The sequence below is a fragment of the Cupriavidus sp. LA-1 genome, assembly GCF_055385985.1.
Window position 1 is genome coordinate 1 of record NZ_AP031390.1, and the last position, 57,671, is coordinate 57,671.

The 57,671-nt window shown below is 60.9% G+C and carries 48 protein-coding genes and 4 pseudogenes; 28 read left to right on the plus strand and 24 right to left on the minus strand.

The annotated features are described in order from the left end of the window. Window positions 1–537: 537 nt before the first annotated feature. Window positions 538–1,689: a His-Xaa-Ser system radical SAM maturase HxsC gene (gene hxsC, locus ACZ5MJ_RS34220; protein WP_464227513.1), complete on the minus strand. Its 1,152-nt coding sequence runs from the start codon at window positions 1,687–1,689 to the stop codon at window positions 538–540. Next, window positions 1,683–3,011: a His-Xaa-Ser system radical SAM maturase HxsB gene (gene hxsB, locus ACZ5MJ_RS34225; protein WP_464227514.1), complete on the minus strand. Its 1,329-nt coding sequence runs from the start codon at window positions 3,009–3,011 to the stop codon at window positions 1,683–1,685. Before hxsB ends, hxsC begins: the two co-directional genes overlap by 7 nt. 73 nt (window positions 3,012–3,084) lie before the next feature. Here hxsB and ACZ5MJ_RS34230 point away from each other — a divergent pair, with 73 nt between their 5' ends. After that, a complete protein-coding gene (locus tag ACZ5MJ_RS34230) occupies window positions 3,085–4,071 on the plus strand; it encodes an IS5 family transposase (RefSeq protein ID WP_464222743.1) in 987 nt (328 codons plus the stop codon). Between the two features lie 123 nt (window positions 4,072–4,194). On the opposite strand, the gene ACZ5MJ_RS34235 is transcribed toward ACZ5MJ_RS34230, so the two are convergent. Beyond that, window positions 4,195–4,353: a hypothetical protein gene (locus ACZ5MJ_RS34235; protein WP_464227274.1), complete on the minus strand. Its 159-nt coding sequence runs from the start codon at window positions 4,351–4,353 to the stop codon at window positions 4,195–4,197. Beyond that, window positions 4,350–4,745 carry a His-Xaa-Ser system protein HxsD gene (hxsD, locus tag ACZ5MJ_RS34240; RefSeq protein ID WP_464227276.1) on the minus strand — a complete coding sequence of 132 codons (396 nt, stop codon included), beginning with the start codon at window positions 4,743–4,745 and terminating at the stop codon, window positions 4,350–4,352. Before hxsD ends, ACZ5MJ_RS34235 begins: the two co-directional genes overlap by 4 nt. Window positions 4,746–4,774: 29 nt before the next feature. On the opposite strand from hxsD, the gene ACZ5MJ_RS34245 reads away from it, so the two are divergent. Further along, window positions 4,775–5,769, plus strand: a protein-coding gene (locus tag ACZ5MJ_RS34245; protein ID WP_464225665.1) for an IS630 family transposase whose coding sequence is annotated in 2 segments (ribosomal slippage) — window positions 4,775–5,240 and window positions 5,240–5,769 — 996 coding nt in all. Because the reading frame shifts where the segments join, the coding sequence is not laid out codon by codon here. 20 nt (window positions 5,770–5,789) lie between these two features. Here ACZ5MJ_RS34245 and hxsA2 read toward each other — a convergent pair. From hxsA2 to ACZ5MJ_RS34265, 4 genes and pseudogenes are all read right to left on the minus strand, one after another. Next, window positions 5,790–6,071 carry a His-Xaa-Ser repeat protein HxsA2 gene (gene hxsA2 / locus ACZ5MJ_RS34250; protein WP_464227277.1) on the minus strand — a complete coding sequence of 94 codons (282 nt, stop codon included), beginning with the start codon at window positions 6,069–6,071 and terminating at the stop codon, window positions 5,790–5,792. Between the two features lie 936 nt (window positions 6,072–7,007). Next, a pseudogene (locus tag ACZ5MJ_RS34255) lies at window positions 7,008–7,484 on the minus strand (Tn3 family transposase); the annotation flags it as partial. 109 nt (window positions 7,485–7,593) lie between these two features. After that, window positions 7,594–8,832, minus strand: coding sequence for a hypothetical protein (locus ACZ5MJ_RS34260; RefSeq protein ID WP_464227278.1), 1,239 nt, complete (start codon window positions 8,830–8,832; stop codon window positions 7,594–7,596). Window positions 8,833–9,759: 927 nt separating this feature from the next. Continuing rightward, the gene (locus tag ACZ5MJ_RS34265; protein WP_464227279.1) at window positions 9,760–10,650 is read right to left on the minus strand and encodes a hypothetical protein; all 891 of its coding nucleotides are present in this window, start codon (window positions 10,648–10,650) and stop codon (window positions 9,760–9,762) included. A 1,329-nt stretch (window positions 10,651–11,979) separates the two neighbouring features. Here ACZ5MJ_RS34265 and ACZ5MJ_RS34270 point away from each other — a divergent pair. The 3 genes and pseudogenes from ACZ5MJ_RS34270 to ACZ5MJ_RS34280 form a co-directional block, all read left to right on the plus strand. Further along, complete coding sequence (locus ACZ5MJ_RS34270) at window positions 11,980–13,227, plus strand: hypothetical protein (RefSeq protein ID WP_464227280.1); 1,248 nt, start codon at window positions 11,980–11,982, stop codon at window positions 13,225–13,227. 438 nt (window positions 13,228–13,665) lie between these two features. Then, entirely contained in the window at window positions 13,666–14,574 is a 909-nt protein-coding gene (locus ACZ5MJ_RS34275; RefSeq protein ID WP_464227281.1) for a glycoside hydrolase family 25 protein, read from the plus strand. Window positions 14,575–14,675: 101 nt separating this feature from the next. Beyond that, window positions 14,676–14,813 (plus strand): annotated as a pseudogene (locus ACZ5MJ_RS34280) (response regulator); the annotation flags it as partial. Between the two features lie 186 nt (window positions 14,814–14,999). Here ACZ5MJ_RS34280 and ACZ5MJ_RS34285 read toward each other — a convergent pair. The 3 genes from ACZ5MJ_RS34285 to ACZ5MJ_RS34295 all read right to left on the minus strand — a co-directional run bounded on the left by ACZ5MJ_RS34285 (window position 15,000) and on the right by ACZ5MJ_RS34295 (window position 17,010). Next, window positions 15,000–15,980 (minus strand): phospholipase D-like domain-containing protein, encoded by a 981-nt coding sequence (locus ACZ5MJ_RS34285; protein ID WP_464227282.1) that lies wholly within the window; start codon window positions 15,978–15,980, stop codon window positions 15,000–15,002. After that, the gene (locus tag ACZ5MJ_RS34290) at window positions 15,977–16,234 is read right to left on the minus strand and encodes a hypothetical protein (protein ID WP_464227283.1); all 258 of its coding nucleotides are present in this window, start codon (window positions 16,232–16,234) and stop codon (window positions 15,977–15,979) included. The genes ACZ5MJ_RS34285 and ACZ5MJ_RS34290 overlap by 4 nt, the downstream gene beginning before the upstream one ends. A 434-nt stretch (window positions 16,235–16,668) precedes the next feature. Then, window positions 16,669–17,010, minus strand: coding sequence for a hypothetical protein (locus ACZ5MJ_RS34295; RefSeq protein ID WP_464227284.1), 342 nt, complete (start codon window positions 17,008–17,010; stop codon window positions 16,669–16,671). Between the two features lie 425 nt (window positions 17,011–17,435). Here ACZ5MJ_RS34295 and ACZ5MJ_RS34300 point away from each other — a divergent pair, with 425 nt between their 5' ends. The 7 genes from ACZ5MJ_RS34300 to hmpA all read left to right on the plus strand — a co-directional run bounded on the left by ACZ5MJ_RS34300 (window position 17,436) and on the right by hmpA (window position 26,642). Further along, the gene (locus ACZ5MJ_RS34300) at window positions 17,436–18,989 is read left to right on the plus strand and encodes a TULIP family P47-like protein (RefSeq protein ID WP_464227285.1); all 1,554 of its coding nucleotides are present in this window, start codon (window positions 17,436–17,438) and stop codon (window positions 18,987–18,989) included. Between the two features lie 64 nt (window positions 18,990–19,053). Continuing rightward, window positions 19,054–20,604 (plus strand): TULIP family P47-like protein, encoded by a 1,551-nt coding sequence (locus ACZ5MJ_RS34305; protein ID WP_464227286.1) that lies wholly within the window; start codon window positions 19,054–19,056, stop codon window positions 20,602–20,604. 16 nt (window positions 20,605–20,620) lie between these two features. Next, window positions 20,621–22,114, plus strand: coding sequence for a TULIP family P47-like protein (locus tag ACZ5MJ_RS34310; protein WP_464227287.1), 1,494 nt, complete (start codon window positions 20,621–20,623; stop codon window positions 22,112–22,114). Window positions 22,115–22,405: 291 nt separating this feature from the next. After that, window positions 22,406–23,008 (plus strand): plasmid pRiA4b ORF-3 family protein, encoded by a 603-nt coding sequence (locus tag ACZ5MJ_RS34315; protein WP_464227515.1) that lies wholly within the window; start codon window positions 22,406–22,408, stop codon window positions 23,006–23,008. A 682-nt stretch (window positions 23,009–23,690) separates the two neighbouring features. Beyond that, window positions 23,691–24,152, plus strand: a complete 462-nt coding sequence (locus tag ACZ5MJ_RS34320) for an excisionase family DNA-binding protein (RefSeq protein WP_039014334.1) — start codon at window positions 23,691–23,693, stop codon at window positions 24,150–24,152. Window positions 24,153–24,154: 2 nt separating this feature from the next. After that, window positions 24,155–24,727 (plus strand): PIN domain-containing protein, encoded by a 573-nt coding sequence (locus ACZ5MJ_RS34325; RefSeq protein WP_464227288.1) that lies wholly within the window; start codon window positions 24,155–24,157, stop codon window positions 24,725–24,727. A 697-nt stretch (window positions 24,728–25,424) separates the two neighbouring features. Further along, window positions 25,425–26,642, plus strand: a complete 1,218-nt coding sequence (gene hmpA, locus ACZ5MJ_RS34330; protein ID WP_464227516.1) for an NO-inducible flavohemoprotein — start codon at window positions 25,425–25,427, stop codon at window positions 26,640–26,642. A gap of 1,259 nt (window positions 26,643–27,901) precedes the next feature. Here hmpA and ACZ5MJ_RS34335 read toward each other — a convergent pair. Both ACZ5MJ_RS34335 and ACZ5MJ_RS34340 read right to left on the minus strand, forming a co-directional pair. Continuing rightward, window positions 27,902–28,150: a hypothetical protein gene (locus ACZ5MJ_RS34335; RefSeq protein ID WP_464227289.1), complete on the minus strand. Its 249-nt coding sequence runs from the start codon at window positions 28,148–28,150 to the stop codon at window positions 27,902–27,904. Next, window positions 28,147–28,998 carry a site-specific integrase gene (locus ACZ5MJ_RS34340; RefSeq protein ID WP_464227290.1) on the minus strand — a complete coding sequence of 284 codons (852 nt, stop codon included), beginning with the start codon at window positions 28,996–28,998 and terminating at the stop codon, window positions 28,147–28,149. The genes ACZ5MJ_RS34335 and ACZ5MJ_RS34340 overlap by 4 nt, the downstream gene beginning before the upstream one ends. Before the next feature lie 44 nt (window positions 28,999–29,042). Here ACZ5MJ_RS34340 and ACZ5MJ_RS34345 point away from each other — a divergent pair. Both ACZ5MJ_RS34345 and ACZ5MJ_RS34350 read left to right on the plus strand, forming a co-directional pair. Continuing rightward, window positions 29,043–29,237 (plus strand): annotated as a pseudogene (locus ACZ5MJ_RS34345) (thioredoxin domain-containing protein); the annotation flags it as partial. A gap of 200 nt (window positions 29,238–29,437) precedes the next feature. Then, complete coding sequence (locus ACZ5MJ_RS34350) at window positions 29,438–30,187, plus strand: MgtC/SapB family protein (RefSeq protein WP_464227291.1); 750 nt, start codon at window positions 29,438–29,440, stop codon at window positions 30,185–30,187. 985 nt (window positions 30,188–31,172) lie between these two features. Here the strand turns inward: ACZ5MJ_RS34350 and ACZ5MJ_RS34355 are convergent. Both ACZ5MJ_RS34355 and ACZ5MJ_RS34360 read right to left on the minus strand, forming a co-directional pair. Beyond that, window positions 31,173–31,778, minus strand: coding sequence for a glycine-rich domain-containing protein (locus ACZ5MJ_RS34355; RefSeq protein ID WP_464227292.1), 606 nt, complete (start codon window positions 31,776–31,778; stop codon window positions 31,173–31,175). A gap of 47 nt (window positions 31,779–31,825) precedes the next feature. Beyond that, on the minus strand, window positions 31,826–35,134 hold the full coding sequence (locus ACZ5MJ_RS34360) for a bifunctional diguanylate cyclase/phosphodiesterase (RefSeq protein ID WP_464227518.1): 3,309 nt from the start codon (window positions 35,132–35,134) through the stop codon (window positions 31,826–31,828). 610 nt (window positions 35,135–35,744) lie between these two features. Between ACZ5MJ_RS34360 and ACZ5MJ_RS34365 the strand changes: the two genes are divergently transcribed. From ACZ5MJ_RS34365 to ACZ5MJ_RS34380, 4 genes are all read left to right on the plus strand, one after another. Next, entirely contained in the window at window positions 35,745–36,047 is a 303-nt protein-coding gene (locus tag ACZ5MJ_RS34365; RefSeq protein ID WP_464227293.1) for a hypothetical protein, read from the plus strand. Between the two features lie 217 nt (window positions 36,048–36,264). Continuing rightward, entirely contained in the window at window positions 36,265–36,588 is a 324-nt protein-coding gene (locus ACZ5MJ_RS34370) for a hypothetical protein (protein ID WP_464227294.1), read from the plus strand. Window positions 36,589–36,692: 104 nt separating this feature from the next. Next, the gene (locus ACZ5MJ_RS34375; RefSeq protein WP_464227295.1) at window positions 36,693–37,034 is read left to right on the plus strand and encodes a hypothetical protein; all 342 of its coding nucleotides are present in this window, start codon (window positions 36,693–36,695) and stop codon (window positions 37,032–37,034) included. A 617-nt stretch (window positions 37,035–37,651) separates the two neighbouring features. Continuing rightward, complete coding sequence (locus ACZ5MJ_RS34380) at window positions 37,652–38,722, plus strand: helix-turn-helix domain-containing protein (protein ID WP_464227296.1); 1,071 nt, start codon at window positions 37,652–37,654, stop codon at window positions 38,720–38,722. A 282-nt stretch (window positions 38,723–39,004) separates the two neighbouring features. On the opposite strand, the pseudogene ACZ5MJ_RS34385 reads toward ACZ5MJ_RS34380, so the two are convergent. Together ACZ5MJ_RS34385 and ACZ5MJ_RS34390 are read right to left on the minus strand one after the other, a co-directional pair. Then, window positions 39,005–40,113 (minus strand): annotated as a pseudogene (locus ACZ5MJ_RS34385) (Rieske 2Fe-2S domain-containing protein). 283 nt (window positions 40,114–40,396) lie between these two features. Continuing rightward, entirely contained in the window at window positions 40,397–40,912 is a 516-nt protein-coding gene (locus ACZ5MJ_RS34390) for a hypothetical protein (RefSeq protein WP_464227297.1), read from the minus strand. 137 nt (window positions 40,913–41,049) lie between these two features. On the opposite strand from ACZ5MJ_RS34390, the gene ACZ5MJ_RS34395 reads away from it, so the two are divergent. Beyond that, the gene (locus ACZ5MJ_RS34395; protein ID WP_464227298.1) at window positions 41,050–42,186 is read left to right on the plus strand and encodes an IS110 family RNA-guided transposase; all 1,137 of its coding nucleotides are present in this window, start codon (window positions 41,050–41,052) and stop codon (window positions 42,184–42,186) included. A 309-nt stretch (window positions 42,187–42,495) separates the two neighbouring features. Here the strand turns inward: ACZ5MJ_RS34395 and ACZ5MJ_RS34400 are convergent, their stop codons facing one another. After that, on the minus strand, window positions 42,496–42,783 hold the full coding sequence (locus ACZ5MJ_RS34400; protein ID WP_464227299.1) for a hypothetical protein: 288 nt from the start codon (window positions 42,781–42,783) through the stop codon (window positions 42,496–42,498). A 328-nt stretch (window positions 42,784–43,111) separates the two neighbouring features. Between ACZ5MJ_RS34400 and ACZ5MJ_RS34405 the strand changes: the two genes are divergently transcribed. Beyond that, entirely contained in the window at window positions 43,112–44,182 is a 1,071-nt protein-coding gene (locus ACZ5MJ_RS34405) for an alpha/beta fold hydrolase (protein WP_464227301.1), read from the plus strand. A 97-nt stretch (window positions 44,183–44,279) separates the two neighbouring features. Beyond that, entirely contained in the window at window positions 44,280–44,639 is a 360-nt protein-coding gene (locus ACZ5MJ_RS34410; protein ID WP_464227302.1) for a DUF2917 domain-containing protein, read from the plus strand. A gap of 317 nt (window positions 44,640–44,956) precedes the next feature. Here the strand turns inward: ACZ5MJ_RS34410 and ACZ5MJ_RS34415 are convergent, their stop codons facing one another. From ACZ5MJ_RS34415 to ACZ5MJ_RS34430, 4 genes are all read right to left on the minus strand, one after another. Then, on the minus strand, window positions 44,957–45,598 hold the full coding sequence (locus ACZ5MJ_RS34415) for a LysE family translocator (RefSeq protein ID WP_464227303.1): 642 nt from the start codon (window positions 45,596–45,598) through the stop codon (window positions 44,957–44,959). An 88-nt stretch (window positions 45,599–45,686) separates the two neighbouring features. After that, window positions 45,687–46,460: a helix-turn-helix transcriptional regulator gene (locus ACZ5MJ_RS34420; protein ID WP_464227304.1), complete on the minus strand. Its 774-nt coding sequence runs from the start codon at window positions 46,458–46,460 to the stop codon at window positions 45,687–45,689. 458 nt (window positions 46,461–46,918) lie between these two features. Then, window positions 46,919–47,485 carry a DUF6036 family nucleotidyltransferase gene (locus ACZ5MJ_RS34425; RefSeq protein ID WP_464227305.1) on the minus strand — a complete coding sequence of 189 codons (567 nt, stop codon included), beginning with the start codon at window positions 47,483–47,485 and terminating at the stop codon, window positions 46,919–46,921. Further along, window positions 47,482–48,147, minus strand: coding sequence for a helix-turn-helix transcriptional regulator (locus ACZ5MJ_RS34430; RefSeq protein WP_464227306.1), 666 nt, complete (start codon window positions 48,145–48,147; stop codon window positions 47,482–47,484). The genes ACZ5MJ_RS34425 and ACZ5MJ_RS34430 overlap by 4 nt, the downstream gene beginning before the upstream one ends. A 404-nt stretch (window positions 48,148–48,551) precedes the next feature. On the opposite strand from ACZ5MJ_RS34430, the gene ACZ5MJ_RS34435 reads away from it, so the two are divergent. Next, window positions 48,552–49,568 carry a LysR substrate-binding domain-containing protein gene (locus ACZ5MJ_RS34435; RefSeq protein ID WP_464227307.1) on the plus strand — a complete coding sequence of 339 codons (1,017 nt, stop codon included), beginning with the start codon at window positions 48,552–48,554 and terminating at the stop codon, window positions 49,566–49,568. Here ACZ5MJ_RS34435 and ACZ5MJ_RS34440 read toward each other — a convergent pair. Together ACZ5MJ_RS34440 and ACZ5MJ_RS34445 are read right to left on the minus strand one after the other, a co-directional pair. After that, the gene (locus ACZ5MJ_RS34440) at window positions 49,509–50,063 is read right to left on the minus strand and encodes a 4-hydroxylaminobenzoate lyase (RefSeq protein ID WP_464227308.1); all 555 of its coding nucleotides are present in this window, start codon (window positions 50,061–50,063) and stop codon (window positions 49,509–49,511) included. The two genes, ACZ5MJ_RS34435 and ACZ5MJ_RS34440, sit on opposite strands and share 60 nt — an antisense overlap. 122 nt (window positions 50,064–50,185) lie before the next feature. Then, window positions 50,186–51,043 carry a helix-turn-helix domain-containing protein gene (locus ACZ5MJ_RS34445; RefSeq protein ID WP_464227309.1) on the minus strand — a complete coding sequence of 286 codons (858 nt, stop codon included), beginning with the start codon at window positions 51,041–51,043 and terminating at the stop codon, window positions 50,186–50,188. A 396-nt stretch (window positions 51,044–51,439) separates the two neighbouring features. On the opposite strand from ACZ5MJ_RS34445, the gene ACZ5MJ_RS34450 reads away from it, so the two are divergent. From ACZ5MJ_RS34450 to ACZ5MJ_RS34475, 6 genes are all read left to right on the plus strand, one after another. Further along, window positions 51,440–52,147: a nitroreductase gene (locus tag ACZ5MJ_RS34450; protein ID WP_464227310.1), complete on the plus strand. Its 708-nt coding sequence runs from the start codon at window positions 51,440–51,442 to the stop codon at window positions 52,145–52,147. Window positions 52,148–52,256: 109 nt separating this feature from the next. Continuing rightward, the gene (locus ACZ5MJ_RS34455; protein ID WP_464227312.1) at window positions 52,257–53,570 is read left to right on the plus strand and encodes a Rieske 2Fe-2S domain-containing protein; all 1,314 of its coding nucleotides are present in this window, start codon (window positions 52,257–52,259) and stop codon (window positions 53,568–53,570) included. 83 nt (window positions 53,571–53,653) lie between these two features. After that, window positions 53,654–55,090, plus strand: coding sequence for a glutamine synthetase family protein (locus ACZ5MJ_RS34460; RefSeq protein ID WP_464227313.1), 1,437 nt, complete (start codon window positions 53,654–53,656; stop codon window positions 55,088–55,090). Window positions 55,091–55,111: 21 nt separating this feature from the next. Beyond that, entirely contained in the window at window positions 55,112–55,435 is a 324-nt protein-coding gene (locus tag ACZ5MJ_RS34465; RefSeq protein WP_464227314.1) for a 2Fe-2S iron-sulfur cluster-binding protein, read from the plus strand. Window positions 55,436–55,438: 3 nt separating this feature from the next. Beyond that, a complete protein-coding gene (locus ACZ5MJ_RS34470) occupies window positions 55,439–56,674 on the plus strand; it encodes an NAD(P)/FAD-dependent oxidoreductase (protein ID WP_464227315.1) in 1,236 nt (411 codons plus the stop codon). Window positions 56,675–56,770: 96 nt separating this feature from the next. Further along, complete coding sequence (locus tag ACZ5MJ_RS34475) at window positions 56,771–57,499, plus strand: GntR family transcriptional regulator (RefSeq protein WP_078196420.1); 729 nt, start codon at window positions 56,771–56,773, stop codon at window positions 57,497–57,499. Window positions 57,500–57,671 lie beyond the last annotated feature (172 nt).

Below are 57,671 nucleotides of genomic sequence, written 5' to 3' on the forward strand. Positions count from 1 at the left end.
GATGTCGACCGTCCGCACCGGCCGGCTACCACCGTTGCGCTTCCGTCAACTCTGGCAAGCAACGGTTTGCCTCAGCGCACGGGGCCGGGGTGAACGTGAGGCCGGCAGCGCCGGGGATGCGGCCATAAGGCACGATAACGGGGCCTTGTCGCGCGTCAGCAAGCAGAGGCGGTGCATGCAGACTCGGTCGCCGAACGCCAGGCGCACGCCGCGACATCAGCTGAGACTAGACGCCGCTGGCCGGCACCTGGCGGAACTGCGAACCCAATTCTCGGCGGAACTCGAGTGCGCGAGAGAACAGGTGGCCATCGTGCAGGAACACGCCGAGGCCAGCGAACGTTATGCGCTGCGCGAACTGGACCAGGAAAGCACCTTGCTTCGCCCCGCTTGGATGACCCGAACTCGCCGAGTCGCATGGGGGGGGCCATAGGTCCGCATTCTCACACCGCGCAACTGATCGCATAAAAACCGCGTTCTTTATTACTTTTGGGCTTATGTATCATTTCCGGCCTTATCCCGGCATGACCTCTTGTAGTGCTAAACAAACGGGATAATGGACTTGCTGTATCCATGCAGGATACCTGACGAGAAGAAGCCGCCGCACTCAGTTTTTCTTGTGCACAGCGCACATTCCGGCGCGTACTCGTTCTTCCAGTCAGAGATGGACTTAACGTAGCAGGGCTCCACATCCGGGTTCACGAGGCAGAGCGGATGATTGTAAACAGACGTCTTGAGTCCGTAATCCGTCAAAATCTTAACGGCCTTGCTGAGCTCTGCCTTGTATTCAATCGGGTCAATCCAAAGCGCATCCAGGTTCGCGCGTGTAAAGCCCGTCATTTCCAGGGCCATCAACGCGACATGGTCGACGAACAGCAGGTTACGCGCGATGAACTCGGCTAGCCCGGGCAGCCCCTGGCAGGTCTGCTTGTGAAGCACTACCCGAATCTCGACCTTCTGATTCAGACGCTTGAGGTTGAGGATGCCTCGGATAGTCTCATCGAACGCTCCCTTGGCCTGAACCACATAGTCATGCCGCGCCGGGTCATCGGAATAGACAGGAATGCCAACCATCATGTCCGGATGCTGAACCGCCGCATATTTCTCAGCAAAACCCGCATCGGAAAACGTTCGGCCGTTCGAAAGAATATGCAACGAGGTATTTGGCAACCAGTTCTTGATGTGGCGAAGTAGCCCAATGAATCCATCGCCAAACAATGTCGGCTCGCCTCCGGTGATACCCAACGAGCGCGTCTCCCGCGGCATGAGTCGAATGGAGTCCATCGCTTCTTGCAACAGCCAACTGTCGTCTACCCGCTTCGGCGGCTGGGAGCACATGAGGCAGTAATTATTGCACTGCTCCGTCAGCAAGAGGCTATTGTGGTTCGAATTGGCGCGGAACAGCGACCGGACACGGCCATCACAGGTGAGGCTGATGACGTCTCCCTCATCCAGGTAGCTGAACTCGTCACCTAACAGAGTGCAAGTTACCCCTTCCTCGAGGCCTTCCGGCCGGGCGTTAAAAGCCAGATAGTGCCGGAAGCCCAAGGGTATCGTCCCCTCGGACTTGGCCAGGAAGGCCTTCCGTTCTCGCAGTGGCAGGGGCAGTTCCCGATTTGTGCAAAGGCTGAGCAGCTGGCGCGGCGATACCTGTTCCTCCAGCCTGATGACCCGTCCTGAGAGAGTTAGCATCGATTCACCCACCGCATAAAGATTTCCTTCGCTTCTTCGTCGTTGCGCATGACGTCCAACAGGTACTTAGTCACACCCATCATGCGCTTGCAGAACTCCGATTCGGGCTTCCGGCCGAGGACATCACCGTACATCCCGTGATGGAACACCGGGTCCGCTCCGCACCACGGCTCAAAAGCACAGTCGCTGCACATGGGCGCGGAGGCCGTGAAGGAGTCCTCCAGCGCGTTCAGCAGTGCGTCCGCCGTGAAGATTTGTTCGTAAGTGTTTTGGTGAACGTTGCCAAGTCGGAACGTCGTGTCCCCCATCTCCCGGAGCATCCGGCTCTCATCCGACGCATACACGTCACCATCGTAGTTGAAAACCACCGCGGCAATGCCGGCACCGGCAGGGTTCATCAAATCGACAAATCCAGGGTCGCCGGAGGTCAGCATCTTGGTCAAGATGAGACAGGAGTAGTACTCGGTAAAGTGGACCCCAGCCTTATTGAGTTCCAGGATGTAGGCCATGCCTTCCTTGTAGAACTGCAGCCAGCGTTCGGCGTTGTAGGCTTGGAAGCTTTTGGACTTCAGCGCGAAACCGTATGGGGAAAGATGTCGCAGAAAAATGCCGTCGAAGCCGTGTTTGACGTACTCATCAATGATGTTCTTGACACGGTCAAGGCTGGCCGGAGAGGTGGTCATCAACGCCGAAACGGAGTCATAGCCCACAATGTCCCGAGCGCGCTTGAGGCCCGATACGAATCGCGCGTGGCTGTCCCGGCCAGGGCGAGGACGGTTCTTGTTGTGCAAGTCCTCTGGACCGTCGAGGGAAGAGGATAGGTAGATTTTGTGGTCCCGGCAGAACTCCAGGATTTCATCGGTGGCGAGTGCCAGGGTCGTCGTGATGACGAACTGAAGGTCGCGGCCTTCGGCCTGGCCACGCTGCTCTGCTGTTTCTACGACGTATCGAATCAGCTCAAAATTGAGGAGCGGCTCACCCCCTTGAAATTCAATCTTGATGGCGGGGTTCGGCGACCGGAAGACAAGGTCCAGTGCCTTGTCTGCTGTCTCCCATGTCATGTCAAAGGCTGCTTTATTCTCAGACTGGCGAGACACTTGACAGTACTGGCAGCTATGGTCACATCGCAGGGATACTACGAACAGATGCAGGTTCGTAAAATTGGACAGCTTGCTGAACTTGGTCCTGGTCTTAAGCGCCAGAAGCTCAAGACTGGCCCTGTCCCCCTCTTCTCGCAAAAAATGCCGGGAGCGTAAGGTAATGTAATCAGGGTCTGTCGGCGCTAGGCGGTGCGCAATCAAGTCTTCTAGGGAAAGACTGATTTAATCAGCGCGGCAGTCATCGTTGACTGGCGTGCAAGCGTTGTCATGTGCATGCCCACGATATGAGTCGGAGATGAAGCGACAGATCAGTTTTGCGGAAGCCGAGAGCCACGGCAAGAAGCGGGTGACGCGACGCGAGCGCTTCCTGACGGAGATGGAGAGTTTGGTGCCGTGGTCGCGCCTGATTGAGGCGGTCGAGCCGTACTACCCCAAGGGAAAACGTGGACGGCCGCCGATCGGTCTGGAGCGGATGCTGCGCATCTACTTCCTCCAGCAGTGGTACGGGCTGTCGGACGAGGCGCTGGAAGACGCGCTGTACGACAGCATGGCGATGCGGGCATTTGCCGGGATCGACTTGGCGGTCGAAGCGGTGCCAGACGCGACCACGCTGCTGAAGTTTCGCCGCCTGCTCGTCGAGCATGAACTGACGCGAAAGCTGTTTGACGAGATCGGCATCATGCTGTGCGAGCGGGGGCTGATGATGAAGGAAGGCACGATTGTGGATGCCACCATCATCGAGGCGCCACCATCGACCAAGAACAAGGAGAAGAGCCGCGACCCGGAGATGCACCAGACCAAGAAGGGTAATGAATGGCACTTTGGCATGAAGGCGCATCTCGGCGTGGATGCGACTTCGGGGCTGGTGCACAGCGTGGTGGGCACGGCGGCCAACGAGTCGGATGTGTCGCAGGCGCATGCCTTGCTGCATGGCTACGAAGAGCACGCGTTTGGCGACGCGGGCTACACGGGCGTGGACAAGCGCAAGGAGATGCAAGGCAAGTCCGTGAAGTGGCACGTGGCCGTCAAGCGCGGCAAGATTAAGGCAATGCGTGACGGTGCGGTCAAGGACTTGCTGATCGCTGTCGAGCGGGCCAAGGCCCAGATTCGGGCGCGGGTCGAGCATCCGTTCCACGTCATCAAGAATCTGTTTGGTCATCGCAAGGTTCGCTACAAGGGCCTGGTCAAGAACACGGCACAGTTGTTCAGCCTGTTTGGTCTGGCGAATCTGGTGCTCGGCAGGAAGCTGTTGTTGGCCTCACAGGGGAGCAATCCGTCCTGAGCGCGCAAAGCGCGCCAGAAATGGTGCCAAACGAGAGAAAAATGGCTTGAATCGGCCCATCTCTCCCGCGTTGCGAAAACCGAAATCCTTGGCTTGTGCAACATCAAGCGCAAACCTCATTGATCAGCGATTCCCTAGCTTCTGGCGGGACAAGAACGTGAATTCGCCAACAGCGTTGGTGAGTATCACCTCTTCGTCACCGAGCGTCTCGAACCGTAGCGGCAGTAGCTCATACTTGCCGGCGTCACCCACATACCTTTCGAGCGGTTGGAACTTGCTCATTCTTGAAGCCCTGTGCGTGCAAAAGCGTAGGCGAGTATCAGATTGCGAGCGGGTTCCGTTTCTTCTTTGATTTGCAATCGCAGTTGCTGGTCAAGCAACTCCCGCTTGAAGTTTGCCAATATTTCTTCCAACGGCGTCTTGATGCCCAACACGAGCTCAATCTCACAGACCAGCTTACCTTCGTTCTGGGAAATCAAGATGGTCAATCGGTCGATAAAACGATAAGCCGCTTTTTGTACGGCCTCCAGTCGGTAAACAGCCGGGTCCAACTCTAAGCGTGTTGACATAATGCCCTCAAAAACCGGCCCCCAAAAGGGAGCCGGCCGTACTATCGTGGGATTATTGAGATTTACAAAAAACATGACAACGGATTCAGGGCTGGCGCGTTTCATCTCTAACGGGTTGATTGGAGATACGCGCCGTGTCGAAGAAGCCGTTAGACGATGCAACGAAGAAGCGCTTGCGAGCTGGTCGGATGCTGTTGGCTGGCAAGCGACCAGCCGAGGTGGCATTGGCCGTGGGGGTAGCCCGACAAACGGTGTACACGTGGAAAGCTCTGCTCGATGAAGGCGGAATTGATGCGCTACGGGCTGTGCCAGGTCGAGGCCGCCCAGCCAAGCTCGAGCCGGAGCAATTGGCCGAATTGCGCGGGGCGTTGCTGCAAAGCCCGACTGCGCATGGCTTTGGGACCGAGCTATGGACACTCAAGCGCGTCGGCTCGCTCATCAAGCGGACGTATGGCGTCGAGTTCAGCCAAACGCAGATCTGGCGCATTCTTGGGGCGTTGGGTTTCAGCGCGCAAAAGCCAGATCGTCGCGCGATCGAGCGAGACGAAGACGCGGTGCGCCACTGGAAGCGCCACACTTGGCCTGCGCTTAAAAAAAAGCCCAGCGCGAAGGCCGATTGATTGTCTTTATCGACGAGACTGGCATCAGCGAGCGGCCCACGCGTGTGCGCACCTGGGCGCCGAAGGGGCAAACACCCATCATCCAGTTTCATTTCAACTGGAACCATGTGTCGGCGATCGCCGGCCTGAGTCGCACCAACTACCTGTTTCGGCTGTACGAAGGCAGCGTCAAGAAAGAACAGGTGGTCGAGTTTCTTAAGGCGCTCAAAGCGCATCTGAAGCAGCCGTTGCTGATCATCTGGGATGGGGCCAGGCCCCATCGCGCCGCAATGGTCCGCGAATATCTGGATTCTCTCGAGGGACATATTCATATGACCTTCCTGCCACCGTACTGCCCTGAGCTCAACCCAGTTGAGTACCTGTGGGCATGGCTCAAGCGTCACGCGATTGCGAACTTCTGCCCCGACAACCTCAACGAGTTGCATACCGTCGCCCGCAACAAGCTCAAAAGCGCTCAACACCGGCCTTCGATCATCGCCGCGTGCTGGGTTCAGGCAACGTTGTGGTGATGTCATGATTTACGGAAAGATCAATAATAACGGCTCGAGTAGTGCGAAGAATGCGAACGATGGGAAGCGTGCGACTCATGCCATGCCATGAGCTTACCGCTTACCGTGGCACGTTTCAGAACGAAATTGAAAGCATCGCCTTTAGCGTCCTGAACGGAGAGTTTTTCCGTTGGTTTAGCGCCGGTAGGCTTAACGACATCCGACGGCAACGTTGGCGCAACGGTAGGCGCCTGTATGGCCGACGCGTTCTGCGTAGCAAAACCGGCGGCAACAACGGCGAAAGCTTTGAGGAACCCCTTCATATCGACCTCCCTTGTTGGATCTTCAAGCCTAGACCAGTCGTCATGTCAAGGCAATTGACACTTTCTAACAAGTTACTCTTTCCAATCGCCCGCTCCCTCGCACGGTGGCCTATTCAACGGGCGCACGAGCGCGGTCCCTCGCGTATATGAGAGGTGAAGCGGGGGCAGGTAATCCCAAGCCCCCCTTAGTGAGGGGATATGGCAAACGTGTCAGGTCCCGGGGCTCGAATTCTGACGGCGCGCGCCCGGAAGCGTCATCACCTGATTGTGGTATTCCGACCCGTGCCGATGGCTCACCGCGCTCCGTCCGGTCAGCACTCGTCGGTTTGCATAAATTTGTTCCAGCTGTTCGCCCGCCGGCAAGCCGATTGAAGGGCGACGGTAACAGTTTTGCTTCAGGAGGCACCGCAAAAAATTGTTCCTCCGGCCAACACTTTAAGCAATTTTGTGCCTTCGCCCAGCGCATCGGTCAGTCGTCGACCTGGATCTTGCCGACGGGGCAAGGCGACCCGATGGAGGGGATTCGGCTGTGCAAAGCGATGACGGTCGCTGCCAGGTGCGCCGCGCTAGCTAGCCGAATCACGCCGGGGTGCCGCGCCTGCCGCCGGCGCGCGCTCTCCAGCGCGTCAGCAGGTGTGCCCGTGGGGGTTGGGAACAAAATTCTGCAAAAACCAGGAACAAATTTCTGCAAACCAACGCCAACGACACCGTATCCTCCGAGCAAGTCGACTTATTTGACATAACGTCAGTACTGAGAAAAATTGCTGGTTACGGGGAGGTTATGTTGAATGGGGGAGGGCCGGAACGTCTGTCGGCGCCGCCGGCACCTCAGTCGGCCGTCGACGCGCAGGGCGCTCTAGACGGCAGCAAAGTCGAAATGGGCGGCGGCATACATGAGGAGTGGCCGGGATTCGAAAAAAATCCGCCACATCTTCGCTAAGCCGCTGATTTGAATACGAAATCGATCGATGGGTCGAGTGGCGGCACGCGCCGCTGCAGGTCGAGCAGGTAATCGCCGAACCGGTTGATGTGCTCGCGCCGGTAAGGCGACAACGCCTTGAGGACGTCGGCATTCACCGGATGCCCGCGCTCCTGCAATTCCTTGAGCTTGCGCGACATCCACTGAACGTTGTGGAGGATGACCATGTTGGCAACCAGCTGGTTGTACTTGATCACCTTGCGCTGCTCGTGCCGCAGATTTTCGGCGATGACGCCGTCGCCGCCAAACATCAACCACTGCGCGAAGTCATTGAATTGCTCGCTCTTGTTGGTCGCGGCATGAATCGTGCGCCGGAGCTCCGGGTCGCTCAGGTATTTCAGCAAGAACAGCGTGCGGATAACGCGACCCAGTTCCCGGAACGCGAAGTAAAGCTTATTCTTCGTGCTCTCCGAACCCAGTCGACGTAGGATGGTCGGCCGGCCGTATGCGTTCCGCTAATCGGGCCCGGAGCTACAGAGCAATGGAACTGCTCGGCTAGAGCATTGCACATTTGGCGCGGATGGGCGCGGCGCCTCGCGCTCCCTAGCCAATTGCGGCCTGGGCCAGTCGAGGCCTGAGCGCGTTGACCAAGGCATTTGCAGTCGCCAGAAACCAGTCCAACTGCGCATCCTCGCCGATTCCGGCGACACGTCCATCAGTGAGCTCGACGAGAAGACGGCCCACAACGTTCCCGTCCTGCTCGGCCGTGTGGCGCACCTCGAATCGCAGCGAATGCCCAACTTCCGATTCCAAGGCGGCTTGGTCCTCAATGAGCCGCTGCAGCGCATCGCGACCTTCCGCGCCAACGAACTTGAGCATGAGCCCCAGGTTCCCATTCGCTTCCCGATAGGCCACCAGCGGCGCGACCGGCCCGGGCAACTCCATGCGCACCCAGTTGTTGCCGCCATGACGCGGCGGCATTTGGTCCGGATGGTCGAAGTGGGCGTCGGCGATAAACCGGTTCCAGAAGGCGCGATTTGCCGCCCGATTGCTGGTTGATTCCGACTCGACGTGCTCTCCGTCGTGTTCACGGCTGGCCATCCTCGCCGGCACGTCGCCCCGCTCGATGGAAGCAGGCACGCCCTCGCTGGACACGAGCACTCTGTGTTGTACTACCTCGGTTTTAAAGGGGACCGCCGGCACCAGCAACGTACGCCCGCTCAGGTCGCGATACACCCTCAATTCGAGCAGCGCCAGATGGGAAAGCAGGCCACTCTGGTCCGCCACCAGCCGCCGCAGCGATTGCAGGTCGCTGCGAATGCCATCCCCTGCGATGGCTAGCAGGAATTCGCCCCGACGCAAGGATGCAGACACCGCGTCGACAAAGGCGGCTTCCTGCAAGTCCGGGTGACGCGCCTTGGCCAGTGCGAACATCGGGTTGACCCCGCTCAAGCCTCGGCCGTGCTTGAGCCTGGCCTCAAGGTCGGAGTAGCTCCACTCCGACAGCAGCGAAGCGTACTCGAATAGCTGGGCGATGACTTCCCGGCGCGCCTCCGGATTACGCCAGAGCTTGCATTCGATGAGCACCAGCCGACCCGTGGCCGACACACCGAGCAGGTCGAGATAAACCGTCGATGTGCCATAGCGCAGCGGTAGTTCCCGGCACAGGGGAACAAAACTCTCGCCGTGCCCGAACATCTCGGGCATCGGCAGCAACTGAGGGTGGCGAAACAGCGTTTCCTGCAACCAGCGTTCGCTATGCCCCTCGCCACTGGCGAGGGCGACGCGCTCAAAGGAAGTCGGGTAAGGCTCAGTGGCGTCGTCAAGGAGGAAGGCAGTCATGCGGATGAGTTGCAGAAGACCTACAGATAAGAGCGGCGCGGCCGCAACGATCCGGCTAGGTCGCCCGCGCCGTACTGCATGGTGTTCGGCACTTTCAGGCGATTTGCATGCGGGATGAAAGCCAATGGCCCTGCCGGTCGACGCCTATGTGCCGCAACGGGTGCAGGCTATCACAGACTCACCGATGCATGAGCAGAGCCTCGGCGATGCGCAACGCTCAGAATGGATGGCCAGTGGCACGGCCTTCCACCGCCGGGCCTTGGAGTTTGGGCGCCATCGCGCCTAAAGAACCCATATCAGGGGCGACACGTGTCGCCATCCGCTGGATGTTAAACACCAACCAGGGTTGGAAGCCACGGGGCGAGGGTCGGCACTCCCACCAGCATGCGGCCCTGGTCGCTCGCGGCCCATCGCCAAAGGTAAACCCTTGGGAAATGATCAATGAGGCCGGCGGGCAACGATGCAGGTAATCCCGACCTCGGTTTTCATAATGTGAGAGAGGAAGGCCGATTCAGCAAGGTATCTTCCATGTTTCGCGCCTTTCCTGGTGCACTTTGCGCTCTCAGGACGGATTGCTCCCCAGGGAGGCGAACAACTGCTGCCGGTGTCGGAGCTGAAGCCGGATTCGAGCCGATCAGCCTCTTCTTAACTCATGGCTTCCGGCCAGGAATCTCCGGGCCAGGAATCTATAGGTAAGTAAGTGAAATGGTGAAGTGTTCCATGGACCAGGGACCGAGCTGTTGGGGTGTTAGCACAGACAGTAGTTCAGCCTCCGACCACCTCCCACGCGGCTTGTCAACGACGGTATTAGCCGGGCACCGAAGATCGGCTATTCGAGCCATCTGCCTTAGCACACAGGCTGAACCTCTATGGTCGCGGCCGGCGGGCCCCACCAATCGTGGAAACCCCGCCAGGTGCTTTGGCCTGTTATTGAGAGGTCGGCGGCACGCTCCCCAACTGGACCGGCGCGGCCTGCGTGGCCTGCACCGCTTGAGGGGATTTTGCAGCTTGTTCCGGCTGTGCGGCTTGCAAAGGCTGAATTTTAGGGTTGAGTTGCACGAGCTTACTCATTAGCTGATCGCCCCGGATTAACATGATTTCAACACGTTGACCAGCGTGGGCCTCAATGATCTTCGGAAGGGTCTGCGCATCCGGCACTTCCTGTCCAGCGACTGCCCTAATAATGTCGTCCTTCAGGATGTCAGCCTCGAACGCAGGACTCCGATTCACAATTGCCGTGAGGCGAACACCCTTGTTCGACTGGAGTCTTGCTCGCTCTTCTGCGGTCAGATCGCGTCCATACGCCCCGAAGACATAGTTAGGTCGCGGCGCCCAGAAGGTGGCAAATTGTGAATATCGCCGCATGGAAGTCGGTACGTAACTGGTCGACGAGCCGACGGCCGTGGATGTAATAGTGCCTACTCCGGGGGCCCGGGTGGCGGCGTATCCAAACGTCGGCGTGGATACCGCTTTGACGCCACGTTCTGTTTCCTCATACTTGTAGTAGACGAGGACCCTCGTGGCGCCCACCTTGCGCGCCTGATCGAGCACGAGGTCCCTGGGGAATTCTCCCCCACTGAATGAGGAATACCCGAGCAGCGCATAGCCGTTGCCAACCATGGCTTGGTTGTCACTATCCATGTTTGTGCCCGGCGTTACCTGAGGCGGTTCGCTGAACACCCTTATCCCAGTCGCTCGCGCTCGTTCTGGCCCGCCCGACTTGTCGACGTAGTATTTGTCAAAGGGGTTCTGTGGGGGGACGAAGGCGCAGCCCGCTACCAGTCCGGTTACCGCGAGCGCAATCAGATATCGCTTCATTGCTCACTCCCTGCTGTTTCCGATGCGTTGGTGTATCGCCCGCCGTGGCTCCAGCGAGCCATAAAAGCGTAATCGACACCCCCGATCAAATCACGACGAAAGAAGAATGAGGGACGCCCGGGCCCACGCTCGAAGGCGTAGTGCAATAACACAAATGAGTTAGTGCGTTTGCCGGGGGGTATCCCATATCTCGAAGCCCAAAGAAGACCGCCAACCAGAAGGTTGGCGGTCAAGGGTCCTGATGGTCGGTCGACATGGATCGAGAATGGCCTCGCATGCTCTGGTTCAAGCGGTGCGTCGCCTGGGAACCAATGACGGGCGTAAGGATGTCGCCGCACACCATCAATACGATGGGTGCTCAGATTGCCTCCATCGCTAACCTGAAAAGCCCGCATGGAGGCCAGCATGAGGCGGGACAACGGCGACGGCGTTCATCCGGCCGGCACGGAAACTCGCGATAACCGTTGTTATCGCGAGTTTCGGTCCCGCCCCACGCCGGGTCGCCGTGCGCACGCCTGAGCGTAGCCGGATCCCATGGCGAGCATGGCTGGACGGCCAGGCAGGGGCCCGGCGCCCGCCGTGCTCAGGCCGCCAGCTCCAGGCTGCCCGCAGCCGCCTGCTCGACCAGCGCTATGGCGAAGCGGATCTGGCAGGCTTGTCGATCCGTCAATCAAGCACGCCGGCACTCGGCGCAACCGCAACGCGTACCAAACATTAGGGGGGTGGATATGACTAGACGCAATCCTTATCATCGTGCGCGTCACACAGCTGACCAGATGGGGAGAGGCTATGCGGATGCGCTTGGCGAAGTCATGTGGGTTACTGGTTGGCTTGATACTGGGAGCAAACGCCTTCGCGTCGACGCACGTCTTCGTTCCGGTGCGACCCGACGGAGTAAAGCGTGATGCAACAGCTGCGCTAGATTGGCTCCGCACTGGCAGTGACGACGATGGCTATGTGCGGGTCGTGGCAAGCATCGATTTGGACGCGCCCTGCCTACCCGTCGGGTACTCAGGCTGGGCCTCGACGATTGGCCAAGAGAAAATCCAGCTTGCAGTATCTATGAAGTTGTCTGGGCTTTCCTCGCCGCTCGCTGATAAGGAGGTCCCCATCGCTCTGGTGGACGGTAGGGATAATCCGGGCGGCTGTATTGAGTTGAACGCACCTCCTATTACTATCGTTCCCACGGCCCGCCTCAAACGGCTTGACCCCGCTGCGACCAATTCCATCTCGGTTGAGGTAAAGGCTCGAACTACGTCCGATGCTGAGTTGAACCTCGTTTCGTCCGCCCAAGCGGGACTTACTCTCGCCTCTTTATTTGCGAGTCCCGTGGCTGCCGCCAGCATTGCTGGAGCCTCCAAACTCCTCGCCGAGCCAGCTATTGGTAAGGCGGAAAGGTATATGAAGGAAAAGATGCAAGGTAAGGTTCCGGCGCAAGCGTCCCACACCTTCACCATTCGAGAGACCGGGCAACCGGTCACCGAAGTCGTCTTTCCCGTTCACTTGGGCGAGTACGGCTGGAGCACGAATAAGGGGAGTAGTGAGGCGGATGCTATTCCGCTCATTCAAAAGGAAAAGCGCCAATCGAAGGAGGACCCGGTCTTCCGAGTGAAATTGTCTTTCTTTTACACTCGCTCCCTGTTTCCATTAACCTACAAGACAGACGGAACGCCAATCGGCGCCGACATACAAGATTCCGAGATTTTGGCTTATCCATCTGAAGACGGGGTTCCGAGCGTTTTTCAGTGGTTAAGTGGGAATAATCCAAAAGAGCCGAGCCTGCTTCCCCTTTTTGCATCGGCAGCAAACGCACAAGATTTTAGGACTCATTGCGCCAAGGCTTTGGAGATCCTAGACAAGAAGGGCTTGAGCCTTCTCGACAGAAGTCTGGCCTTGCGAAGCTTTATCAATGTGGCAAGGGGCGGTACTGCGTGGTACGGAACTCCTCTCGCCACCGCCTGTGCACAAGGGGTCAATGCGAGCGTCAATAATACTTGGCTGGCCATATTTGGACCTGGTTCTGCGCCAATTCCGCCGACGGGTGGGGACACGATGCGGCGGCCGGTTCCCGGTCAAGATGGGCTGTATGACCAGTGGCTGCGGAAGAGCATTGAGCCGTTGAAGAATATGCGGACTGGCTTTAGGGCAAATGAGAATCAAGAAGCATATTTCCTAAAGGCGACCAAGAACGGTGACCTTACGGTCATCGCCCCCAAGGCAGCGGGAGCGTGGCCAGATCAACCGGCACAACCGGGGGCGAGACCTTGGGTGTCTCGGCTTGCCGCTAAGGCTCTCAAAGCAGTTGGCTGTTTCAGCTATCCATATTCGGACACCGCCTTCGACGCCCAGACAAAGGCCGGATCTTTCCTGATGCTTGACGATGCCGGTGTCATTTGGGTGGCCCTTCCCGAGTTTTCGCGATCCGCGAATAGCGGGTTTGGAGAACTTCAGATCTTCCAACTGAATAGCGATTGGAAGCAGTGGTATGACAGCCTTGTTCAATACGATCTGCTTGGAGCTACTGGCGACTGTAGAACCATCGTTCAAGCGCTCTCCGCGGCTCCTTTGGCTCCCTAATAAAATTAGCGGGCGGCCTCGCTACAGTACGAACGCGCTGCTGAAAAGCTCGACGCGGAAGTCTGGGCGAGCATTTGAATGCACCGGCGCTCGCGTTGTGAGGAGCTGTGGCCGTATTAGTGCGGCAAAAATCGAGCGGCGAGAATCGAGTGATCCATCCATTTGTATGCCATTTTTTCCGTCAACCCGGTTGATAGTCCGGTATTGATGCCGTGCAACGGCCCGCTCCGGGTCGCCTTCAGCCGGCAGCGTCTCCTCAACGCGATTGCAAGGCGTAGCTAGTCGCTAGAAAGGTTATTGGGTGCATGATAGGGGCCGATTCGGAACGGGCACGGCTCCGCTTTTATTGCCAATTGTCCGCCACTACGCCACCGTCTTTTGGATAAGAGATTTAGTTGTCCCACAAACCGTCGGATAACTTTTCTCGGAGGATCGATCATGGTTATTGATGCTGAGAAGATGCGGTTCGAACGTTATAGAGAGCTTCAGTCTGTGGAACGTTACCTAGCCTCTAGGAAGGGGAAAATGAACCGCCGAACAATGAACTACATGTTGGGCAGATGGAAAAAGTGCGTTTGCGTACTTTCCATCGCCAGCGCAGCAGCGGCATCCTTGAATGTTTTCGCGGTCGAGAGCGCTACCAAGCCATGGCTGAAAGACGACGCCATCATCATCATGGACCCTTACGAGGGCAATGATCCAGCAATCATCTGGAAAAAGGCAACGAGCGATCCACGGCTCAGGGCAGTCATTCATCGCGCTTCGATCGGGATGAAGGTCGACGATGCGTTCATTAGGACCGCGGAGATCGCATTAACGCATGGACTTAAACTGGGCGCTTACCACCTTGGGCTGCGTGGAGATCCGATTGCACAGGCAAACCTCTTTCTCGGCCAGGTGAGGAAGACAAGCGCCACATTCCTCGCCCTCGATATAGAGGGGATCGACGGCAACAACATGCCGCTGGTCGATGCCGAGCGTTTCATCCGATACATCCACGAAAAAACCGGCCGCTACCCTGCTCTGTATGGGACATTGTCGGTCGCAAACGCGATATCAGCAAATTACTCCGGCGATTCCGTGTTTGCGAAAACGCCATTGTGGCTCGCAAGTCCGCGCACAACACTGCCTGCGATTCCAACAAACATCTGGGAACGCGTCACATTGTGGCAATTCTCAAGTGAACTCAACTGCCCGGAGACAGTCCGGGCACTGGGCAAGGATTCTCTATGTGAACCCTATCGACCATACGCGGTACCCGGGACGCGCTACGACCTCGATCTCAATGTTCTGCTGGGTGACGAGTCGTTGCTTGAGAAACTATTCCCCGCTCGCCCCAGCGAATAGCGAAAACGTGATCTACATCTAGGGGGGATCGGTAAGTACTGGATTTAAAAAGTCTTCTCGACAATCAGCGCCAGATTTCGCACCAAAAGTACGACCACCTCAACAGGGGCATCGCTCGACGCCTCGGCTTAACGGAAAACACGGTCAAGGGACAAGTGTCGGCCATTCTTCACCGTCTTGGCGCTCGGACTCATATGAAGGTCATATCGCATATGAAGAATTTTTGCGTGCGCCTATGACCTGATCCCGTCCGGTGAGTAGCGCAAGAAAAAGCCCCCTCGATCAGTCGATCGAGGGGGGCGCTCGCTGTGATGCCTCAGATACGGCGCACGCGTCGCGCACTCGCCCCCAGGACCACTGGCTGGCCGAAGGAAAGGTTGGATGTCCGGGCAGGTGAGCCACCGCCGAATCTTGCCTGCATCTCGCTATTGCCAGTGATTAATCCAATGCTTGGCTAGGAGGTCGAGAAATCGCTTGGGGGGCAGCAACGATCGAAGTTCGTCTAGCCTGTCTTCGCCGTATTCCTCAACCGTATCGGTAAGCGCGGCCTTGAATCTAGAACTGCGCACGTCGAAAGGGGGAGGCGGGTAGTGTTTCTCCTTGTGGACTTGAACGACCTGAAGGGGATAGTCTTCCGAATAGGCTTTGTCATCCGCATCGATCTGAACGACGAAATCGGAGTAGAGCCAGTGAGGCTGCAATTTTTTTTCACCCAATCGGAAACAAAGAATCCAATCCCCTTGCTTGTATTGCCTGCCTCGAAAACTCAGGCAATCGTGCGCGGAGCGGACTCCGAATCTGCTCTTTGCTTCAGAATCGGCTTTTGCGGACGCGGCGCACCATTCGGTCCACCATCCCAGTTTCCATGGCTTCGGAGCGATGGATGATCGCCATTCGCTGAACTCAACTAATTCACCGTTGCCATTCGTGGAGTGCACCCCTCCCTTTGCGGCGGCAGCGTCTGCCTCCCGCTGCAGTTTGAGAAGTTCGGTCTTTTTCACCGGCTTGGGCGCGATACCCCTAATGAGCTGCTCGATGTCAACCTGCCCAGGCTCAAGGAGTACGCCGGCTTCCTTCAGGCCGCCTCTGGAGAGAGCGGACCCGGATGCATTTGCGGAGCTAATGACGCAACCGTTGACACTGGACCAATAGACCTTCATGTGCAAACCGGGTGAGTGGGACAACTCTGCTCCGCGCTTCATCAGGCGTTCCAGTGCTAGCGCGCTGGTTGATCCCGGTTTTAGGCAGCAGATGATTTCTAGCCCTTTGGGATGTGGCAGGAATGCATCTGCTGCATCGCCAACATAGGCAACGATTGCCACTCTTCGGTCCTGCATCTTATCGCTTTTGGCCAAGACCTTTTTGATCGCGGTGTGGACGGCGCTTGAATCGTAGAGAATTTTCACGTAATTTTTGTCCAGAACGTAAATATCTGATATTCGGCAAATGGGCCTTCGCGGCCATTCGCATTCCCATGGGCGAATGATAAGACCAGAGATGGATTAAACGACCGTCCAAGGCCGAAGGCTGCATCAGCAGCCGCTTCGAGGAAGCAGGCTGAGACGAAGCGTCGGTTTGCATAAATTTGTTCCCGCTTGTCGCCCGCCAGCAAGCCGATTCCAGGGTGATGGTAACAATTTTTCTTCAAAAAACGCTGCAAAAAATTGTTCCTCCGGCCGGCACTCGTCGGGTTGCGTAATATTGTTCCTGCTGGTCGCCCGACAGCCGGCCGTTTCCGAGGCACCGGGAACAATTTTATGCCAAGGAATTTTGCAGAATATTGTTCCTCCAGTCGACATTTTGAGTAATTTTGTTCCTTTTCCCAACGGATCGGTCAGTCGCTGCCTGGCCCGCTGCGGCTTGCGAAGCCGCGGACGCGCACCGTCAGGGGCGCCGTGTGCGCCCCCGCGCGAGCACGGTGCCAAGCCGGCGGCACGCCGGTGAGGCGGGAAGGGCGGCCGCCACGGGTCGGGCCTCCTTCCCGCGGCGCTCCTGGGTCTGGCCCATGGGGCCAGGAACAAATTTCTGCAAATTTCGGGAGCAGTTTTATGCAAACCGACGGACGCCGGCCTCATATCCTCCGAGCAAATCGGCTCATTTGACATAACGCCCGTACCCCGAAATTTTGCTGCTGGTTGCTGGGAAGTTATGTTGAACTGCGGAGGGTGGACGGCCGTCGGCGCCGCCAGTGCCCCAGTCGGTAGTCGACGCGCCCGCGCTCGAGCGCGAAACGGCAACAAGGTCGAAATGCGCGGCGGCATAGATGGCATTGCGCGCGCAGACTTCTTCGCCGTCTTTATAGAAAATGACCCAATTGCCGTCGCTGACGCAGTGAACCCCAGGGAAGACTTCGTCATGGCCGTTCGGACTGTCCAGCGGAAAGGGCGCGTTCGGGGTGGCCCAGTACTGGCCGCGCGGCGCGATAGTGTTTGTCATTCTGCTGTGGGAGCGAGGAGCGAGCCAAAGCCGTGAGTATGAGGAAGCACGCAAAGTCTAGACATTATGCCGGGGTATGTCTGACGGGACGGTCTGTGGCATCGCCAACCTAGTCGCCAGCGAGAGGTCACCATCGGCGGGGCCGTGCGGTGCGGCAGGTCATGGATCTTGGCATTTCACGATCCGTGGTTAGCGCCATCCCGGATAGCATGAGCCACGCTGAAATGAGATGTACAAATCTTTCAGCGCGAGCTTTCTTGAATCAGGCCGGCGCCTAACATACGCTGACCTGCACCAGCGCCGCGAAGTGGGCTCAGACAACGCAGCCGCAGCGCGCAACGGCGTCAGGTGGGGCTGGCAGTAGCTGAAGTACGGGCCGGCACGCATCGGGTCATGGTCGGGATGGTGATGGTGCCGGGACGGAATTGCCGACACCGCGCCTCCCTTTGACGAAGGAAAAAACAGGAACGCGGACATTCTGTGCGAATGACCGCTGGGGGCATTGCTGCGCGGTTCTGTTCACGCAAATTGGCCGGGACGCGCTGCCTTTTTCGATGACGAGGGCGGGGGCCAACTGCTGCAACACACCAGGCAGGTCAGGCCATTCATGGCGCGCATGGCGCGCCGTTCAGCGACTGGCGGGGAGTATCCGTGACGGCTTTGCCGCCGACGGCAGGCATCGCTTTGCCCGCGGCCGCGCAAACGAGGGGTCTCAAATGAACCTGAGCGGATGGGATACGGTTTTCGTGGGGGACATGGCGGTCATCAATGCCGCGATGTCGGCAAGTTCGGCGCAACTGCTGCAGGAGTTCTCCTTTGCCCAGGACGGATTCTCGGCGAGCGGAACCTTCGGCACCTGGCAAGTCGTGCCTGGCGGTTCGGGCGAACTGCTACTTCTGCAGATCGCGCTGGAATCGGGCAGCATGACGATGTCCGCCGGCACGACGCCCATCGATCTCAGCGGTATGTCCGTGCAATTGCTGGTCTCGCTGCAGCTCCTTCCGACCGGTGCGGGTAGCGGCGTACTCTCGCTGCAGTTCGACTTCACGGCGGTGGGGCCAGCGACCACGTCCGGCGCTGGCGTGGTGACGCCGCACGCCGTGCTTGACAACGGCAAGCTGACGCTCGTGCAAGAAGCCGCGCTTGGCAACGCCATCGCCAATGCGCTGGTCAGGAACGCCGGGCGCATCTCATTCATGTTTGCCTCGATCAATCCTGCGCGCGCAGCGGCGGTGCCATGGATACAGCCCATTGCCAGCCGTTATTGCTACCTGGCGCCCGCGGGCATGCCGCCAGCGCTGGCAATCCTGAGCGTGAACGCCGGACATAGCGCTGAGGGCCTGCCGCTGACGGTCGATCCCGCCGTGCTGCAAGGCGATGGCAACGCGGGGCTGGCCATTTCGCCGGCGCTGTTTCTCCAGAATGTCGTGGGGCCGGCACTGCTGCAAAGCCTGGGCTGCAGCGGCACGCTCGTTGTCAACAGCGCTGGCGTGCTGCAGAACACAGCTGCTTTGCCCTTGCGCGAGGTAGACCGTGCCGGCGAGTCGTACCATCCGCAGATCGATTCGCTGAGCGTGACGGTGGTCGACGCTCAAATCCAGATCGCAATCAAGGGTTCGTGCGACATGCATATGGGCGTCAGTATGACGTTCAGCGCCACCTCAGGGCTGGCTGTTGCGCTCAGCGTCGACGAAACATCGCTGCAGTTTTCCACCGTGGGAACGCCCACCTTCCACAAGGACGTCAGCATTCCCTGGTACGACCATCTGTTCGACATATTCGGCGGCGTTGCCGAGATCATCCTGCAGGTCTGCGTTGCAGCCATCTCCAGCGAGTTGGGTGAGGGCATCTGGGGGCAGACCACGTCCAGCGCGCTGGTCGGCGGCGCCCCTTCGCTGGTTGGCTGGGCCAATGGCGGTGGCTTCTCGGCCAGCGAGGCAACACTGGCCTCCGGGTTTTACATGCGCGGTGCGCTTTGAAGCGGTCTGGTAGCCGTCCCGGCTGCGCTACCGCAATTTCTGTCAACTCACTGGGAGAATGAAGATGACGGACACGGTCGACACCAATGGCTGGCACACGGTGGCAGCCATCACCTATGCAGACGTCAACAAGGCGATCGCCGCGGCTGGCAAGGGGCCGCAATCCTTTGACCAGGCCGCGTCGGATCACTCTGCCATGGTCAGTGGCACATTTGGCAAGTGGAGCCTGACCACTGGCGGCTCAGGTCCCGTCATGATGATGGCGCTGCCGATCACCGGCGGCAATGTCATGGTCGGTGACACGCAGTACCCGATTACCCCATGCACGGCGACCATTCGCCTGCAGGCCACCTATGTCCCGCAGTCCAACTCTAGCGTGGTCAACTTGGTCAACGACAGCACGCAGCCGGTGGCGGTGGAATCATGCCTGCCCGCGCAATCGAACTTCCTTGCCGATGCCTCGCTGAAGGAATTGCTCGGCATCTGGCTGAACGCGAATCTCAACGCATTCAGCGCGGTGTTCGCCTCAGTCGACCTGGACGGCCAGTTCACGAAGCAGGGGGTGTCGTGGCTCAATCCGTCATTCAAGGGCTATGCCGTCGCGGAGCCGACGCAGGCGCCGACGCTGCAGAATAGTGTCTTTGCCGTGCTCTGCCTGATCGACGAGACGCCGGAACCCCCGGGACTGGTCTGGCAGGTGTCTCCCTATGCCATTCCGTCCGGGGCGAATGCCGCCTTCCTGATCGCGCCGGAGAAATTCCTGTCGCACATGATGCTCGCCGCCGTGCCAGCGATGTTTAACAACATCAGCGACCAGCCGCCTGCCAATAACTTCGCCATCGACAACTCCGGCACGCGCATCCGCAATATCAATCCGCTCACACTCAAGCAGGTAAAGCTTGAGAACAACAACGTGGTGACGCCCACGGTGGCGGCAAGCAACTTCACGATCCAGCTCGATGCCGGAGAACTGGAGATCGCGATTCTCGATATGCAGTTCGAGTACTCGCCTGGCATCACCGTCCATTTGAACTACAGCGGCCGCTCGGTGATCTCGCTGGACGCCGCCCATGACATCCTTCAGATGGCCGCCACCACACAGACCGGCAGCGGCAGCGTGGAGGTCAGCAAGGGGCTGGAGATCGCGCAGATCGTGCTCGGCGTGGCCTCGATCGTGCTTGCAGTAGTTGGCGGTGTCGGCGGGGCGGTAGGGCGCACCGCGAGCGCGGCGGTCGAGAGCGCGACGGCGGCCAGCCTTGGCGCGGCGGAGGCCTCGGGCGAGGATGCCGCCACCGCGGCAGAGGCCACGGTGTCGGCGTGCCGTGGCCTGATCAGTGGCACGCCCGCGGAGGTCTCGCAGATCGCGGCACGCTGCTTCGCGGTTGCGAAAGTCGCCGCAATCGGAGCCTTCTGCACGACGCTGATGCCGGCCATCACCATGATCATCAACGCGGTGGCGGACGGCGACTACCAGTCCATGCCGAAGATCACGGATCTTACCAGCAATGCCATCGGCAAGTCCGTGATCTGGCCGGACGCGGTCGGCGAGTTCACCTTGTCGTCGGCCACGCTCAATGGTGCCTTCCAGTTCGGCCTGGTGCACGCTGCAAGCTGACCCTGGGGAATCTGCCATGACTGCATTCACCGCGCCCCCGACTGACACCGCCGAAACCTACGGCTGGGATACCGTGTTCGCGACCCATATTGCGGACGCCAATGCCGCGATCATCAAGGCAGGATCGTCGCCGTCGTCCTTCGTGTCGGCCGACGTAGCCGACGGCTATTCCGTCAGCGGCAGCTTCGGGCCATGGCAGATCGTTACAGGCGGGTCGGGCGACCTGATCCGCCTGTCGATCCCGTTCCAGGACACTGTCGTACGCGGGCCCGGGAATGCTTCGCAGACCTGCGCGGGCGCCGCGCTGGTGGACGTGCGCCTGGCCTATCTCGATCACGACGAAGCACCGCCAAGCGGCGTTAACAAGGTGCTCAAGGTCCAGGCGCAATCGAGCGGACCAGACTATCCTGCCGCATCGGTGGTGTCCGTCACCTATGCGGCCACGGCGCCTAGCTTTCTTGCCCAGGCGGCTCTGGAAGGTATGCTGGGCGACTGGCTGAATGAAAACCTGCAGGATTTCGACCACGTCTTTGCCACCGTCAACCTGGATCGCACGGCAGACCAGGGCGCTTTCCAATGGATGCAGCCAACCTATGTCGGCTACGCATACGCCGACATGGGCACGCCAGGCGACGGCTTGCTGAGCGTACTCTGCATGACGCAAGGGCGTGCGGATACCGGCCTGGCACAGCAGGTATCGGGCGTCGTTATTCCTTCCAGGCAGCGTGCGGGCTTCCTGGTCTCCAAGGAGCGGCTACTCGCGAACCTGCTGCTGCCTTGCATGCCGCAGGTGTTCCAGGGCGCGGCTGCGTCTGATTTTGCCCTGTCGGCGTCAGGGGACGCCATCGTCAATGCGAGCGGCAACATTGGCTTCCAGGTCACGACACCTGCCTCCACTGGCCATGCACCCGTTACGTACCACGCGCAGGTCGTCAATCTCCAGCTGACCGTCGAGGCGCAGGAGCTGCAGATGAGCGTCACCACAGTTACGGAGGTTTCGCCGGGGATACAGGCCTACTGCCAGACGCAGAACTTCCTCGGCATCCGGCTGGTGAACAAGCAGGACGGCACGCAGACCCTTGGTTTTTTCGACAGCCGCCCGGCGGTAAAGACGCACTGGACCCAGGCCAGCCCCGGGATCGAGATCACGGAAGAAATTCTCGGCATCGTCGCCTTGCTGCTGGCAGCGGTCGCCGTCGTCGTGTCAGGCGGCGCCGCGATCGGAGCGGTGGCGCTGATCGTCGGGCTAGTGGCAGGCGTCATGACCCTCACCACGACGATCATCGAGTCGGTCGGCAACAATGACGCACCGTCGATTGACGCGCTTGTGCTCGACAGCAGCGGATCGATCACGTGGCCGGATTCAAAGGATTTCCAGTTGGGTAATGCCTGCCTGAATGATTCGTTGCAACTGGGCGGAACGCTGTCGGCAGCTGTGTCCCAGCCGGTGTCGATGGCAGTTGCGACGCGTTGCGGCGACGCCCTTCATACACGGTTGGACGGAAGTTAGTCCGTACATTCGACAATGGGCATTCCCTCCCAAAAGGCCAAGATCGAGTTGGACAGGACGATAGCCGGCGCGATTGGTTTGCATTGGGTTGACTGCAGTGCAACGTTGAGCAAGGCCAGCCGAGAGCAACTTTCGGCGTCGCAGTGTTGGAAGACCGCGCCAAAGCGGGGGCTGACGAATGGACTGCCGCTGAGAGTCCAATAAGGCACCTACAATGCGCGCATTGCTTCCGATCCCGGGCCGGCGCCCCCCGTCCTTCAACTTCGAATTACTCTGCGCGGCCTGAGCCCACTGGTTTGGCGACGTGTCCTCGTTCCCGAGCATTTGACGCTCGGGCAATTGCACAATGTCATCCAGGTCATCATGGGCTGGGCCGACGAACATCTGCACGCGTTCAGCATTCTTGGCAGGCGTTACGGCGAAGCTCATGAGGGCGTCCTGCAGTCCTGCACAGTGGCAAACGAACTGCCGCTGACCGAGTTTCATCTCCGAGAACACGAAGGCTCCGTCTACGTGTATGACTTCAACGCGTGGTGGCGCCGCGAGATTCGGATGGAGCGGCGTATGCTGCGCCGGCATCCTGGCCGGCTGCCGCGTTGCGTGGCGGGTTTCGGGCCTTGCCCGCCAGAGGACATGGGCGGGATCGAGAGGTATCTGGAGGCCAGGGACGAACGCAGTGAGTATGAGTTCCTCGATTGGCTCGAGTTACTGCGCGAGGGGCCAATCGTACTGGAAGACTTACGCGAGGAGGTTGACCGGTGGTTGACTTGGCTGGATCGTCGCTTTGACCGTCAGATCGTCAATGATCGGTTGCGAGAGTTCCAGGCGTGGACTGGTCGCCGCAGAATGTTCATGGGAAAAGGGCGGCCATGCGTATCAGCTCGCAAATCGTAGTGCAGGACGAAGGGGAAAGCGCTCGCCACCGTCACGGAGATCGATGCGCTCAAGACAGGGGATGTCGCCGAGGTCGATACCAGGCATGTCCAGATCTCGAACGGAGGTACGAGAATGTGCAGTGTGTGATCGGCATCGACCATGGAGCCCAGATCCGTAGGAAAGGCGAGGCGAGCCGGCGGAGACTGCACGCCAATGTCTCCTGACTCTACAGACGTTTGGTGGCCTAGGAGCCGGGATGCCGATAGCTGCCTGGGAAGTGACCAGTTCTCCGATAGAAGCAGTAGATCCCGCTTTTTCGAAGGGCTCAGGTTCAGCCGACCTCGCCATTCAAGAAGCGGGCAAATGGCTCAACTGCCCGGCTACCGCCTTTGCGTTTCCGCCATCTCTAGCCAGCTACGGTCAGCTGCATCGCGCGGGGCCGATGGGATGTTGCGATAGGGCACGATAACGGGGCCTTATCTCCCTGATGACGCGGCCTCGCGCGGTTCCCCCTGAGCCACAGCCCGGCCTTCTCTGCTGCAGCAACGTTCGTCAGTGGTGCAAAATATGCGCACAAAACGGCACATACTCGAACCTCACGGGTGACTGTAAATCACCTTCGCTGACGTGACGTTTCGAATATTGCGAATTCGATTATTTCGAATTATCATGCACGAACACGTAGCACTTGGAGTCCTTCATGCACGCCACCATCACCAACACGACGCTGCCCTCAGCAAACGAAAGTGCTATCGCCCGTGAATCGAGCCGCAGCCTGGCGGTAGCCTTGGACAGCCGCTCCGAGACGCAGCAGTTCGACTTCAAGACTGACAAAGGCGAGTTGCACAGCGTCACATTGCCCACCTCCGCGTTGAGGCTTCTCGTCGAGGTTCTCGCTGAAATCGGCCAAGGGAACGCCGTCTCTATTATTCCCATTCACGCCGAACTGACGACGCAAGAGGCGGCGGACCTGCTTAACGTCTCTCGGCCGTACTTGGTTCAGCTTCTAGAGAAGGGGGAAATTCCGTTCCGCAAAGTCAACACGCATCGGCGCGTCCTCTACCAGGACGTTGTTAGCTACAAGCAGCGCATTGATGACGAGCGACGTAAGGCACTAGACGAACTCGCGGCGCAGGCCCAAGAGCTGGACATGGGCTATTGAGCATGACTTCCAACTTCGCTGTAGTCTACGATGCCTGCGTTCTCTATCCTGCGCCGCTGCGGGATCTGCTGATGCGCCTCGCGCTGACAGATCTGTACCGTGCCAAGTGGACGAATGAAATTCATGACGAGTGGATTCGCAACCTCCTGGCGCGGCGGCCGGAGCTTTCCCCGGATCGCCTGGCAGGCACGCGCGAACTGATGAACCGAAGTGTTCGCGATTCACTAATTAGCGGGTACGAGCACCTTATTGAGTCCATTAAGCTGCCTGACCCTGACGATCGACATGTGGTTGCGGCCGCAATTCATAGCGGCTCTGAGGCAATCATCACGTTTAATATGAAGGACTTCCCGGAAGCCGCACTCAAGGAGTTCAATGTCGAGGCGATCCATCCGGACGATTTCGTCGTGGACCTCTTCGATCTGAATGCAGGGAAGGTCCTAGCGGCAGTGGCGGAACACCGTGCGTCTCTGAAGAATCCACCGAAATCTGCTTCGGAGTATTTGACTACCCTTTCGGCACAAGGCCTGACGCAAACGGTGTTGATCCTAACGCAGTACAGTCTGGCAATTTGAATCCCCCGGGCGGTTTTGCCAGCCCGTCCTCATCTCCACTTCCCGATGCAAGCGCTGGTGGGACTTGCTTCGTCGCACAGTCGCGTAGGCTGCCACGTTGGGAAGGCGCCGCCCTGCAGGCAATGCGCGCCGCGCGGGCGCGCACGATCAGGCGTCCCCGCCTGGACGAGCGCCTGGAACGCAAGCAATCTGCTACCGCCCATCAGGAGGCGGTCGACCGAATGTCGGATATCTGCAAACTTGCCATTGGTCGTGTCCAGCCGCTTGCTCAGTGCCATCCAGATGGTATGCAAACCAGAGCAATACATTATGTTGCGTAACAGTGCGTCGCATTCGACGCACAACAAAGAACCCGCCGAAGCGGGTTGATGGGTCGGGCGTCGGAACGAAGTAAAAGTGAGGTTGCGGCCCGGTATGGGTGGCCGCCTTTGGGTACGCTCGTTCCGACTTGGGGCCAGTCTACGAGCACCGGCTTCTGTCCCGTATTGGGGAAAATCGTCATTGCAGGACGATGAAGTGATTCGGCGTAGACGCCGTCGGTGTCCGCCAATGGGAGTGCCATCGTCCAAGCCTTGCGGCACGGCTTCGCGTTACTCCGTCAAGAACGTCTCACCTAGACTTGACACCAATCAAGGCGACGAGATACGCGACCGTCTAGCCTTCCCGTTTTGGCGACCCCCACGCCCGCGTTAGGAGACTGACTATGCTGACCCAGAAGACGAAGGACATCGTAAAGGCCACGGCACCGGTTCTGGCCGAACACGGCTATGACATCATCAAGTGCTTCTACAAGCGCATGTTCGAAGCCCATCCCGAACTGAAGAATGTGTTCAACATGGCCCATCAGGAACAGGGCCAACAGCAGCAGGCGCTGGCACGGGCGGTCTACGCGTATGCGGAGAATATCGAGGACCCAAGCAGTCTGATGGCCGTACTGAAGAACATTGCCAACAAGCATGCGAGTCTCGGTGTCCGACCGGAGCAATATCCCATCGTCGGTGAAAACCTGCTGGCCGCCATCAAAGAAGTGTTGGGCGACGCCGCAACCGACGACATCATTTCCGCATGGGCGCAAGCCTACGGGAATTTGGCCGATGTCCTGATGGGCATGGAGAGCGAGTTGTACGAGCGTTCTGCGGAACAACCCGGTGGCTGGAAGGGGTGGCGTACCTTTGTTGTTCGCGAAAAGCGGCCGGAGAGCAGCGTGATCACGTCGTTCATCCTTGAACCCGCTGATGGTGGGCCGGTGGTGAACTTCGAACCCGGCCAATTCATCAGCATCGCGGTTGATGTGCCAGCACTCGGCTTGCAGCAGATTCGCCAGTACAGCCTGTCGGATATGCCCAATGGGCGCAGCTATCGCATTTCAGTGAAGCGCGAGGGCGGCGGCGCGCAGCCAGCGGGCTATGTCTCCAACCTGCTGCACGACCATGTCAACGTCGGTGACGAGGTCAAACTGGCCGCGCCATATGGCACCTTCCATATCGACGTGAACGCCAAGACGCCAATCGTCCTGATCAGCGGCGGCGTCGGATTGACCCCGATGATCAGCATGCTGAAACGGGCAATACAGGACCCGCAGCGGCAAGTGGTCTTCGTTCACGGCGCACGAAACAGCGGGGTACACGCCATGCGCGACCGGCTGCGCGAGGCCGCCAAGACGAATGCCAATTTCGATCTGGTGGTGTTCTACGATGATCCGCTGCCGCAGGATGTCGCAGGCCGGGACTACGACTTCGCCGGGCTTGTGGATGTCAAGAAGATTAAAGATTCGATCCTGCTGTCTGATGCCGACTACTACATCTGTGGACCAATTCCGTTCATGCGCATGCAGCACGACGCGCTGAGAGATTTGGGCATCCATGAGACACGCATCCACTATGAGGTGTTCGGCCCGGACCTGTTTGCCGAATAGCAGGAAGCCGGTGGGAAGTGTTTAGGGGCGAACTGGCCGCCAGCAATGCTTCCCACTGGCCCGATCTGCGCCACACGGCAATCACGCGACTGACAGCAAAGCTAACAGTGATATCGTGAAGGTGCAGATGTCCAAGGATTTCAAGATGCTGTGAGCCGCATCTCCAGCACGACATCCATACAAGAATGGGAGGCCAGAGAAGTGCATTCTCAATCCGACCGCCGACATTTCCGCGGCGAAGCTGCTCGTCGCCATTGAACGACTAGCCTCCTGCACATACCGCTATGTTGCTCGCCGATAGCGAACCCCACTCGGTCCCTGTCGTACAATCGTGTCGACCACTCGGCGACGGCACGGTAGTCGTAGAGGTCGACGACTTTGCCGTTGATGAGATTGCGGCGCTGCGCGAGCTGGCTGCATTGGGCACTCCCATTCAGGTTCACTAGTGTCAGTGTCGAGCCATAGGAATACACACGACGGAATTATTACTTGTGCTGGCTGTGCTGGCTGTGCTGGTTTGGCCGCTTGGCTTCGGTGTTTGGACGTGGTCCCGCATCCTTGACGCTGCTGTTGCTCGCAAGAAATCGCATTGACAAGGCCACGTACTGGGGGCTTTCGTCGGCTCGATTTTCGGGGCATTCATCCTCATCTGTATAGGGCTGGTCGTAACCACATGTTTGGGCAACAACACCCCGTGGGGCTAGCAGTCATCGTGGTTTATTGGGGTCTTATGGCCATCGTGCTTGGTGGAATACTGCACCAAACACGGGGTAGGGCGACCGCGATGCGCACGTCGCCAACAGCGGCGCTGGGAAAGAAAGCCGGCTAAGAGCCATCGCCCCGTCGGGCGCCGTCGAGATGGCATGCCAGTAACGGGCCGGAGAGCCGACCTCCGCCAACGTCACAAACGGCGATGTCTTTGACTGGCGAGCGCGTAGCCTACGATGCCCGGCGCGGCGTCTTTGGCCATTACCCCCGGCTCGCGCCGTCACTTTGGCAGGTGTTGGGTATCCGAGCCCGCAATTGCCCGATTCTGTTCCGCGCTTGGCATGATCTCGTAGCGGCAAGAGCAGCCTACGAAGCCGTGAGCGTCAGTTTTGACGTCGCTTCACCATCGGCAGCACATCGGAATCGCCGAGCCGCGCCCGTAGCACGGCATTCTCAGCGAGCAATACCTCGTTGATCGACGCCAGCCGACTCATGTCCGAGCTGAGGTTTGCAATGTCCTGCCGAAGCTCACGAATTTTTACGTGCCGTCTTTAGCTCCAGTTGCTTTGCTTTGCGTTGCGCTGAGCGCGACTGTCGCGACCTTGGGCTAGTCGAATGGCTTCAGCAATCTTGGGGTAGTGGTTGTGGGTCAGTGGACCGGTCACCCCGGCCTCTTCGGCAACTGCGCTGATGGTCAGCTTCTTCGCGTTGGTGTGGCGAGCACGACCTTGCTGGATTCGAAACATCGCCAGGCGCAGATCCTTCTCGCGCTGATCTGCTCGCTTGCGTTGTTTGCTCATGGCGCGGCAGACCCCGAATTATCCCCCTGACTCAGGGTCACCAACACATCGCTACAACGCTGCATGTCTCGGCGGACCAAATTTCGTCCGCCTTCGCCGAAGTCATCACAGGCTAGCACTTCCTGCAGATGGTCATGGAGGCCCCGATAGAGCGGAGCGTGCTCTGGCCCGATGATCGCGTTGTTGCAGCCGCTGCAACGCGTGCGCTCTAAATCATTGCCGACACACCGGTTATCGTCGGCTGTGCACCACGCATGCCCGCTGCTGCGGATGGACCTACTTTCCGCCAACGGCCGAACCATCTGGCGGTGGTCTTTGAAAATAGTCACGGCCTGGCCGCCGCGCCAGGACACGATATTTCGACCGTAGCCACCGGCCAGGGCGGTGCCGGATCGCAGCCAGCCTTCCACGACTTCCGTCTTGATGTCGTCAAGTTCCGTCTGGATCTCGGCGTAGCGCGCAATCTCCTGTGACTCGTTAAGAGCGTAGCCTAGCGTCATGTCCATCGACCAATGCTTGAAGTGTGATCGTAAGTACCGCAGGTCTCCGAACTGAGTCCGGGCGGCATAGCTTGCGAACTTCCGTCGAAAGTGATGGCTGGCCAGTTCCCAACCCAAGCCGCAATTCTGCGCGAACGATTTCAACGCCTTGTTCCACGCCCCTAGTGACATCGTGCGCAACTGGTTGCCTCTGTTCGGCGTTATGGCCAGGAAGACAGCGTTCAAATGCAGTTGCGCCTCGGCAAGCTCAGGGTCCAGAGGGTCCTGCGAACGAAGGGCTTCGATCTCGGCCTCAATCATGGCCCGATAGGGAGCAGACCACCGCTCCATCACCTTCAGCGCAGTCACAACCGCCTCAGGAACCGCAGGCACAGTTGGCCGGGGCTGTCATGCGTCGGGCTGACGTAACACAAAACAACGCCGACGACAAGGCGTTGCTCAAGCACTTCGGCCCATTCTGGCCGCCTGGCACCATCTTGTTCGGCGCCGACGGGCGAGAGAGCCCGGTGCGGGTCATCGGCTATCAATCCACATCCCGCTTCCTTGACAGCCTCGCGCGCGCTTTCGGCAAGAAAGGCAGGCCCTAAGGACGGCATCTCACCGATTTCAACCGCTAGGACAACGTCACGTGCCCCGGCCGCCCCTTCGAAAAGACGGGAAGATGTTCAACTTCGGCGGGCCGGCTGCCTTGGCAGCATAATGTGCGTCGCGGCAGCCTTGTCGTGCCGACCTCGATGACCGGGTGATGTCGCATGCATCAATTGAAAGCACGAGTCTGGAGGCAGCTATGGATATCCTTTCCGCAAAAGCGATGGCGGCCTACTGGTCGGGTCCAGAGGTGGCGACGAACGTCGTCATTTTCCTAAATTTACTGGGGGCTCTGTTGCTAGGGCTCTTAGTCGGTTATGAGCGCTCGTTCCACGGCCGCGCCGCGGGTATGCGCACCTACGGACTGGTGTGCATGGCCTCGGCAGCCTTGACCGTGATCGCTGGATACCCCGGATTCTGGTATGGAGGACACGCGGCCACGCCAGAGTTCGTCGATCCGACACGCGTCATCCAGGGAATCGTCACCGGTATCGGCTTCCTGGGAGCCGGGGTCATTGTCAAGGAAGGCTTCAGTATCACTGGACTGAACACGGCTGCGTCGATCTGGGCTTCGGCGGCAATCGGGGTGATGGTTGGCATCGGCTTCTACGCTGCCGCGATATTGTTGGCGGTGTTGTCCGCGCTGTGTATGTCCATGATATCCAGATTGGAACAGCGGCTCCCCTCCCGCGGCGGGGTCGCGATTGTAGTGCGCTACCACAAGGACTTTTTGCCGAACGAAGAAGCGCTGCGCGAGGTGTCGGGCGAACACGGCTACGAAATCGCTCGCGGGACCCTGTCGATTACTTTTCGCGACGGTCAGCCCGAGTGGCACTTCATTGCGGTCGCCCGGGACAAGAGCAAGAGTGCCTCAGTCTCCGAGCTGGCACACATGATGAGTCAGTACAAGGGCGTAGAGAGCTTCCATGTCTCCCCAGCGCGGCACTGAAATCCTGCGCAACTCCTGCATGTGAAACGATCCGCGCTTGGCGGCTTCCCTGCAAACGAACCTGCTGCATCGCCATCAATATGGATTTCGGATTCGATCTTTGGTGTGTCGATCTAAACTAGCTAACCCGCGACTGCAGCCAATACAGCCAATCCCGCGAGCAACGCGCAACAAGCCGTCACCGAATTACCTCGTCGACGCACCCACAGCGTGGCTTCACGGTGACCGCTTTATTGCTGATAGCGGCAGTTGAGGCGCAGTTCCCAAAGCGGACAGTGGTGGAACACCGGCTTCTGCTCACGGTCGTCCGCAATGGCCGACGACTTGCCGGATCATTTCTATACATGAATGACCGGTACGCGCAGCCGACGTTCGAATGTCCGCGCGAAAGCATGGGTCTATGACCGCAGCCGGGAAGCGACTTCCGTCAGCCGCAAAGCGGTCGGCACTTGCCGAATACCGCCGTTGCGTTCCCCGTCCGCTCGGACAAGCAACGGGTGCCTCAGCGAGCGGCGTTCGGATGAACGTGAGGCAGCGCGCGGGAGGAGACGATAAGGCACGATAACGGGCGCTTATCGGCCAAAAGGCACTCAACAACAGCAGCCTTTTCCAGGCTGCGCTAAGCTGCTTGTGCGCATGCCGAGGCCGCCAGGCTATCTGCGGCTGATTGACGATGGTATCCCTCCATCTCCGAAAAGAAGACCACCGCCTTGCCGCTTAGTCAGTCCGCGGTTTGGCGCGGTCTTCGCGTCCTTCGCCCCGACAGTCCTCCAAGCCCATTCCTGCAGAGGGAACGGTCGGCGCGGCAACCCATAGGGAAGTCGCAGTTTCGGTTTGAGTTGGCACTCAGCGGATCAGGCGACGCCGCCCGCAGACCTCCGGCCGCAGCACTGCATGCGCGATGCAGATTCTCCGCAACTTGCCGTTACCGAAACTGCCCGTGGTCGACCTCGCACCCTGACAGTGTCCGGTCGGAGCCAAGCCCTCAGCAGGACGCAGCCTGAGACAATGTCAGTGCGCAATAGGCCGGCCGGCCTGCACCTGAGTGCTCCAGGGAGATGACTTCGTCGGCCTCGACTGCGCGCGCGCAGTATGCGGGTTCGACAGACTTAGCTATGCGCGCGCAGTACGAGGGCTCTGCCTTGGCCATGCGTGCACAGTAGGCGGGTTCCTCGGCTGCTGCCCGAGCGCAATATGAGGCAGAGGTCAGCGGACTGCCGAATTCGCGCATACTCAAGGCATCGCTCACTGCGGCCAGTTTCAACAGGCGGGCCTCATCTTCCGGGCCATCGATGCCAACGTACGGGTCGTGGTGCAGGACATATCCGAAGATAGTCTCGCAATCGCTGGCATAACGCCTCGTATCCAGGATGTGGGCATGCCAGAACGCATCCACCTGTTCGCTGGGAACGGCAGGCGTGCCCGGATACTTCGCCGCCAGCTTGAGGAATTCCCGGTAGCCGCTCTGCGCCTGTTCCAACGATTCCGGAGTCCAAGACGTATGCTTCTGGTGCAGCAGCTTGGCCTTCATCCTGGAAAAGTCGAGGGCGTCGATGGCCTGCCACATGATTTCAACGGTACGGTCCTGCATGATTTCACTCCCTGTTATTGGACTACGTAAGCACGCGCCGGACCCATTCAGGCGCGCATCGGTTGCGGTCCCTGCTCGAAAGCGGGACCATTCTCCATGCAGCTGGCCAGGAACGACGTGATCTTAGCCGGCGGCAGCGGATGGCTGAAGTAGTAGCCCTGCACTTCGTCGCAGCCTTCGCGGCGCAGGAACTCGAGCTGCGCCTCGTTCTCCACGCCTTCGGCGACCACTTCCAGTCCGAGTCGGTGGCCGAGCCCGATCACGGCGCTGGTAATCTGCGTGTCGCTGCGGCTTTCCGGGATGTAGCGGACAAAGCTGCGGTCGATCTTGACCGTATCGATTGGGAAGCGGCTCAGGTAGGCAAGCGAGGAGTAGCCGGTGCCGAAGTCGTCAATCGCGAGTCGCACGCCTGTGCGCTTCAGGCGCGAGAACCAGCTGGAAGCCTGATCGGCATCCCTCATGACCATACTCTCGGTAAGTTCAAGCTCCAGGAGGTTGCCCGGCAGGCCCGCTTGTCGCAGGGCATCGATGATGGTCAGCCTGAGCGACTTGTCGGCGAACTGCCGCGCCGATAGATTGACCGCTACACGTACCGGCGGCAGTCCCTGCGCGCGCCAAGCGGCATTCTGGCGACACGCTTCGCGCAGGGCCCACGCGCCAATCTCGACAATGGCGCCACTCTGCTCCGCGAAGGGAATGAAATCTGCGGGCATGACCATGCCGAGTTCCGGATGACGCCAGCGGATGAGTGCCTCGACCGCCGTGCACGCGCCCGACGCGAGCGCAATGCGCGGCTGGTAGTAGAGGATGAATTCCTGCTGTTCGAGCGCACGGCGCAGGTGCGACTCCATGTCGATGCGCCGCTGCAGGGACGCGCTCATGCCCTGGCAGTAGAACCGGTAGCCGTTCTTGCCAAGCTGCTTGGCACCGTACATGGCCAGGTCGGCATGCTTGAGCAGGGTCTGCCAATCGTTGCCGTCCTCGGGGAAGGAGCTGATGCCGATGCTCGCCGTCATGCGAAGTTCCGAGTCATTGACGACGAAGCCCGGCGCGAGTGCAGCCTGGATCCTGGCGATGGTCCGCTCCAGGAGCGTCGAATCGCCCTTGGGATCCAGCAGCACGATGAATTCATCACCACCGAAGCGGGTGATCAGTTCCACGTCATGCAGGCTCTCGCGCAGCCGGCCGGCCATCTCGCGCAGCACGGTGTCGCCAGCGTTGTGGCCGATGGTGTCGTTCACGACCTTGAATTCGTCCAGGTCCACGAAAATGACATGCAGGGGGTGATTGCCGGCGCGGGCGCGGGTCAGCGCCTTCTCGAACTCGGCCTTGAACATGAGGCGGTTCGGCAGGCCGGTAAGGACATCGTGATTGGCGATGAAGCGCAAGTTCTCCTCGGCCTGGCGCCTCAGCAGGAAGTGTCCGGTCTGATTGGCAATGCCGCCCGCCATTGCGAGCGCGTGCGCGTCCGGGCTGCGCCTGGCACGGGAATAGAGTTCGACGACGCCGAGCGTCACATGCCCCCGGCTCAGCGGGAAGGCGAACACCGTCCGGATGCCGCCCGCGTCGAACCACCCGGCTTGCGCATGCCGGGCCAGTGCGCGCCGGTTTGCGTACCATTGCGGCGCCTGCAAGACCGCGGCGCCGACCGGCCATGCGGGGCGTTCGGCAAGCCAGGGCTCCAGCGCCTTGACCCGGGCCAGGCTCACCGGCGGTAGCTTCAGCCCATGGCTGTCGTCGCCCGGCCAGAAAGCGCCGGCCTCCCAGTCCATGCCTTCGAGCAGTGTGTGGACGATCTCTTCCAACCCCTCGATTTCGCTGGTGGCGGTAGCCAGGTGCAAGGTGATCTGGTGTTCCTGCGCCCGCGCCTGCTCGGCGGACTTGCGCTGGCTGATGTCCTGCGCGGTTCCTCGCAGGACGGCGCTGTCCGGCGCCCCATGTGCGTGCCCGATCAGGTGCAGCCAGCCCCGGCGCCCGCGCCCCGACCGGTAGGGGCACTCAAACTCGAATGGCAGGCGGTCCTGCAGGGCTGCCCGCATCCTTTCGCGCAGCACGGCGCGGTGGCCGGCGTCGATCGCCTGGAACAACGTTTCCGGCGTCGCTTGGTCGCCGCGCCATCCGAGCAGGCGGGCCATTTCGCGAGAAAAGTGCGCGCTGTCCTTGCCCAGGTCGATCCGCCAGTCGCCCAGGTGGGCGATCTGCTGCGCCTCGGCTAGCGCGGCCTGGCTTTCGCGCAGGCTGTGCGTCATCTGTTCGGCCACTGCGACGGCGCGCGCCCGCGAACTCGACAACGCGTAGGCCAGCCAGCCCAGCAGCACGCTGATGATCAGGCCGGAGATCACCACCAGCGCCGGCAGATAGCGCTGAAGACCACTGATGGCTCTCGCATCGGCCGCAAATGCGATCACCCAACGCCGTCCGCCGAAATCCCGCACCACGACCTTGCTCAGGTCATGCTGCCCCCCGCCCGGGACCGCCTGGCCATCCGTCAGTGCCGCCGCGCCATGCGCGGCCAGCCCGGTCACACTGTCAAAGAGCAGGTTGGCGGCGGAGGGGGAAACCGCCGGCTCCGCAAAGTCTCCGGCGTCATACACACGGAACCGGATCCCACGCAGATTCTCGTTGCTGACCAGGTCTTTCATCAAATCGTCCACCCGGATCCCCGCGCCGACCGAGCCGACATAGGCGCGTCGGCGCGCTTCCACGGAGTCCAGGTCTGGCACCTTACGGTACACCGGCAGGCGCAGGGCGATGCCCACATGCGGGTTCCTGGCCTCGCTGAAGATCAGGCGGCCGCTGCTAACCGACTGGCCGGTATCGCGCGCCCGCTCGAGCGCGGCCAGACGACGTGGCTCGGCGCCCATGACGATGCCGATCGATGCCAGGTTGATGTCGAGCGGCTCGACATAGGTCAGCACGAAGTGGCCCGGCCGCCGGCCGAGGGGACGGACGTTGAACGTCACGCCAGCCTCGCGCAGGATTGGATCGCTCCGCTGCCGGGCGACAAAGGCATCGATCTCGGCCGCCGGCACGTACGGCGCGTAGTTCAGCGTCTGGAAACCGGGATAGCGCTGCGGCAGGTTCAGTCCGCTGACAAAATCGCGAAACTCACCGCGCGAGACATGGTCGCTGGCGCCGAACAGCGCCTGCATGGTCACCAGTACATCGGTATAGAGCCGGATGCGGGTATCGATCTGCTGGATGACGTCGCCCGTATCGTTCTCAAAACGCAGGCGGACATCCCGTTCCAGCAAATCGGTGCAGAACGCATAGACGAAGGCCGTCGTCAGCACGCCAAGCAGCAAAGTGCCCGCCGTGATGGTGCGCGATCCAAGGCGCCCAAGCGGGCGCAGCATGCCCACAAGCGTCTGGCGCAAAATTGTTTCCCCGGATGTCGACGGCGGCCACGCAACGTAGCGGTTGCCGCCAACGACTGATGCGAAAAATGGACTGCTGGCTGATACGGCTATTTGAGCAGCCGTTTAAATGTCTTAACAATCTATAGCAAGCGGGGGTTGACAGGCGCTAAATGTTTCGATGCCGACACCCTTCTTAAGTGGGGTGTCAGTTTGAGGAGCAAGGGATTCGGAGTTGTTGGCCTGCGCTGCGACGTTGACCGACTCGGCAAGCAGGCGCAGCGTCAAGTCAGCGGGCGACTCGGAAACCGTGTAAGCGGAAGTCGCCGTGGCACGGCCGCAGGCCGAGCGGGGGCGAAGCGGAAGCGGCGCTCGCGCGCCAGCCGCTGTAAGAATTGCGCCTGGAGCCACGACCTTCATGACTGTTGCACATCTGACGGTGGGACGCGAGATTCGCGAGAGCTCAGCAATTGCAGAGGTATGGCCTCACGGTCGATGGGCATGAACCCAAGACCAGAGAAATAGTAGGCGGCAACTTCGGTCCCTACTGCCAGGGATTCGATGCGGCAAAAACGTAAATCCGCCACCAGCGCGGAAGGCGACCCGGCAGTTGGAAGAGCAACCTTCGGCCATCCCGCCGAAGCTGCCTGAACAGAGGCGCTCCCTTGCCGCCGCCCGGATGTATCTCATGGATGTGGCAGAACGGACGCTCGGCCGAACAGGACACCCTATCAAGACGCGTCTGATTGAGGCGATGGACTTGGCGTCTATCGAACAAGCCTTCCAAGAGTTTCTCGACATAATGCGTGGGAGGGCCACCCCGGCCATCGTGGCTCATATCGAGGAACGCTTCCGCAACGTGCTTCCTCTCGGCAATGAGAATGTGGGGTATGGTTCGTCGGAGAGCGACTGAGTCCGTTGTAGAAAGCGTCGGCCGACGTAGGCTCGCGGTCGCGTCTATCTCGCATGAATGGGCACGCCGCTATTCCCTGCACAGCTGGCCTTTTTCTTGGTCCGTTGACACCGGACAACGGAGCATTGGTTCGCGGTCCGCTCTCGAAAGCCCGTATGCACCTTTTGCCAAAATAGAGTCGGCTGGCTTTAGCTCGGTTTCAATTGTTGAACACATAATGTCTCTGAACAAAGTTGCACCTGCCGAAGTCCAGCCGCTCGTCACTCTTGAGCGCTGGCGGGTCCGCGAAACAAGGTCGGGCCAAGGAAATTTGGTGGGGTACTGCGTCGAGAACAAAGCGGTTCGAGTGAGCAGCGCGATCCAATCGTTCGACCATGACGCAGCTGTCGGCGTAACCGCAAGCGGACGGCGATATTTGCTGTCGGGCGCGCCGTGCTTCGACGGTGACGCTAGGCGTGTTTGGGAGGAGTTGTCTGGACAGTATGATGACGGGGAGACCAAGGATGTCAGCATGGAATTCATGGCACCGGGTAAGCTGTGAGCCTGACCGGTTGCCAAAGGCATTATCGAGCATCGAACCCGTGTCATAGAGGGAGCCGGCGCACTGCTACAATTGGCTATCCTGCTGGCCAACCGGAGGACCGCATGACTCACGATCCAGCGTTCCAGCGCAAAAACCTCACCGAGGAGAATCTCGCGCTTCGCGACGAGGCCACGCGGTGGATGATGGAGCTGCCCGCCCATGTCCGGCCAGTCGAGCTCGGGCGTAGGTTTCCACGCATCATCAATACCATTGCCGCCAAATGGTTTGATGTGATTGGTTGTCGCCACTACTTGAACAGCTTGCAGTTTGACGACCGTGGCGGCCGCTATGGCTTTTCGTTCAACATCGTGCAGGAGATTGATGTGCTGCGCCAGCACTTTGACGCAGTCTATCCGCCCGACCCAGATGTCTGGCAGAACGCCTTCGACGCGGAGAAGCGTTGACGGGGGTCCACCGGGCAGCCTGTCATTTCAAGACCCGTCGTGCCTACTGTTGCCCTATGCCTCGCAATCCGACCGGGGCGGTTGACGCCCTTACCTGATCAACGATTCGTCAAGCCACGAGGCGTCACAGGGCACAGCCAGATTCACTCGGGGCGGGGTGGCGCAACGAAAAGGCGCGTGCCATATAGAAATGACCGGCATAAAGTCTGGACATAGTACTCAAAATGTCGCACGGTCTGACGGCGTCGCCGCCACTTTTGTGCCGGCGACAGGCATGATCAAAACCAGGCAGCGAGGTGCCGCGGACGGCAAGGGATGTAAGCTGCTATGCGGTCGTCTCATGCCGACCCGGAAATGACAGTGGTCTCCTCGAAAGCGGTCATTCTAAAAGTCGAAACGGAAATGTAAGGCGGCCACCGACAGTCGGCCTGCTCAAGATCGCGTGCGGTTTCGGAGTACTGAAAGCGATCGATTTTCCGGCGAGTCGTTCGCTGTGCGCTACGGCAAAACAAGTACTGATATGCTTGGCAACCTACACTAGCACTCTCCGAGCGAGCTAGTGGCTCAACATAAAGTTCAGCCGCACGGGGCGGACCAAATCAGGACGAGAATCAGCGATGAGTGCTACATTGAACGACGCCCCGCTACAAAGCCGCCTGCTGTTGCCGCCGGAGCGGCCGACGCTTGCGCCCGGCATCGTGCACAGCAATTTCGGCGTGCAAGGCGACGCCCGTCAAAGCTTCCGGGCCTGGCAGGAGCGTATGAGTCCTGTCTACGACATTCGGCCTTCGTCAAAGCAAGCTGAGGATACGTTCGATGCATCGCTGTCTCGTTACACGATCGACAATCTGACCTTCTTCGACTTCCGCACCGGGCCGAACGTGGCCGTGCGATCGTTGGGTCGGGTTTCGACCGAGAGCATTCGTGACATAAGCTTCAGCGTGTTCATTGAAGGGCCACCGGGGCAGTTCCTGAACGGCAAGCCGCGGCTCGACGCGCCGCACATCCCGCAAGTGCCAAGTGTCCTCGCGCTGGACATGGATCAGCCGTGCACAATCCGGAGTTTTCATGGTCGGATACTGCTCCTTTTTGTGCCGCGCGATTTGGTGGAAAGGTCGTTCCCTGATGCCGCTTCGCTGCATGGCCGCTGGATTCACGCCACCACCCCTTTGACACGGTTGATGATTGAGCATCTAGTTGCGTTAAATCGACAAATCGTCCAGCTCGACCGGGAGGAAGCGCGTCAGCGCTTTCTCACCGCGATAGAGCTACTTGTCGCCGCTTTCAGCCGTCAAGCAGGTCTTTCCGGCAATGGCCGCGCGGCGGTACGTGCTGCCGTCTATGGACAGGTGCGGCGACATGTCGAGGCCAATCTGCACGATCCGGATTTGTCGCCTGACAGCGTGTTGGCATCGCTGCATCTCTCACGCGCCAGCGTGTACCGTCTCTTTGAGCATGAGGGCGGCCTGGCCGCTTATATCCGCAGCCGCAGGCTGCGAATGGCGGCCGATGAGCTGGTGCGTTTTCCGCATATAGAGGTACAGGATATTGCCTCGGGGTTGGGTTTCAATGATGCGTCAAGCTTTACGCGTGCATTCCGTCGCGCCTTCGACATCGCGCCACGGGAATTACACGAGTACGCGCCGTTGCTCCAGCGCAAACATGCAACACGAGTGCGCTTCACATAGACGGGCAGTGTTGAACAGGTTGGGTCGTTAGCTGCGATCGGGGGCGCGAAATCACAAGGCCGTGTCAGTTCGACAGAAGGCCTCGCCAGCACAGAGGTGCCTGCATATTGCCAGCGATCTACGCAACCTTGCCGAGTGACCGAGCCTGGCCGGTGAGCGACGGTTTGCGGGCTCGGGGCGACCGGCCGTAGCCTTTATAGCCGTTACGAGTAGCGGCAGGTGAACGGCCGCTTCCAAAGTACAACCGCCATCTCGACACCCTAGTCCCCGTTGGCCTCGCCGTCAGGCCGTGTCGCCCACCTCGCGGACCGGGATCACGGTGCGGCCGCCGCAGTTGCGCAACAGGTCTCGCAATTCGTTGATGACCGGGAACACCTCGTGGTTCCAGTCGGCACCCTGCTTGTCGTGAGCCTCTTGCTCGCGCTCGACGATCCAGCGGTCCTCCTTGAAGATGCGTTCTGTGAACCAGACCAGCAGCGGCCATGCCAGGTCCAGTGCAAACGGAATGCCGGGCTTGCGGATGGAAAGCAGGCCAAACATCCGGTTGGTGCGCTGCGCCGCATCCAGCGGCACGTAGACGATCCACAGGTCCATCACTAATGTACCGTCGCCCGAGCGGATCTGGAGGGTCTGGTACGGATATCCGGTGCGCACCGTCATCACGTCCTTATCGTTCCGGTCGCCGTTCTTCTTGGTGGCGCCAAACACCAGCGCCTCTCCCACAGGCTGCTTGCCTTCCATGCGCGCGGACGTGTAGTCCACTTCCACCCAGTCCTCGCCGCGACGGCGGCCCAGCGACCGCGCACGCATCTGCCCCATCTGCCGCCGGTGCAGGAACTGGTGGTTCATGTCCATCAGGTTCTCGTGCATGAAAGAGTAGTGGCACTTGACCTCGCGGCCAAAGCGGCGCGTCTTGTACGCCTTGTCCGCGACCGATGGCAGAGCGGGCAGCGGCCGCTCCTTGGCAAGCGCCACATCGCCAGGAAAGACAAAGATCAGGCCGTGCACTTCGCGGCAGGGATAGGCACGCACGCCGTTGGGCAGGCGCTCACGCCCGAGGTATGGCACATCGACGCAGCGGCCGGAGCAATCATAAGTCCAGCCGTGATAGCCGCAGCGGATGGACTCGCCTTCCACCACGCCCGCGTGCAGCGGCACCTGCCGGTGTGCGCAACGATCTTCCAGTGCGAAATCGTACCGGACTCGGTACGCACCAGCACGATTGGATTGCCGGCAAAGTGCACCCCGTGGGCTTTGCCCCGCCTGACCTCACTCGACCAGGCCAGTGGATACCAGTGATCGGGATGGATGGGTACGCGGCGCAGGTCGCGCACGGGCGCGCTTGCGGGAGGGTCGATGGCACTGCTATGCAGCAAAGGCATTGCATGCATGCGTGACGCCTCCTTGCATAACGGGAGCTTCGACCGTCGCCACAAGCGGAAGCATTAGCGAACGGGGATCTGGCGCAGTTTACGCGAAGTCCGGCGAACTCACCGAAAGGGTCCCTCTAGGCTCGAAGCTCGAAACTGGCCGAAGACGGACTCCGTCAAGCTTGTGGTCCGTCGGCGCTTTCCGGTCCATTCGAGACGTCCGACCCGACAGATCAGCACGTATTCTGCTCCTCCTAGGGATGCTTGATTTGCCGGAGCGGTAACGGTTGGCGAGCAGTTCCGGTTATGGCTGCGTACCAGAGCGGCTTAGCACTTTGTTTCTGGATTCACCTTCTGGCGGGTCTTCTGGGGTGAGAGCGACACCGCGCGGCCAGACTACGACGTCGTCATAGGCGTAGAGGCGGCAATTGGTGAAGCGCATATCTCGGCAGCGTGCCATAGCTTTGTCGATGGCATTCGAGTTGTTGGTCCAGAAGGCATAGTGTCCGCCATCGGCTAGCACGAACGCTTTAGGTGCCTTGCGTTCACGATAGGTTGCGTAGCCTTTGCGTGCGCGCATATAGGGCACGGCATCGACGTTGGCAGCGTCACCATAGCCAGTGGGCGCGGGAAGAGAGGCTTCGCTGTGCGCCAGTCCGTTGCCCGTTGTCGGAATGCTGACGATCGAGTTCATACCCATGCGTACCAGAATCACTTCGGGGTAGTCATAAGCTGCGCCCGATGTGGTGTCCACCGCGACGCCAATCGCGCCACCGAATAGTATGTTCCCGAAGGCCATGGCTTTGGTCGTCGACTTCACTGTGGCCAGGCCCGGCTCATGTCCGTCCTTGTCGCACCGCACGTTGATATCGCCATAGATACTATGAAGGGCCGCGAAGGCAAGCCCCTGGAGTAAAACGAAGATTCGCAGTCTCGTTTCTCGAAAGGAGCACGCAAATGAACATGCCTGACACAGCCCTTCAGGGGCAGAATACGACGATCACTGGCTGGCTGTACATGGCTTTCGAACTGGGCGAGAAGAGCTGGAAGCTGTCGCTGGGCGACGGCATGCGCGGACCGAGCCGGCATACGCTGGTGGCTGGCGACCTGAATGCAGTCCTGCAAGTGATCGCCAAGGCCAAAGCACGCTGCGGCCTAGCGCCGCAAGCCCCAGTGCGCAGTTGCTACGAAGCCGGCCGCGATGGCTTCTGGCTGCACCGATGGCTCACGGAGCAAGGTATCCAAAACCTGGTAGTTGACTCGTCCAGTATTGAAGTCAACCGCCGCGCCCGACGCGCCAAGACCGATCGGCTCGACGGCGACAAGCTGCTCTCGATGTTGATGCGTTACCACGCCGGCGAGCGGCGCCTGTGGACAGTCGCGCGGGTGCCAACACCAGAGCAGGAAGATGAGCGGCGTTTGCACCGCGAGCTCGGGCGACTCAGGCAGGAACGCACGGCCCACAGCAACCGGATTCGTTCGCTGCTGGTACTGCACAACCTGCGGATCGCCCACATCGGGGACCGATCCTGGAAGCGCTGGTGGAGCGATTATGGCTCACAACTGCCTCCCGGCTTGCGTGCCGAGATCGAGCGTGAAGTCACGCGATTGGCGCTGGTGGTAACGCAGATTAAGACCATCGAAACCCAGCAGCACCAGGCGGTGAAGGCCGGTACGCAGCCAGCCATCGCGCTGCTCGCGCACCTCCGCGGGATCGGCGCGGGCAGTGCCTGGCTCCTGATCAAGGAACTGTTTGGCTGGCGTCGATTTCATAACCGGCGCGAAGTCGCAAGTTGCCTGGGACTGGCACCGACGCCCTACAGCAGTGGCGAAAGTCAGGTCGAGCAAGGCATCAGCAAGGCAGGCAACAAACGATCCCGTTGGCTAATGATCGAACTGGCGTGGAGCTGGTTACGCTACCAGCCAACGAGTCAGCTCACGCAATGGTTCAATGCGCGCTTCGCGCCAGGCAGCAAGCGCATGCGGCGCGTCGGTATTGTCGCACTTGCCCGCCGATTGGCGATTGCCCTGTGGCGCTATCTCGAGTATGGCGAGATTCCTGCCGGGGCAAGTCTCAAACTAGTGGTGACGTGATGCCGATCTTAGCGCGAACAGCGAAGCGGTAACGAAAGTAGGTCAGCGCGCCCGTAAGTGAGCCGGGCTGCCCCCCGCGGGTAGCCGTCCATATAGATGGGGCGCGCAGGTAACAGGGGTAGTCCCAGCGCTTTGCGCATGTAGTATGTTGGTGCCGGCCATTGCGCCCGGCACGGATAGAAGGTAGTCCGGGCAGCAGCCCGACAATGAGGACCCGACCTCGATTTCGCAAACCGCATCAGTCCGCGAACGAGAAGGAATGGCTTGCAAGGAGAAGAGTTATCGCGCTAGGCATCCCTATGCTGAAATTCAATACTGTAGGGGGTTGACACCCTCGCCCTCATAGAAGGCTCTATTGACGGTGACAGTGCCCGGAGTGGTGACATAGTAAGTCCCCTTGCTATTGGTCAGCTTGCAATTCGCACCGGCATGCGGCTGATCATTGTCGCGGGTTTCCACGGAAACGACCTGGTTGGTGCCGCTTACAATGGATGCGCATCCCGCAAAAAGGCTGCTCGCACAAACAAGAGCGATGGCGATGACTCGCATGTTTTCCTTGAAATTTCGTTTTTGTTTTTTATTGCGGTTGATTCGCAACAGACCCACAGGGAATTACGGCATTATTTTCCGACAATGGATACCCCCCCAGACTTCGTAATGTCTCTGACGGAAGACAGGCAAATTAGATCGTGAATGTTGGGGGATTTAAGGGAGCTGATCCGCGGATGTCGCTTTATGGCCCGGCAAACGACCCACGCTGGCCAGCCCGCGGTCGTCGCATCCCGCCCCTTCAGCCCATCGGTCTGACGCTTTATTCACGAGCGGTGATAAGAAGCAGGCACAGTTCACCCAGGGAGCCCCTCCCCACGCGGTCACAAAGTCCTTGCAGAATTACGATAATGAACTGGCACAAGGGAGGCCCGCGATGGAGTTTGACCGCGAAATCCGGTTCACCAGGAGTTCCGACGGCGTGGAACTTGCTATGGCGCTTTACGGGACCGGCCCGCCCTTGGTCAAGGCGGCAACTTGGCTCACGCACATTGAGCTCGATCTCACTGGTCCGTTCGACCGTCAGTTAATTGGGCTGTTTTCTCCTCGCTTCCGCTATGTAACGTACGACGCACGCGGCTGCGGACTTTCGCAACGCAGGGTCGACGAGATATCGTTTGACGCTTGGGTTCGCGACCTCGAGGCTGTGGTCGACTCACTGGGAATCGGTAGCTTTGACCTGCTGGGCGCTTCGCAGGGGGCTGCGGTCGCCGTTGCCTATGCCGCGCGGCATCCGGAACGGGTTAGCCGTCTGATTCTGATGGGCGCCTTCGCCACCTCTTATTTTACGTCGGGCAAGGTCGATGCCAGGGTGACCGAAGAGGCCGAGACGCTGCTGAAACTCGTGGAGCTCGGATGGGGTAGCGGCAGCCCCGCATTCCGGCAGGTGTTCGTCTCGAAGTTCATGCCCGATTCGACTACCGAGCAGCGGCGAGCGTTCGACGAGCGGCAGAAGGCAACAGCCTCCGCGGAAGTGGCCGTGCGATATCTGCGCGCCATGTTCGAAGTCGATGTCAGGGCGCTGGCGCCGCAAGTGCATTGCCCCACCTTGTCGCTGCACGTGAAAGGCGATCAGATGATCTACTTTGGTCAGGGGCGCCGGCTGGCAGCGCTCATTCCGGGTGCGCGCTTCGTGCCTCTCGAGGGCAACAACCATGTGCCCTTTGCCGATGAACCTGCCTGGCCGGCGTTTGTGCGCGAGGTCAACGCCTTCCTTGGGGTGGAACCGGTGAACCCCGTCGGATCGGATCGGGTCGCACTCACGGCGCGGCAGCTTGAGGTGCTGCACGCAGTCGCCCTCGGACATACCGACAAGCAAATTGCGCGTGACCTGTCTCTGAGTCCGCGCACGGTCGAGATGCACGTCGCCGGCGCGATGCGAGCGCTCGGCGCCAGAACCAGGGCTGAGGCAGTGCACAAGGCCACAGAACTGGGCCAATTGCGTTGAGAAGCAGGGATTACGGTAGGCGCTACCGTAGTCGGCTGGCGCCGATGCCGTAATTCGCACACTTCAGCGCGCCGGCCTGGGTTGACATACTGGTTCCATGGATGACATGATCCTGGAGCCGGCCATGAACATCACCTTTGATCGGATTGCTGCATTCTCCCACGCGTTGGTGAGGCGGCCCCATGGGCCCGCCGTCGCAAAGGATCGAGCTGCGGCATCCCGCACACTGGCCAAGGGGCAAACATTCGGCACGCCGTCCGCGTTCGGGAGTTCCATCGAGTGCCTGACAGGGAAGCTGTGGATCACGCATGATGGCGATCCCAAAGACATAGTGCTCGAAGCGGGGCAGCGCTACTCTGTCGATCGCAGGTCAAAAATGCTGGTGCATGCGCTGAGCGATTCCGTGTTCCGGCAGCGCGGAGCGAGCCAGTCTGCATTGGATGGTCCAAACTCTTGACCTAGTCATCCCTAGACGGCAATAGCCCCCAGAATTCTTGTTAGAAGGCTTCGCTGGCCTCGCAGGGCTTGGGGGCAATTCGCAGGCACCCCACTTGCGGAAAATCGTATCGGCCCGTGATGGCCGACTTCGGTTCGGTCTGGCGAGGGGAATGAGGGCGCCGGTCGGCGCTTGCCGACCCTGAGCCGTTGTTCATTACAAGGCAAATTCAATGGCTGCCTTGAACGTAGAAGGGACACTTGGCCGTCTATGCTTCGGTGCTCGCGAATGGCTGAGCCCCGCTGAACGTTGGCCGCGGACGTTGTTCTGGATAATCGTCAACGCAGCAAAAGAACCGTGATCACGCCTAGTGCGAGCAGGATCAAAACGAGCCCGGAGATGCGTTCCAGCCAGGGCAGAGTCCGTGCGAAGCGCCGTAGCACGCTCTGGTGGCCGATCAGGACGGCAATCACCACGTCCCATAGCAGCACCACACTGAACATCCAGGTGCCGTAGAGTGTCTTCCATCCCGCACTGGCGTGCGGGCCTGTCAGCATCGCGGCCAGGCTGGCATAGAACAGCGCGTTCTTCGGGTTGAGGATGCCAGAGAGAAAGCCCATGCCAGCGGCGCGTCGCCAGGCGACGAGTGGTTGCGTGGGCGGAGTACCCCGGCCGCCGGATGCCGCCACCTTGAGATCATTGCTGCCGGCGTAGCGTACGAACAGCACGCCGATATAGACCAAATAGGTGCAGCCGGCCAACTGCAGGACGACGAACAAGGTCGTGTCCGGCTGCAGCGCGGCGGTGCCGGCGAACGCGGCAGCGATGAACACCCCATTGGCCATGGCGATGCCAAGGCAAGCGCCGCTGGCGACGCGCCAGCCAGCGGACAGGGATGTTCGGGCGATCAGGAAAAAATCAGGGCCGGGAGAAAGCAGCGCCAGGAAATGCGCTGCGGCGATCATCAGAAACTGCTGCATTCAATTTCCACATACGAATTTTTCTCGCAGTGTGCCGAACGCAGCGCGTTCTGTATTGAAGGAAATTGCAGTCGTACCGTTTCCGACGCTACGCGCGGAAGCGTCCTGGCGTGACGCCCGCATGCACCTTGAAAACCCGCTGAAAGTGCGCTTGATCGGCAAAGCCCAGGTGCTGGGCGACGTCCGAGATGCGGTCTCCACCCCGAATTCGCTCCCTGGCCAGATTGATGCGCTGGTTCAATTGCCAGGCATGAGGCGTCATGCCGGTGACTGCGCGGAAAGCGCGGATCACCCGGTAGCGACTCATGTTAGTCAGTTGCGCCAGTTCGTCCAGAGTAATGCTGGAAGCGGGCGCGGTGCGAAGGCAATCCAGGGCTGGCTGAATTTGTCTGGCCAGGTTCGACGGAGCGTCTGGCGCCTCGATGCGCAAGCCCTGCCTGGTGTCGCAGTCGCCGATGAACTCGATCAACGCTGCTTCCTTGTCGCACGGGCGGGCCTCGGAGAACAGCAACGCGTTGAGCTGGCAGAAGCGTACGTAGACCGACGGCTTGGTCACGACCCGTATCGGCTCGGCATCTATCGGGCGGGCCTGCGCGTACTCCATCCGGACGGCCTGGAGCCAGGCCGCGTCCAGGTGCAGCATCTGGTAGCTCCAGGCCGTTTCGGGTGCCGGGTTGCAGGCATGCACGCGCGTCGCGGGCACGAATACGAGCGTGCCGGGATGCAACGCGACCGGACCTTCGGCGCTGCCGGTGAAGACGCTGCGGCCGTCATCAACGGCGCCGATGGAAAAGGTCGGATGGTGGTGCGGCTTGTAGCAGGCTCGGCTATGACAGGCGCGGCGGCTATCGACAAAAGACATGGTCGGGTCGTGCCAGAACGCCTGAGTCGAATTGCTACGCGGTGCCGCACGAAAAGGCGAATGGGCTGACATCCAGTGCTTCGGTTTGGTGGGATCGCGTTTCAGAAGACGCTCAATATATAGATACTACTAAAATCTCCCCAGTGCACTAACGGAGCGACCACTTCGTTCGTTGAACGAGTGTTTGCCTTTAGCGATCGGATGTCCGGTTATAGGATGAAGCCGACGCATGGACGTCCGACCGAAAGCGCATGTGAATGGCGCTTCATGGCCGGCTACCGCCGTTGCCCATCTGCCGTTCTCTGGCGAGCCACGGTTTGCGCGCGCGCCGTGCAGGTATGAAGGTGTGAGGCGCTGGCATTGCCGGGGCGACAAGGCACGATAACGTTGCCTTATCGCGTCGTCAGCGAAATGACTAGCGCGATGGCACGCCGATGGCTGCTGCGCTGAAAGCTGAGCTAGGCGTCGTCAGCGGGAACCGCATGACCTTGGTCCCGCAAGGCCTTCGTCCAGCGCTTGATGCGTGCACGCAGTCGTCCCTGTGCAGCTCTGTCTATCGGCATGTCGTTGACGCGGCTGATCGCTGTACGCGGCAAGACATAGCCATGCTGTATCAGGGCCATACAGAAGACTCGGTCCTTGTCGCGATCCGCTGCTGCCTTCGCCATAAAGAGGTCAACAAGGTCAAGGCAATAGCCGACGCGCCCATTCGTGCCCGCCGTCTGGATGCGCTGCAAGCGGCTCTCCCACCCGGCCGGAAGACACGCTGTCTCTGGCCCGACGCCCTGCGCGTAGTAACCATACGTCTCGTGAAAGCGCGAGCCTTCGCCAATCGCCGCGTCGATCGCATCCGCCTTGTAGGTGGCATTGAGCGGGTATATGTCAGCCTCCGCGGACATCGTGAAAACCGCCGGGGGATTAGGGATCAGCCCCAGGATGGATTGGCTGCCCACGACAACGAACTCATATTCGTTCGTGATGTCGGCAGCAGCTCGAATGATGTGCTCCAGATCTTCCCGCTTCATTCCTGGTCCCCGAGGACAACGCCTTTTTTCAACGCCTGAATCTGTGCTAGCACTTCTTGCCGAAGGGCGTCTGGCAAAAGCGTGGGCAGGGGAGACGCTTGGCGCAACTCTTGAGCACGCCGAGTTCGGCCAAGCGCTTTGCGCCACGACTGGTTCGCAAGAATCGTTTCCCACTCGGACCAGAGTGAATCAGACCGTGAGTCTCCCTGCGCGCGCCATCGCCTGAGGACTTCTCGGGCCCGGTCCAGTAGCGCTGGGTCATTCTGAATCAGGCGGATCGCTTCCTTGTGCAGCGCCATGCTCTGCAAGTCCTGAGCCTCATGGCGGCTTGGATCAGTCCTGACCCGAACCTGAACCTGCGGAATGGCGCGCTTGGATGAGGCGGCCGCAGAGTTCGCCGGCGCCGGTTGAAAAGTATCGCTGACTAACAGGGCAAGGTCACCGGCAACCCCCAGCACGGACATGACACGAAGATATGTGCCCATGGTTGGCGCGGGGTCGCCTGCCTCAACGGCAGCGAGGGTCGTCCGGGAGATGCCGACGCGCTTGGCCATCTCAACCGTGCCAAGGCCCTGAGCCTTCCGCAGGCGTTTGATGCGGTCGCCGAGTTGCAGGAGCAAGTGGCGCTCAAGGACTGAGGTGGTATCGGTAAAGGCTGGCATATGTCCAGTATTTTAGGCAAAACCAGACGATTTGGCTAGCTCACTGGACAGATCCGAGTCGTGAGCCGTGTTGTGTCGGATTCACCTACCTATATCTCAGTCGGCAGCAGAACTCCTGCGTCACGCCGCTGGTTATAGCCGGGCTCGCAGCCACGCGCGCACTCCAGGCGCCAGTAGGCAGTGGCCATGGGGCCATGGGGCCATGGGGCCATGGGGCCAAGAACAAATTTATGCAAACGACGTGTGCTCCCCAAGAGGTGTCGTACTGCCGCAGCCACTGAACATAAGGCCCGATCACCGAAAAATTGCTCTGACGCTAGTACCACAAAATCCGAGCGCACAGCGCACAAGACGCGCCTCCGCGGCTCGCCATACACTCGCCACTGGTCTGGTGGAGTGTCTGGATGAACCTGGGGCGAGTCGATCTCAATCTGCTGCGCGTGTTCGACGCGATCTTCGAGGACAGGAACCTGCTGCTCGCCGGCAAGCGGCTGCATGTGACGCAGTCCGCGGTCAGCCATGCGCTGGGCCGGTTGCGCGACCTGCTAGGCGACGACCTGTTCGTGCGCACAGCCCGGGGCATGGAGCCGACGGCACGCGCGATGAGCATGGCGGAACCGCTGCGCAGCGCGCTGCGGCAGATCGAGGCCGCGCTCGGGATCGAACCGTTTGTGCCCGATGCCGCGAGGCGCGAGTTTGTCGTCGCTGCCAATGACTACATCACCTGGCTGTTGCTGGCACCGCTGAGCGAGCGCCTGGCGGCACTGGCGCCGCATGTGAATGTCTGCATCCGTCCATCCACGCGGCTGGACCTTGCCAGCCAGATCGACCTTGGCAGGATCGACATTGCCGTGGGGATCTTTGCCGACGTCCCGGGCCGCTTCCACGCGACGACACTGTGGGAGCAGGCTGACGTGCTGCTCATGCGCCAGGCACACCCGGTCGCGCATCGCACCGTGACGCGGGAAGACCTGCGCACATACCCGCTGTTGACGGTATCCACCGGTGGCCAGGAAGAGGGGTCGGTCAGCGGCTTCATTACCGAGCGCGGGCTCGCCCGTCAGTCGGAGATGTTCAGCCGGCAGTCGCTGGAGGAGGCGTTTCCCGATAGGGATGCCGGGCCGCGATTGAGGATATCGGTCGCGCACTCGCTGGCGATTCCCGCATTGCTGCGCAACAGCGACATGCTGGCGCTGGTGCCCGGGCCGCTGGCCCGTGCGTTCGTCAGCCAGGGCGGTTGGGTCAGCCGCGCCACACCGTATCCGACCTCTGTTGCCGCGGTCCGTGCGCTCTGGCATGCCCGCAATGCACACGATCCCGCGCTGCAATGGCTGTGCGGCGAGCTTGCGGGCATTGCGGCATCACTGGGCGTCGGGGGCCTTGATGTTGTAGGCGATGCGGCCGGCGGGCAGGAAGAATAGCGCGATGACGGCACCGCCCTTGGCTTCCGGGTAGTGGTGACTGCCGGGCTCCGGCGCGGTCCACCCCCCGTAGCACCATCCGTTCGGGCCGGCCAGCGCCGCGCCTTCGTCAAGCGCCACCACCATGTTGAACTCGCCATACGGATGGCTGTGGTAGTCGCCGCGGAACGAGTCTTCAGGATTGCGTTGAATATTGCCGGTGCTGTCCATGTACACCGCGGTGATGCTGAACCAGTTAGTCTGCTCGCAAGGGGCGAGCAGGCGCGCGCGCCGATAGCGGCGGCCCGCGATCTCGGTGTCTGCCGCCCAGCCTTCCTTCACGCCGGCAGTGATCATGCGCGCGAGGTCCTGGTAGAGGTCGCTGTGCACGCCGTACTTGTCGTTGAGCCAGCGCTCGACTTCGGTGCCGGGCGTCATGTCTCTGACTTCCTGCAGGAAGGGCAGGCAACGTGCGATCAGGGCGTCCTTGTTGTCGACCGGAAGAGCGTTCTTCATTGGATATCCTCGCTTCAGTGTGGGTGCGAACAACGATGCCACACGCCCGGCGGCCGCGGAAGCGACCATACTTCAAGCTCAAATTGAACGTCGTGCAAGACGGCGCCGGCCGCGGTAGCGGCTCAGGAACGATCCCGCCGAAAGCGCGCCGGCGTGGTACCGGCAAGCCGGCGGAAACAGGTCGTCATGTGAGCTTGGTCGGCAAAGCCGCAGTCGTGCGCAATGCTGACCAGCGGCGTGTCGCCCTTCAGCAGCAGCGATTGCGCGTGCTTGACGCGCCGCTGCATGATGAAGCGCAGCGGCGCTTCGCCGGTCGAGGCGCGGAAGGCACGCATGAAATGCGGCAGGCTCAGTTCGGCTATGGTTGCAAGGTCGACCAGTGCGATCTCGGTGCCGAGATTGGCTTCGATGTAGTCGAAAACGCGGCGCAAGCGGTAGGGGGCCAGGCCACCCTTGTTCGCCGCGCGCGTCTGTGACTGCCGCCAGCGGACGATCTCGACGGCCAGCAGGCCGACCAGGCTCTCGCAGTACAGGCGCCGGCCCGTCCCCGGGGCGACGCATTCCTGCGCCAGCCTGTCCGCGATGTCCCACATCGCGCGATGCTCGAACATCAGCCGCGTGCCCAGTGCGGCGTGGTTCTGCTCGCTGTCGCACGCGTCGCGCATCAGCTCGTCTGGGAAATGCACCACGGCACAGCGGAACTGCTCGATGCGTTCGGTGTGGCCATAGGCTTCGGCGCTGCCGGCGATCAGGCTGAGGTGGTCGTTGCCGTGGTAGGCATTGTCGAGCGGCTTCCACGGTTGCAGGCGCGCATCGATATGGCCGCCGGCTTCGCGCAGTGCTGCGCGCAACGACAGCCTGTCTGAACCGATCGGGCGCGCGATGTCTTCCAGCGGGCCGAATTCCAGCACCTCGATCTCGGTACCGGCCCAAGAGGCGGTGACGCGGCTGCGGCAGGGGGTGTTGGCGACGCGGAGCATGGCGGGATCCTCCATCGAGGCCGGATGCCAGCGGATGGGCTGGATTGTCCGGAGATCGGGATGACTGCATTGTATGCAGCTAATCAGATACGGCATACAGGTATAAGTACTGACCTCCATGTTGAAGTGCTTTTTGCGTGGCTAAATCCGTGCAATCTGCCGATTTACGAGGTATTTATGCATTTTAGATCTTTTTAATTTACTCATCTCGCTACGTCAAAAAAGTGGATTGCGCGTAACTGTATGCAGTGCGCGCTCCACGGGAAAAATCTCCGATCGCCTCGTTCAATATTTGCCGGACACGCCTGCCTATCCTGAACTCGCTTCCGCAAAGGAGCGAAAAGCCTGTCGACCGGCTCATTCGGAGCCGGCAAGGCCAGAGACGAGGGGTGAGAAGTGAAGGAAGACAAAGCGCCGATGACGGCCCGCGACGCGATCGAAGGACGCGTTGCCGTCCGTCGCTTCATGCCAGGGCAGGTTCCGCTGGACGTGGTCCGCGACATCCTGCGAACTGCCAGCCATGCGCCCAGTGGCGCCAACCTGCAGCCGTGGCGCGTCTATGTCGTGGCCGGTGCCGCCAAGGCGGCCCTTTGCGCGCAGGTCGAGACGGCGCACCACCATCACGCCGGGGCGCACGCGCAGGAGTACCCCTATTACCCCGACGCTGGCCTGGAGCCGTATGCCTCGCGCAAGCGGCAGTTCGGGCAGGTCTTCTACGGGGCCCTCGGCATCCAACCGGACGATGTACAAGGGCGGGCCCGGCAGACCGCGCGCAATTTCCGCTTCTTCGACGCGCCGGTGGGCATGGTTTTCACCATCGACCGCAGGCTCGCGCAGGGAAGCTGGCTCGACTACGGGATGTTCCTGCAGAACGTCATGCTGGCGGCCCGGACCTGGGGGCTGGATACCTGCCCCCAGGTTTCCATTGCGCGCTTCCACAAGGTGCTGCGGTGCTGCCTCGCCATTCCCGACGATGAGCTGGTGCTGTGCGGCATGTCGCTGGGCTACGCCGATACCAGCGCTCCCGAACTGGCGATACGCCAGTCCCGGCTGCCAGTGGATGCCTTCGCTTCCTTCCAGGGATTCGACGCGGCGGCTGCCTAGCTTGTCGAAGCCGCACCCCGGGCGCCTATGTCCGGATTTCCATGCATCAATCAGGGACGCGGCAGTGTCCACAACCTTCCATGACGTTTTAGCAGGAGACACCCCCATCATGATGTCCAGAGAACAGAACGAACTTATGACGCGCGTCGGCGCGGATACCCCCGGCGGCCGCCTGTTGCGGCAGTACTGGCAGCCGGTGGCGCTGGTCGACGAGTTCGAGGGAGAGCGCCCGGTGCGCCCGGTTCGCCTGATGGGCCAGGACTTTGTCGTGTTCCGCGACGAGCACGGCCAGTACGGCATGCTCGACCGCGACTGCCCGCACCGCGGCGCGGACCTGAGCTTCGGGCGCCTGGAAGACGGCGGCCTGCGCTGCCCGTTCCACGGCTGGCTGTTCGATCGCAACGGCACGTGCCTGGAAACGCCAGCGGAGCCCGCCGGCAGCAAGCTGTGCCAGCGCATCCGCCAGAACGCCTACCCGATCGTCGAGCGCAGCGGCGTGCTGTTCGCCTTTATCGGTGCAGGCGAGCCGCCGGCATTCCCGGCCTTCGACTGCTTCATTGCCCCGGACCAGTACACGTTCGCGTTCAAGGGGCTGCTTGAGTGCAACTGGCTGCAGGCGCTCGAGGTCGGCATCGATCCCGCGCACGCGTCCTTCCTGCACCGCTTCTTCGAGGACGACGACGTCTCGGAAAGCTACGGCAAGCAATTCCGCGGCGCCTCGGCCGATTCGGCGATGCCGATCACGCAGGTGCTGCGCGAGTATGACTGCCCGGACATCAGCATCGCGCCGACCGACTATGGCATGCGCCTGACCGCGCTGCGCGAACTCGGCGACGGCCACCGCCATGTGCGCGTGACCAACGTGGTGTTCCCGCAGGCCTTCATTATCCCGATGAGCGCGGAGATGACGATCGCGCAATGGCATGTGCCCATCGACGACACCAGCTGCTACTGGTACGCCATCTTCACCAGCTTCACCGCGCCGGTCGACAAGCAGCAGATGCGCGAACAGCGCCTGGCGCTGTACGAACTGCCGGACTACCGGCCGCGTCAGAACAAGCGCAACCACTATGGCTTCAACCCCTACGAGCAGCGCACGCAGACCTACACGGGCATGGGCCACGACATCAACGTCCATGACCAGTGGGCGGTCGAATCGCAGGGCCCGATCCAGGACCGCACCCGGGAGCACCTCGGCACGACTGACAAGGGGATCATCGCCTACCGCAAGCAGCTGGTTGCGGCAATCGAAGCCCACCAGCGCGGGGAGAAGGCGCTGATGATGGTGGAGGCTGCCCAGGCGGTCACGTTGACGGGGCCGGCATCGATCGATGGCGTCAGCGTGAACCAGCCGGCGGACGAGTACTGGATCGGGGCCGATGCCAGGCGCAGGGCCGAATCGGAATGGGCCTCGCGCGGCTGAGTGGCGGCGACAGGACCGACGCATCGAGATTAACCAACCGAGGCGGCTGCACCGCGTTGCCCGATGCGGTGGGCCGGACCCATATGGCATTTGTAGAACAATTCGGCCTCTGGACCGATTCCCATGGCCGTGCCGCGGCGGACGTCGCGCAGCGGCTGGCCGGGGGAGACATCGAAGTCGTGCGCTTTTCCTTCCCGGACCAGCATGGCGTGCTGCGAGGCAAGACGCTGGTCGCATCGGAAGCGATCAAGGCGTTACGGGGCGGCGTGAACGTGACTACCACGCTGTTCGCCAAGGACACATCGCACCGCACGGTCTTTCCCGTGTTCAGCGCGGGCGGCGGCTTCGACATGCCCGGCATGCAGGGCGGGGCGGACGTGACGCTCGTTCCCGATCCGTCGACCTTCCGGGTGCTGCCCTGGTCGCCGAAGACCGGGTGGATCCTGTGCGACCCGTATTTCCAGGATGGCCGGCCCGTGCCGTTCGCCACGCGCCGTATCCTGCGCAACGCGGAGGCGCAACTGGCGGCGGCCGGCTACCAGCTTGTCACCGGACTGGAAGTCGAGTTCCACGTGTTCCGCCTGGTGCGCGAGCACATGACCCCGGACGACGCCGGCCAGCCCGGCGAGCCGCCTGAAGTCGAGCTGTTGTCGCACGGCTACCAGTTCCTGACCGAGCTGCGCTATGACGCCACCGAAACCGTGATCGAGCTGATCCGCGAGAACGTGCAGCAGCTTGGCCTGCCCGTACGTTCGCTGGAGATCGAGTTCGGCCCCAGCCAGTTCGAATTCACCTTCGCGCCCGCGACGCCGGTCGCCACGGCTGATGCGATGGTGCTGTTCCGCAGTGCCGTCAAGCAGGTATGCAAGCGGCATGGCTACCATGCGACCTTCATGTGCCGCCCCAAAATCCGCAATGTCGTGTCGAGCGGCTGGCACCTGCACCAGTCGCTGACGCGGCTGGGCGACGGCGGGAACGCGATGATGCCCGACGCCGCCGGCCAGGACCTGTCCGAGGTCGGGCGCCATTACCTGGCCGGCCTGCTGCAACATGCCTGCGCGGCGACAGCTTTCGCCACGCCGACTATCAATGGCTACAAGCGCTTCCGCGCGTATTCGTTGGCGCCGGACCGCGCGATCTGGGCGCGCGACAACCGCGGCGCCATGCTGCGCGTGCTGGGAGGCCCGGGCGATGTGGCCACGCGGATTGAAAACCGCGTCGGCGAGCCCGCCGCCAATCCCTATCTCTATCTCGCCTCGCAGGCGATCGCCGGGCTCGACGGCATCCGGCGCCGTTTTGACCCGGGCCCGTCGGCAGATTCGCCTTACGAAACCCCGGCGCCGCAGTTGCCGCGGACGCTCGAGGAAGCGTTGGCTTGCCTGCAGGCAGACGACGCCCTGCGCGAAGGCATGGGCAGTGCGTTCGTCGATTACTTCTGCCACATCAAGCAGGCAGAGATTGCGCGCTTCAACCTCGAAGTCAGCGACTGGGAGCAGCGCGAGTACTTCGATACGTTCTGATCAAACCGCAGTGAGGATGTCATGCCGACAATTACCTATGTCCTGAAAGATGGCAGCCGCAAAGACGTGGCTTCGGCGAGCGGAAAGACGCTGATGGAAGTCGCGATCGCCAACAATGTGCGCGGTATCGACGCCGAGTGCGGCGGTTGCTGTTCCTGCGCGACCTGCCATGTGTATATCGATGCGCCCTGGGCGGAGCTGCTGCCCGTGCCCGACGACATGGAGCATGACCTGCTGGACGGCGTGGCTGCCGAACGCCGGCCGGCCAGCCGGCTGAGCTGCCAGATCGTTGTCAACGACGCGCTCGACGGCCTTGTCGTGCATGTCCCGGAAACGCAGGGGTAGACCATGGGCGGACTTGTCATCATCGGCGCCTCGTACGCGGGCACCCAGCTCGCACTGGCCGCGCGCGCAAACGGCTTCGCCGCCAATATCACCATGATTGGCGCCGAACCGCACGCGCCATACCAGCGCCCGCCGCTGTCCAAGGGCTTCCTCAGCGATGCGGTGGACGCCTCAAGCCTGCCGCTGCAGTCGCCGGAGCGCTTCCTGGAAGAGCGCATCGCGCTGCGCATGGGCGTTACGGCCAGCGGCATCGACCGGCAGGCGCAGGTCGTTTCCCTGTCCGACGGCAGCCAGCTGCACTACGACGCGCTGGCCCTGACCACCGGCGCGCGCTGCCGGCCGCTGCCGTGCGCCGGTGCGCAGCTGCGACACCTGTATTACCTGCGCGATCTTGCCGACGCCTGCGAGATCAAGGCGCGCGCGCGGCAGGCAAGGCACGCGGTGGTCGTCGGCGGCGGCTTTATCGGCCTGGAGGTGGCGGCATCGTTGCGCACGCTCGGCCTCGACGTGACGGTGATTGAACTGCAGGAACGCCTGCTGCAGCGTGCCGTGCCGCCGCTGATCTCGACCTTCCTGCAGCAGGCCCATGAAGAGGAGGGCGTGCGCTTCCGGCTGGCGACCTGCATCCGCCAGCTCCGAGGCAACGATGCCGTCACCGGGGTGGAGCTGGAGACCGGTGAGATCCTGCCGACGGACATGGTCGTCGCTGGCCTGGGCGTGATGCCGAACGTGGAGTTGGCCGAGGCTTGCAGCCTGGCGGTGGACAACGGCATCGTGGTCGACCGGTTCGCGCGCACCAGCGACCCGGCCATCGTCGCGGCGGGCGATTGCGCGGCTTATCCCAATCCGTGGGCGCCGGGCGGTGCGCAGGGCGGCCGGTGCGTGCGTGTCGAATCGATCCAGAGCGCGAACGACCTGGCCAAGGTCGCCGGCGCCACCGTCGCGGGCCGTCTCTCGCCCTATGAAGCGGTGCCATGGTTCTGGTCCGACCAGTACGGCTACAAGCTGCAGATGACGGGATTTTCCGCGGGCCACGACCAGGCGGTGGTGCGCGGCAATGTGGCGGCGGGGCGCTTCACGGCGCTTTACCTGAAGGACGGCACGGTTGTCGGCGCCGATTCGGTCAATCGCCCGCAGGACCACATGGCGGCACGGCGCCTGGTGGCCGCAAGGGAGCGCCCGGATCCCGCCGTGCTGGCGGACGAAGCGGTTGCGCTGAAGTCGCTGCTGTCGGCGTAGGGGGAGGGCTGGTCTGGTGTACCATTTCGCAAGCTGCATGCAGCTTGGCCGATCTCGTATGCAATGCGGCCGTGGCCACCATCTCAAGAGGATGCAATGGAATCCCACCAGACACGTGTCCTGGTTCAACTGCGTGACCTGATCCTGAAGGGCGAATTCGAGCCAGGCGCGCGTCTGGCCGAGATCCCGCTGGCCGAAAAGCTCGGCGTCTCCCGCACGCCGGTCCGGCTGGCGCTTGCCTCGCTGGAACAGGAAGGCCTGATCGAGCCTTCGCCCAGCAGCGGCTATATGATGCGCCGCTTCACCCCGCGCGAGATCCAGGACGCGATCGCGGTACGCGGGCACCTGGAGGGCATGGCTGCGCGGCTGGTCGCCGAGCACGGGCTGTCGCGGCAACTGTCGCTGGACCTGCAGGATTGCCTGCGCGAGGGCGACCGGGTCCTGACCAAGGCGCAGCTCGACTATGACGACTATGTCGCGTACAGCAATATGAACGACCGCTTCCACGCGCTGATCGTCGAGGGCAGCGGCAACAGCGCGCTGGCACGCGCAATCGAACTGAACAACCGGCTGCCGTTTGCCGCGGCCAGCGCCATGCTGCCGATGCAGTCCGCGGTCCAGGAAGGCCAGCAATGGCTCGTCTACGCGCATCGGCAGCACCACAGCCTGTTCGATGCCATGAAACGTGGCGAAGGCACGCGTGCCCAGGCTCTGGCGACCGAGCACGTCAATGTTGCCCGCCTGAATCTTGAAACCGCGCTAGACCGCCCCGAGCAAGCCTCGCAGGTCATGCCTGCAATGCGGCTATTCGTGACGGCGGCCTAGCGTCGGGCTCCAGGCCCTCTTCACCTGTAAGTCTGCAGTCGGGCCGCGGTCAATGCCACGGCCTTGTTCGTTGATGGCGGCGTTCACTGCCTGGCACGCACCTCGGCGTCATGTCCCGCGCAGGGAGTCCGCGCGCGAAATCAACGCGTGATACGCCCACAAAATCGGGACT

Bases quoted from the DNA above. Each gene is read 5' to 3' on its own strand.
- ACZ5MJ_RS34380 (WP_464227296.1), top strand. From the start codon at position 37,652: ATGAGTGCTACATTGAACGACGCCCCGCTACAAAGCCGCCTGCTGTTG.
- ACZ5MJ_RS34470 (WP_464227315.1), top strand. From the start codon at position 55,439: ATGGGCGGACTTGTCATCATCGGCGCCTCGTACGCGGGCACCCAGCTC.
- ACZ5MJ_RS34460 (WP_464227313.1), top strand. From the start codon at position 53,654: ATGGCATTTGTAGAACAATTCGGCCTCTGGACCGATTCCCATGGCCGT.
- ACZ5MJ_RS34440 (WP_464227308.1), bottom strand. From the start codon at position 50,063: ATGAAGAACGCTCTTCCGGTCGACAACAAGGACGCCCTGATCGCACGT.
- ACZ5MJ_RS34235 (WP_464227274.1), bottom strand. From the start codon at position 4,353: ATGAGCAAGTTCCAACCGCTCGAAAGGTATGTGGGTGACGCCGGCAAG.
- ACZ5MJ_RS34325 (WP_464227288.1), top strand. From the start codon at position 24,155: ATGACTTCCAACTTCGCTGTAGTCTACGATGCCTGCGTTCTCTATCCT.
- ACZ5MJ_RS34275 (WP_464227281.1), top strand. From the start codon at position 13,666: ATGGTTATTGATGCTGAGAAGATGCGGTTCGAACGTTATAGAGAGCTT.
- ACZ5MJ_RS34320 (WP_039014334.1), top strand. From the start codon at position 23,691: ATGCACGCCACCATCACCAACACGACGCTGCCCTCAGCAAACGAAAGT.
- ACZ5MJ_RS34355 (WP_464227292.1), bottom strand. From the start codon at position 31,778: ATGCAGGACCGTACCGTTGAAATCATGTGGCAGGCCATCGACGCCCTC.
- ACZ5MJ_RS34265 (WP_464227279.1), bottom strand. From the start codon at position 10,650: ATGAAGCGATATCTGATTGCGCTCGCGGTAACCGGACTGGTAGCGGGC.
- ACZ5MJ_RS34475 (WP_078196420.1), top strand. From the start codon at position 56,771: ATGGAATCCCACCAGACACGTGTCCTGGTTCAACTGCGTGACCTGATC.
- ACZ5MJ_RS34335 (WP_464227289.1), bottom strand. From the start codon at position 28,150: ATGAGCAAACAACGCAAGCGAGCAGATCAGCGCGAGAAGGATCTGCGC.
- ACZ5MJ_RS34295 (WP_464227284.1), bottom strand. From the start codon at position 17,010: ATGACAAACACTATCGCGCCGCGCGGCCAGTACTGGGCCACCCCGAAC.
- ACZ5MJ_RS34375 (WP_464227295.1), top strand. From the start codon at position 36,693: ATGACTCACGATCCAGCGTTCCAGCGCAAAAACCTCACCGAGGAGAAT.
- ACZ5MJ_RS34260 (WP_464227278.1), bottom strand. From the start codon at position 8,832: ATGACTGCCTTCCTCCTTGACGACGCCACTGAGCCTTACCCGACTTCC.
- hxsA2 (WP_464227277.1), bottom strand. From the start codon at position 6,071: ATGAAGGGGTTCCTCAAAGCTTTCGCCGTTGTTGCCGCCGGTTTTGCT.
- ACZ5MJ_RS34435 (WP_464227307.1), top strand. From the start codon at position 48,552: ATGAACCTGGGGCGAGTCGATCTCAATCTGCTGCGCGTGTTCGACGCG.
- ACZ5MJ_RS34305 (WP_464227286.1), top strand. From the start codon at position 19,054: ATGACGGACACGGTCGACACCAATGGCTGGCACACGGTGGCAGCCATC.
- ACZ5MJ_RS34310 (WP_464227287.1), top strand. From the start codon at position 20,621: ATGACTGCATTCACCGCGCCCCCGACTGACACCGCCGAAACCTACGGC.
- ACZ5MJ_RS34410 (WP_464227302.1), top strand. From the start codon at position 44,280: ATGGATGACATGATCCTGGAGCCGGCCATGAACATCACCTTTGATCGG.
- ACZ5MJ_RS34405 (WP_464227301.1), top strand. From the start codon at position 43,112: ATGGAGTTTGACCGCGAAATCCGGTTCACCAGGAGTTCCGACGGCGTG.
- ACZ5MJ_RS34370 (WP_464227294.1), top strand. From the start codon at position 36,265: ATGTCTCTGAACAAAGTTGCACCTGCCGAAGTCCAGCCGCTCGTCACT.
- ACZ5MJ_RS34350 (WP_464227291.1), top strand. From the start codon at position 29,438: ATGGATATCCTTTCCGCAAAAGCGATGGCGGCCTACTGGTCGGGTCCA.
- ACZ5MJ_RS34420 (WP_464227304.1), bottom strand. From the start codon at position 46,460: ATGTCTTTTGTCGATAGCCGCCGCGCCTGTCATAGCCGAGCCTGCTAC.
- ACZ5MJ_RS34395 (WP_464227298.1), top strand. From the start codon at position 41,050: ATGAACATGCCTGACACAGCCCTTCAGGGGCAGAATACGACGATCACT.
- ACZ5MJ_RS34425 (WP_464227305.1), bottom strand. From the start codon at position 47,485: ATGAAGCGGGAAGATCTGGAGCACATCATTCGAGCTGCTGCCGACATC.
- ACZ5MJ_RS34455 (WP_464227312.1), top strand. From the start codon at position 52,257: ATGATGTCCAGAGAACAGAACGAACTTATGACGCGCGTCGGCGCGGAT.
- hxsC (WP_464227513.1), bottom strand. From the start codon at position 1,689: ATGCTAACTCTCTCAGGACGGGTCATCAGGCTGGAGGAACAGGTATCG.
- ACZ5MJ_RS34230 (WP_464222743.1), top strand. From the start codon at position 3,085: ATGAAGCGACAGATCAGTTTTGCGGAAGCCGAGAGCCACGGCAAGAAG.
- ACZ5MJ_RS34360 (WP_464227518.1), bottom strand. From the start codon at position 35,134: ATGCTGCGCCCGCTTGGGCGCCTTGGATCGCGCACCATCACGGCGGGC.
- ACZ5MJ_RS34430 (WP_464227306.1), bottom strand. From the start codon at position 48,147: ATGCCAGCCTTTACCGATACCACCTCAGTCCTTGAGCGCCACTTGCTC.
- ACZ5MJ_RS34465 (WP_464227314.1), top strand. From the start codon at position 55,112: ATGCCGACAATTACCTATGTCCTGAAAGATGGCAGCCGCAAAGACGTG.
- ACZ5MJ_RS34445 (WP_464227309.1), bottom strand. From the start codon at position 51,043: ATGCTCCGCGTCGCCAACACCCCCTGCCGCAGCCGCGTCACCGCCTCT.
- ACZ5MJ_RS34415 (WP_464227303.1), bottom strand. From the start codon at position 45,598: ATGCAGCAGTTTCTGATGATCGCCGCAGCGCATTTCCTGGCGCTGCTT.
- hxsD (WP_464227276.1), bottom strand. From the start codon at position 4,745: ATGAAACGCGCCAGCCCTGAATCCGTTGTCATGTTTTTTGTAAATCTC.